Annotated in this window: 58 protein-coding genes (1 of these 58 running past the window's edge); 36 read left to right on the forward strand and 22 right to left on the reverse strand. The window is 28.1% G+C overall.

The features are described 5' to 3' along the window. Nucleotides 1–201: 201 nt before the first annotated feature. Nucleotides 202–591, forward strand: a complete 390-nt coding sequence (locus DAD81_RS11060) for a hypothetical protein (RefSeq protein WP_111708335.1) — start codon at nucleotides 202–204, stop codon at nucleotides 589–591. A gap of 149 nt (nucleotides 592–740) precedes the next feature. Here the strand turns inward: DAD81_RS11060 and DAD81_RS11065 are convergent, their stop codons facing one another. Beyond that, nucleotides 741–980 (reverse strand): FUSC family protein, encoded by a 240-nt coding sequence (locus DAD81_RS11065; protein WP_111708336.1) that lies wholly within the window; start codon nucleotides 978–980, stop codon nucleotides 741–743. 329 nt (nucleotides 981–1,309) lie between these two features. Then, nucleotides 1,310–1,822: a ubiquitin-like protein gene (locus DAD81_RS11070; RefSeq protein WP_245949238.1), complete on the reverse strand. Its 513-nt coding sequence runs from the start codon at nucleotides 1,820–1,822 to the stop codon at nucleotides 1,310–1,312. A gap of 404 nt (nucleotides 1,823–2,226) precedes the next feature. On the opposite strand from DAD81_RS11070, the gene DAD81_RS11075 reads away from it, so the two are divergent. Then, entirely contained in the window at nucleotides 2,227–3,198 is a 972-nt protein-coding gene (locus tag DAD81_RS11075) for an IS110 family RNA-guided transposase (RefSeq protein WP_111708337.1), read from the forward strand. 98 nt (nucleotides 3,199–3,296) lie between these two features. Here DAD81_RS11075 and DAD81_RS11080 read toward each other — a convergent pair whose 3' ends face one another. From DAD81_RS11080 to DAD81_RS11110, 7 genes are all read right to left on the reverse strand, one after another. Further along, a complete protein-coding gene (locus DAD81_RS11080; protein WP_111708338.1) occupies nucleotides 3,297–3,911 on the reverse strand; it encodes a hypothetical protein in 615 nt (204 codons plus the stop codon). 259 nt (nucleotides 3,912–4,170) lie between these two features. After that, nucleotides 4,171–4,662 carry a DUF2911 domain-containing protein gene (locus DAD81_RS11085; protein ID WP_111708727.1) on the reverse strand — a complete coding sequence of 164 codons (492 nt, stop codon included), beginning with the start codon at nucleotides 4,660–4,662 and terminating at the stop codon, nucleotides 4,171–4,173. Between the two features lie 8 nt (nucleotides 4,663–4,670). Beyond that, complete coding sequence (locus DAD81_RS11090) at nucleotides 4,671–5,510, reverse strand: DUF2911 domain-containing protein (RefSeq protein ID WP_111708339.1); 840 nt, start codon at nucleotides 5,508–5,510, stop codon at nucleotides 4,671–4,673. Nucleotides 5,511–5,610: 100 nt separating this feature from the next. After that, nucleotides 5,611–7,251: a gliding motility-associated ABC transporter substrate-binding protein GldG gene (gene gldG, locus DAD81_RS11095; RefSeq protein WP_111708340.1), complete on the reverse strand. Its 1,641-nt coding sequence runs from the start codon at nucleotides 7,249–7,251 to the stop codon at nucleotides 5,611–5,613. Then, complete coding sequence (gldF, locus tag DAD81_RS11100; protein WP_111708341.1) at nucleotides 7,241–7,969, reverse strand: gliding motility-associated ABC transporter permease subunit GldF; 729 nt, start codon at nucleotides 7,967–7,969, stop codon at nucleotides 7,241–7,243. Before gldF ends, gldG begins: the two co-directional genes overlap by 11 nt. Nucleotides 7,970–7,976: 7 nt before the next feature. Continuing rightward, entirely contained in the window at nucleotides 7,977–8,273 is a 297-nt protein-coding gene (locus DAD81_RS11105) for a putative quinol monooxygenase (RefSeq protein ID WP_111708342.1), read from the reverse strand. Between the two features lie 10 nt (nucleotides 8,274–8,283). After that, nucleotides 8,284–9,114, reverse strand: coding sequence for an SAM hydrolase/SAM-dependent halogenase family protein (locus DAD81_RS11110; protein ID WP_111708343.1), 831 nt, complete (start codon nucleotides 9,112–9,114; stop codon nucleotides 8,284–8,286). A gap of 183 nt (nucleotides 9,115–9,297) precedes the next feature. Here DAD81_RS11110 and DAD81_RS11115 point away from each other — a divergent pair, with 183 nt between their 5' ends. Next, complete coding sequence (locus tag DAD81_RS11115; protein ID WP_111708344.1) at nucleotides 9,298–10,251, forward strand: PhoH family protein; 954 nt, start codon at nucleotides 9,298–9,300, stop codon at nucleotides 10,249–10,251. Nucleotides 10,252–10,287: 36 nt separating this feature from the next. Continuing rightward, nucleotides 10,288–11,238, forward strand: coding sequence for a phosphoribosylaminoimidazolesuccinocarboxamide synthase (locus tag DAD81_RS11120; RefSeq protein ID WP_111708345.1), 951 nt, complete (start codon nucleotides 10,288–10,290; stop codon nucleotides 11,236–11,238). A gap of 1 nt (nucleotide 11,239) precedes the next feature. Here the strand turns inward: DAD81_RS11120 and DAD81_RS11125 are convergent, their stop codons facing one another. The 4 genes from DAD81_RS11125 to DAD81_RS11140 all read right to left on the reverse strand — a co-directional run bounded on the left by DAD81_RS11125 (nucleotide 11,240) and on the right by DAD81_RS11140 (nucleotide 16,105). After that, nucleotides 11,240–11,680, reverse strand: coding sequence for a hypothetical protein (locus tag DAD81_RS11125; protein WP_111708346.1), 441 nt, complete (start codon nucleotides 11,678–11,680; stop codon nucleotides 11,240–11,242). A gap of 296 nt (nucleotides 11,681–11,976) precedes the next feature. Continuing rightward, a complete protein-coding gene (locus DAD81_RS11130; RefSeq protein ID WP_111708347.1) occupies nucleotides 11,977–12,405 on the reverse strand; it encodes a hypothetical protein in 429 nt (142 codons plus the stop codon). An 85-nt stretch (nucleotides 12,406–12,490) separates the two neighbouring features. Then, nucleotides 12,491–14,386: a membrane protein insertase YidC gene (gene yidC, locus DAD81_RS11135; protein ID WP_111708348.1), complete on the reverse strand. Its 1,896-nt coding sequence runs from the start codon at nucleotides 14,384–14,386 to the stop codon at nucleotides 12,491–12,493. A gap of 105 nt (nucleotides 14,387–14,491) precedes the next feature. Next, the gene (locus DAD81_RS11140) at nucleotides 14,492–16,105 is read right to left on the reverse strand and encodes a CTP synthase (RefSeq protein ID WP_111708349.1); all 1,614 of its coding nucleotides are present in this window, start codon (nucleotides 16,103–16,105) and stop codon (nucleotides 14,492–14,494) included. A gap of 483 nt (nucleotides 16,106–16,588) precedes the next feature. Here DAD81_RS11140 and rpmH point away from each other — a divergent pair, with 483 nt between their 5' ends. The 10 genes from rpmH (at nucleotide 16,589) to DAD81_RS11190 (ending at nucleotide 28,172) form a co-directional block, all read left to right on the forward strand. Beyond that, nucleotides 16,589–16,750, forward strand: a complete 162-nt coding sequence (gene rpmH / locus DAD81_RS11145; RefSeq protein ID WP_111708350.1) for a 50S ribosomal protein L34 — start codon at nucleotides 16,589–16,591, stop codon at nucleotides 16,748–16,750. 140 nt (nucleotides 16,751–16,890) lie between these two features. Continuing rightward, nucleotides 16,891–19,743, forward strand: coding sequence for a carbamoyl-phosphate synthase large subunit (carB, locus tag DAD81_RS11150; protein WP_111708351.1), 2,853 nt, complete (start codon nucleotides 16,891–16,893; stop codon nucleotides 19,741–19,743). 101 nt (nucleotides 19,744–19,844) lie between these two features. Next, nucleotides 19,845–20,747 (forward strand): MerR family transcriptional regulator, encoded by a 903-nt coding sequence (locus DAD81_RS11155; RefSeq protein WP_111708352.1) that lies wholly within the window; start codon nucleotides 19,845–19,847, stop codon nucleotides 20,745–20,747. Between the two features lie 207 nt (nucleotides 20,748–20,954). After that, complete coding sequence (locus DAD81_RS11160) at nucleotides 20,955–22,784, forward strand: fasciclin domain-containing protein (protein ID WP_111708353.1); 1,830 nt, start codon at nucleotides 20,955–20,957, stop codon at nucleotides 22,782–22,784. 134 nt (nucleotides 22,785–22,918) lie between these two features. Continuing rightward, a complete protein-coding gene (locus tag DAD81_RS11165) occupies nucleotides 22,919–24,388 on the forward strand; it encodes a phytoene desaturase family protein (protein WP_111708354.1) in 1,470 nt (489 codons plus the stop codon). A gap of 28 nt (nucleotides 24,389–24,416) precedes the next feature. Further along, on the forward strand, nucleotides 24,417–25,256 hold the full coding sequence (locus DAD81_RS11170; protein WP_111708355.1) for a phytoene/squalene synthase family protein: 840 nt from the start codon (nucleotides 24,417–24,419) through the stop codon (nucleotides 25,254–25,256). Next, entirely contained in the window at nucleotides 25,256–25,756 is a 501-nt protein-coding gene (locus tag DAD81_RS11175) for a hypothetical protein (RefSeq protein WP_111708356.1), read from the forward strand. The genes DAD81_RS11170 and DAD81_RS11175 overlap by 1 nt, the downstream gene beginning before the upstream one ends. Further along, entirely contained in the window at nucleotides 25,753–26,193 is a 441-nt protein-coding gene (locus tag DAD81_RS11180; protein WP_111708357.1) for a sterol desaturase family protein, read from the forward strand. The genes DAD81_RS11175 and DAD81_RS11180 overlap by 4 nt, the downstream gene beginning before the upstream one ends. Continuing rightward, a complete protein-coding gene (locus DAD81_RS11185) occupies nucleotides 26,193–26,885 on the forward strand; it encodes a lycopene cyclase domain-containing protein (protein WP_111708358.1) in 693 nt (230 codons plus the stop codon). The genes DAD81_RS11180 and DAD81_RS11185 overlap by 1 nt, the downstream gene beginning before the upstream one ends. After that, nucleotides 26,886–28,172: a cryptochrome/photolyase family protein gene (locus tag DAD81_RS11190; RefSeq protein ID WP_111708359.1), complete on the forward strand. Its 1,287-nt coding sequence runs from the start codon at nucleotides 26,886–26,888 to the stop codon at nucleotides 28,170–28,172. A 1-nt stretch (nucleotide 28,173) separates the two neighbouring features. On the opposite strand, the gene DAD81_RS11195 is transcribed toward DAD81_RS11190, so the two are convergent. From DAD81_RS11195 to DAD81_RS11205, 3 genes are read right to left on the reverse strand one after another with little or no spacing between them, the layout of a single operon-like run. Beyond that, the gene (locus tag DAD81_RS11195; RefSeq protein ID WP_111708360.1) at nucleotides 28,174–29,589 is read right to left on the reverse strand and encodes an SDR family oxidoreductase; all 1,416 of its coding nucleotides are present in this window, start codon (nucleotides 29,587–29,589) and stop codon (nucleotides 28,174–28,176) included. A gap of 26 nt (nucleotides 29,590–29,615) precedes the next feature. Continuing rightward, a complete protein-coding gene (locus DAD81_RS11200; protein WP_111708361.1) occupies nucleotides 29,616–30,929 on the reverse strand; it encodes an ABC1 kinase family protein in 1,314 nt (437 codons plus the stop codon). 7 nt (nucleotides 30,930–30,936) lie between these two features. Then, nucleotides 30,937–31,593, reverse strand: a complete 657-nt coding sequence (locus DAD81_RS11205) for a TetR family transcriptional regulator C-terminal domain-containing protein (RefSeq protein WP_111708362.1) — start codon at nucleotides 31,591–31,593, stop codon at nucleotides 30,937–30,939. Nucleotides 31,594–32,130: 537 nt separating this feature from the next. Between DAD81_RS11205 and folE the strand changes: the two genes are divergently transcribed. From folE to DAD81_RS11270, 13 genes are all read left to right on the forward strand, one after another. Beyond that, nucleotides 32,131–32,832, forward strand: coding sequence for a GTP cyclohydrolase I FolE (folE, locus tag DAD81_RS11210; RefSeq protein ID WP_111708363.1), 702 nt, complete (start codon nucleotides 32,131–32,133; stop codon nucleotides 32,830–32,832). A 2-nt stretch (nucleotides 32,833–32,834) separates the two neighbouring features. Next, nucleotides 32,835–33,044, forward strand: coding sequence for a hypothetical protein (locus DAD81_RS11215; protein ID WP_111708364.1), 210 nt, complete (start codon nucleotides 32,835–32,837; stop codon nucleotides 33,042–33,044). 9 nt (nucleotides 33,045–33,053) lie between these two features. After that, complete coding sequence (locus tag DAD81_RS11220; RefSeq protein WP_111708365.1) at nucleotides 33,054–33,737, forward strand: SDR family NAD(P)-dependent oxidoreductase; 684 nt, start codon at nucleotides 33,054–33,056, stop codon at nucleotides 33,735–33,737. A gap of 93 nt (nucleotides 33,738–33,830) precedes the next feature. Further along, a complete protein-coding gene (locus DAD81_RS11225) occupies nucleotides 33,831–34,313 on the forward strand; it encodes a glutathione peroxidase (RefSeq protein WP_111708728.1) in 483 nt (160 codons plus the stop codon). Nucleotide 34,314: 1 nt separating this feature from the next. Beyond that, nucleotides 34,315–34,779, forward strand: coding sequence for a TspO/MBR family protein (locus DAD81_RS11230; protein ID WP_111708366.1), 465 nt, complete (start codon nucleotides 34,315–34,317; stop codon nucleotides 34,777–34,779). Between the two features lie 3 nt (nucleotides 34,780–34,782). Further along, nucleotides 34,783–35,268 carry an SRPBCC family protein gene (locus tag DAD81_RS11235; protein ID WP_111708367.1) on the forward strand — a complete coding sequence of 162 codons (486 nt, stop codon included), beginning with the start codon at nucleotides 34,783–34,785 and terminating at the stop codon, nucleotides 35,266–35,268. 29 nt (nucleotides 35,269–35,297) lie between these two features. Further along, the gene (locus DAD81_RS11240; RefSeq protein ID WP_111708368.1) at nucleotides 35,298–35,804 is read left to right on the forward strand and encodes a CIA30 family protein; all 507 of its coding nucleotides are present in this window, start codon (nucleotides 35,298–35,300) and stop codon (nucleotides 35,802–35,804) included. Nucleotides 35,805–35,820: 16 nt separating this feature from the next. Beyond that, complete coding sequence (locus DAD81_RS11245) at nucleotides 35,821–36,177, forward strand: glyoxalase (RefSeq protein WP_111708369.1); 357 nt, start codon at nucleotides 35,821–35,823, stop codon at nucleotides 36,175–36,177. Between the two features lie 15 nt (nucleotides 36,178–36,192). After that, on the forward strand, nucleotides 36,193–37,314 hold the full coding sequence (locus DAD81_RS11250; protein ID WP_111708370.1) for a vWA domain-containing protein: 1,122 nt from the start codon (nucleotides 36,193–36,195) through the stop codon (nucleotides 37,312–37,314). Continuing rightward, the gene (locus DAD81_RS11255) at nucleotides 37,283–38,776 is read left to right on the forward strand and encodes an AAA family ATPase (RefSeq protein ID WP_245949240.1); all 1,494 of its coding nucleotides are present in this window, start codon (nucleotides 37,283–37,285) and stop codon (nucleotides 38,774–38,776) included. The genes DAD81_RS11250 and DAD81_RS11255 overlap by 32 nt, the downstream gene beginning before the upstream one ends. A gap of 439 nt (nucleotides 38,777–39,215) precedes the next feature. Beyond that, nucleotides 39,216–42,746, forward strand: coding sequence for a pyruvate:ferredoxin (flavodoxin) oxidoreductase (nifJ, locus tag DAD81_RS11260; RefSeq protein ID WP_111708371.1), 3,531 nt, complete (start codon nucleotides 39,216–39,218; stop codon nucleotides 42,744–42,746). 71 nt (nucleotides 42,747–42,817) lie between these two features. After that, the gene (locus DAD81_RS11265) at nucleotides 42,818–43,195 is read left to right on the forward strand and encodes a HEPN domain-containing protein (RefSeq protein WP_111708372.1); all 378 of its coding nucleotides are present in this window, start codon (nucleotides 42,818–42,820) and stop codon (nucleotides 43,193–43,195) included. 65 nt (nucleotides 43,196–43,260) lie between these two features. Further along, nucleotides 43,261–44,436, forward strand: a complete 1,176-nt coding sequence (locus tag DAD81_RS11270) for a GlmU family protein (RefSeq protein ID WP_111708373.1) — start codon at nucleotides 43,261–43,263, stop codon at nucleotides 44,434–44,436. Nucleotides 44,437–44,487: 51 nt separating this feature from the next. On the opposite strand, the gene DAD81_RS11275 is transcribed toward DAD81_RS11270, so the two are convergent. Together DAD81_RS11275 and DAD81_RS11280 are read right to left on the reverse strand one after the other, a co-directional pair. Beyond that, nucleotides 44,488–44,859: a PUR family DNA/RNA-binding protein gene (locus tag DAD81_RS11275; RefSeq protein ID WP_111708374.1), complete on the reverse strand. Its 372-nt coding sequence runs from the start codon at nucleotides 44,857–44,859 to the stop codon at nucleotides 44,488–44,490. An 82-nt stretch (nucleotides 44,860–44,941) separates the two neighbouring features. Further along, nucleotides 44,942–46,696, reverse strand: a complete 1,755-nt coding sequence (locus tag DAD81_RS11280; RefSeq protein ID WP_111708375.1) for an ABC transporter ATP-binding protein — start codon at nucleotides 46,694–46,696, stop codon at nucleotides 44,942–44,944. Nucleotides 46,697–46,867: 171 nt separating this feature from the next. Here DAD81_RS11280 and nusB point away from each other — a divergent pair, with 171 nt between their 5' ends. The 8 genes from nusB (at nucleotide 46,868) to DAD81_RS11320 (ending at nucleotide 53,301) form a co-directional block, all read left to right on the forward strand. Further along, nucleotides 46,868–47,806: a transcription antitermination factor NusB gene (nusB, locus tag DAD81_RS11285; protein ID WP_111708376.1), complete on the forward strand. Its 939-nt coding sequence runs from the start codon at nucleotides 46,868–46,870 to the stop codon at nucleotides 47,804–47,806. A gap of 11 nt (nucleotides 47,807–47,817) precedes the next feature. Further along, nucleotides 47,818–48,270 carry a DUF1573 domain-containing protein gene (locus DAD81_RS11290; RefSeq protein WP_111708377.1) on the forward strand — a complete coding sequence of 151 codons (453 nt, stop codon included), beginning with the start codon at nucleotides 47,818–47,820 and terminating at the stop codon, nucleotides 48,268–48,270. A 20-nt stretch (nucleotides 48,271–48,290) separates the two neighbouring features. After that, nucleotides 48,291–48,611 (forward strand): preprotein translocase subunit YajC, encoded by a 321-nt coding sequence (gene yajC / locus DAD81_RS11295; RefSeq protein ID WP_111708378.1) that lies wholly within the window; start codon nucleotides 48,291–48,293, stop codon nucleotides 48,609–48,611. A gap of 73 nt (nucleotides 48,612–48,684) precedes the next feature. Beyond that, on the forward strand, nucleotides 48,685–49,653 hold the full coding sequence (locus DAD81_RS11300; RefSeq protein WP_111708379.1) for a CdaR family protein: 969 nt from the start codon (nucleotides 48,685–48,687) through the stop codon (nucleotides 49,651–49,653). Next, complete coding sequence (gene coaE / locus DAD81_RS11305; RefSeq protein ID WP_111708380.1) at nucleotides 49,650–50,231, forward strand: dephospho-CoA kinase; 582 nt, start codon at nucleotides 49,650–49,652, stop codon at nucleotides 50,229–50,231. The genes DAD81_RS11300 and coaE overlap by 4 nt, the downstream gene beginning before the upstream one ends. 100 nt (nucleotides 50,232–50,331) lie before the next feature. Next, complete coding sequence (locus DAD81_RS11310; protein WP_111708381.1) at nucleotides 50,332–51,900, forward strand: sensor histidine kinase; 1,569 nt, start codon at nucleotides 50,332–50,334, stop codon at nucleotides 51,898–51,900. A gap of 12 nt (nucleotides 51,901–51,912) precedes the next feature. Next, nucleotides 51,913–52,611 (forward strand): response regulator transcription factor, encoded by a 699-nt coding sequence (locus DAD81_RS11315; RefSeq protein ID WP_111708382.1) that lies wholly within the window; start codon nucleotides 51,913–51,915, stop codon nucleotides 52,609–52,611. Nucleotides 52,612–52,680: 69 nt separating this feature from the next. Beyond that, the gene (locus DAD81_RS11320) at nucleotides 52,681–53,301 is read left to right on the forward strand and encodes an L-threonylcarbamoyladenylate synthase (protein WP_111708383.1); all 621 of its coding nucleotides are present in this window, start codon (nucleotides 52,681–52,683) and stop codon (nucleotides 53,299–53,301) included. Nucleotides 53,302–53,303: 2 nt separating this feature from the next. On the opposite strand, the gene DAD81_RS11325 is transcribed toward DAD81_RS11320, so the two are convergent. Together DAD81_RS11325 and DAD81_RS11330 are read right to left on the reverse strand one after the other, a co-directional pair. Beyond that, nucleotides 53,304–54,311 (reverse strand): glycosyltransferase family 2 protein, encoded by a 1,008-nt coding sequence (locus DAD81_RS11325; RefSeq protein WP_111708384.1) that lies wholly within the window; start codon nucleotides 54,309–54,311, stop codon nucleotides 53,304–53,306. Between the two features lie 46 nt (nucleotides 54,312–54,357). Then, entirely contained in the window at nucleotides 54,358–54,807 is a 450-nt protein-coding gene (locus tag DAD81_RS11330; RefSeq protein WP_111708385.1) for a type I restriction enzyme HsdR N-terminal domain-containing protein, read from the reverse strand. 29 nt (nucleotides 54,808–54,836) lie between these two features. Here DAD81_RS11330 and holA point away from each other — a divergent pair, with 29 nt between their 5' ends. Beyond that, a complete protein-coding gene (holA, locus tag DAD81_RS11335) occupies nucleotides 54,837–55,841 on the forward strand; it encodes a DNA polymerase III subunit delta (RefSeq protein WP_111708386.1) in 1,005 nt (334 codons plus the stop codon). Between the two features lie 168 nt (nucleotides 55,842–56,009). On the opposite strand, the gene DAD81_RS11340 is transcribed toward holA, so the two are convergent. Both DAD81_RS11340 and DAD81_RS11345 read right to left on the reverse strand, forming a co-directional pair. After that, a complete protein-coding gene (locus DAD81_RS11340; protein WP_111708387.1) occupies nucleotides 56,010–57,020 on the reverse strand; it encodes a M28 family metallopeptidase in 1,011 nt (336 codons plus the stop codon). A gap of 37 nt (nucleotides 57,021–57,057) precedes the next feature. Then, nucleotides 57,058–57,671, reverse strand: the 3' portion of a protein-coding gene (locus DAD81_RS11345) for an ABC transporter ATP-binding protein (protein ID WP_111708388.1). It continues 181 nt past the right edge of the window; the window shows 614 of its 795 coding nt (coding positions 182–795); its start codon lies off the right edge, out of view — the gene reads right to left on this strand; the stop codon is at nucleotides 57,058–57,060.

Genomic DNA, 57,671 nt, shown 5'->3' on the forward strand with positions numbered 1-57,671 from the left:
GATTTAAGACCAAACCTTAAGTTCAATCATTTTTTTGCCACTCAAAGGCTAAAAAAAATTGTTTAACTGGATAAATATGAAACGAATTAACCATTAAAAAAGGTCAACCTATTTCAGTATAATACAAGATTCGGATTTCTTAATTGAATTATTAGTATTACTTTTGAAACACTAAAATATTTCATAATAAATTCTTAGTTTATGCCATACCAAGATGTGTTTGTTCTTTTCTGGAAACAAGTAGAAGAAAGTGTTAAAGAAGGTAACTTTGCTAAATTAACTATGGCTAAGACCATTGGTAAGCCTAATTTGAAAAATATATTTGTTAGACCAATATATTCTGAAGAAGGCTTTAAGGCATTGGTAAAAATGCGTTACAGAGATAAAGAAACCGAGGATACTGAAGAGGAACTTTCATTAGAAGAGGCTTTTGTGTTCATAAAATCACATCTTAAAAAGTCTTTCTCATCTGTTCTGTTATTTAGTACAGCAAAGGATGTTACTTTTAAAATTAATAAAAAGGGAGCTGGTTCTATTACAGAGAATTCTCCAACATTTCATAACGTTACGCAAGCAGATAATAATTTATAATTGCTTTAAAAGTGTTTTTCTTACAACGATTCCGTTCTGCTTTGCCACTTCTGTATTTTCAATTGTGCTAACGCACAGATTTTAAAGTTCATTTGAGGTCAGTCTTTCAATTCTGATCCCTCAATTTTCGTCAAATTCATTTCTGTACTTTATAGGTTACGAGATTTTAATTCTTCGGCTAATACTTTAATTTTTTTTCCATTTTTTATAAAAGGATAGGTTAAAAGTAATGGGAGAAATGTAAAAAATCCAAAGCCGTTTTTAACTGTACTAAATATAAAAATACCCACACAAAAACCAATAATTATTGCATTAACCATTTTGTTATATTGTATTTTCTCTTTTTCTTTAAGTAACTCTTCGTTAGTTAAATTGGTGAATTCTTTCATCTTTATTTGTAATTAATTATTTAATTTTTAGTTAACCTATTTCAGTTTATTACAGAGCTTAAAACTGTATTAGTCAAAAGTATTAGTAATAGTATTTTTTTCATTGTTTTAAATTATTTACAACGAGTTTTTATAAGATTTGTTCGAATGGAAAATCAGTGATTTTTCGGTTGAAGCAAATTATTCCTTAAATGTTTGTGTTAGTTTAAATGCAAGCATAAATTTTATAAGTTGTTATTCACAGCATTTATCTCATTAGTTCTATTTGAAACTTTGTTGGTTTCAAATAATTCTTTTAAATATTCTGTTTGTTTAATAAAATTTTATTTTTATTCTTTGAGAACTTTAATAATTGTTTTTACTCCTACTTCATTTTTAATATCAACAAAATATAATCCTTCGTTTCCTATGATATCTAAACTCACTTTTTCAACATTATTAAAATTACTATTCAAGATATTCTGTCCAAGCAAGTTTCTTATTTTTATATTTATTTTCAAAAATGATTGATTTAAATCAATAGTTATTCTTCCATTTGACGGATTCGGATATAGAGATAAGTTTTTGCTGAATTTTATATCATCAGTACTTAAAGTGGTTTCTGTTTTTAAATGTAATATAGCTTCCTTTTGTATGTTGTAATCTGATAGAGTTTTTCCATCTAAAAGCTTTGTATCACTGAAGTACAGTGTTTGTTGGTCGGGTAGGATACTTTCTTTATCTTGAATTTTTGCTTTTACACTTTCTATAGTATCTTGTGCATCTACCTCTAATGTTATAAACTTCCCTGTAGGCGTTTTCACAAAAATCTGCATTCCAAGTCCATTGAAATGGGAAAGCATTATGAACATTATTAGAATCAAGTATTTCATAAGTTATAGTTTTTTTGATATGTTTGCTAACGGAATTGTGTATGGTTAGTTGCGTGGTTAAGCAACTAATTTAGTAAACAAATACGAACCCTAGAAAATTCCGAAGGAATTTTCCAAATAAGCACTTGCCAAAGCAATTAATTATACACGGCTTAATTTAGCATTTTAATAAAAACACTAAATTAAGACAAATAAATAAGAAAGCACAAAAGAGAGGAATAAGGTTATTATATACGCAGAGACTATAGATCTCGTCAACATTGAAAATCCCCTCTCTTTTCTACACAGATTTCGTACAGTTCTATGAGGCTTTAAGACCTCGATTTTAAGTCGTTGAAACTCGCGTAGATTGTCCTTTCAAAAAACATCTACTTATGAATAAAGATATAAAATATTTTGGAATAGACATTAGTCATTTAATATTTGATGTTACTGATTCCGAAGGGAATTACTATCAGTTTAAAAACACGGTTTCTGGTTTTAAAAAGTTTGTAAAACTCTTGAAAATTAATAGTCATTGTGTTATGGAAGCAACAGGCTATTATCATTATCAATTGGCCTATTATTTATTAGAGTCAGGGATTAAAGTTTCAGTAGAAAATCCATTAGCTGTTAAACGCTTTATACAGATGAAATTGTCAAAGATCAAGACAGATAAAAGTGATTCTAAACTTATCTGTGAATATGCAAAGCAGGTAGAATTAAAGCTTTGGAAAGGGAATTCTAAACATCAAACAGAATGTTTGCAAATGACCAGACTCCTTGCTGTATATACAAAACAAAGCACCATGTTGAAAAACAAATTACATGGCGAAGCTGTTTTAGGAAACCCAAGTAAGGCGGTTGTGAGTTCTTTGAACCGCAGTTTAAAGCAGGTTCAAAAAGAAATGAACACCTTGGAGGATAAACTAATGATATTAGTTAAAGAAGTACATAGAGATGTATTAACTCGCTTAAAAAGTATTCCAGGCATTGGAGCGAAAACATCCTTAATGTTAGTGGTTTTAACAGATGGATTTGAGCGTTTCACAAGCGGAAGTGAATTGTGCAGTTATGCAGGTTTAACTCCTGTGATTAGGAAAAGTGGAAGCAGTGTAAATGGACGCAGTAGGATTAGTAAAATAGGAAATCAAAAGCTTCGAAGTTTATTATTTATGTGTAGTTTTAATGCCTGTAAATATAACAAAGCATGCCGAGATATATATGAGCGAATAGTTGCTAAAGGAAAGAGTAAAAAATTAGCATTAATTGCAGTTTGTAATAAGTTGTTAAAACAAGCTTTTGCAATCGCTAAATCAGGATTAATATACGATGACACCTATAGAAGTACTTTAGTGAAAAATTAATCAATTTTTACTTGTTTTTTACCACAGTACTTTGTTGGCATTTCGTTGTTTTTTCAACTGTCGTTCTATTGTTAACCCGTTTATGTAGTTATATGAAACTAAATTTCATTTACCGCAGATTCTCCTGTTAAATTATTGAAAAACAAACCTGTCCAAGTGCCTTTTAATTCTAAAAACTCGCCTGTGGTATTTTCCCTGAATGTTGCTAAAAAACTAGCTTTATTTTTTCTGAGAAAAAGAGTGTAATTTGTAGTTAATGTACTTCTTGGATTAAGCATAAGGGAAGTTTTAGTATAATCAGAAAATGGGAAAAACGATTCTTCTTGTGTTAAAGGCACATAAACTCCTCCTTCTAGATAACTGTAACTTTCTGATAATAGACTCAATTCTTTTGTAACAGAAACGCGAACTTCTTTATAATTAAGCTTTGTGAATTCTAATGAATCATTAAATTTGAATATTGAACTACCTTGCCAATCTTTAAGTGGCTCAATAACTATAGGCATAGTTGTATCAGCGTCATTTTTGAAATAAAATTCGGGAATCTTTTCTTCTATTATACTTTGTCCGTCAGTTGTGTCTAATTTCCATTCTATTGAAATTAATTCGTAAGATTTTAATGTTTGTTCATCATCAATTGAACTTTCATTGCTATGGCACGAGATTAATCCAATTGATAAAAATAATCCGATAAATGTTTTGTGAATTTTCATTTTGTTTACTTTTTATAATTTGAGTTTTTTTTTCAATGAATGCCAACTCGTTATAACTATAACCAACTTGTTTTATCTCATCATTAAATAGGAATAAAAACACTTATAGAATAAATAAATTTTATTGTTGCAATTTTTTCAAAACAAATTTACTAAAAGAGGTTAATAAATTATCTGATGTTTATCATATAATAAAATTGAAATAAAAAAAAACACCTCAAAAGAGGTGTTTTAATATCATATTAAATAAGTAGTAATTTTATTGCACAGGAATAAAGAAACGTGCTTTTTCCCAAGAAAATTGAATTCCTTTTTTTAATATTTTAAAAGTCATTTCTTCTTGGTTATCATCTACCATTTTTGGTTTCACTTTAAAACGTACTAAATCGTTCGCTTTATCGTAACCGTTAGAACCCCAAGCATCATTCTTTTTACTTAAAATAAATGTCCATTGTTCTCCAGATGTTGGAATAATAAAAACTCCATATTTACCAGCAGGAACTGTTTTACCTTTCATTTTTACATCTTTATCAAATGAAATAGTTGTGTTTTCATTAGCACCAGCTCTCCATACTTTATTAAAAGGAACTAATTCTCCCCAGATAGCACGATCTTTAACACTTGGTGCTCCAAAATCTATTTCAACCATTGTTTCGCCAATTTTTTTAGCTGATTGTTTTCTAGGGCTTTTTTGAGCAAATGTAATAGTTGTTATTAATAGTAATAATAACGTAAGTTTTAATTTTTTCATTGTAGATTTTATTTTTGCCAAGCGGCAATTGATTCTTTATTCATTTTTACATAATCAGCATTGTTTGCTTTTGTAGCTGCTTCTAAAGATTTTTTAGCAGTTGCAATAGCTCCAGTTTTATCTCCTAAATCAGCTTGTATTAAACTCATTCTACGTAAATGCCAAAATTTAGCATCTTTAGCAGTTGCTTTTTCCATCCATTTTAAAGCTGTTTTCAAATCTTTACCTGATGTATGGTAGTACGTTGCTGCTTGAAAATAATCGTCTTGCGTTGGACCAGACATTGCATTTTCAATACTTTTTAAAGCTAATTTATCAGTTGGCACTTCAAAAGGAACGGTTGCTACAGTATTTTCCCAAATAAATTCAAGAGTTGCACCGTTATTAGAAATTCCATTAATATCAATAGTAAAAGATTCTACACTAAACGGAATGTTTAGAGTATTAGCAGTTGTTTTTACGGCAACTTTATTATCATCCCATTTTTGTGGTGTTCCCCAGTTATTTGTGTCTTCATAAAAAATAACTTCCCAAGAATCTTTGTTTGGAATGGTATAAATTGCATAAGTACCTTTTTTTAATTCTTTACCATCAATTTTCACATTATCACTAAATGTAATTTTTGTATTGGCATTAGCCCCAGTTCTCCATGTTTTACCAAAAGGAACTAAATCTCCAAATATAACTCTTCCTCTGGCTGCAGGTCTAGAATATTCTAAAGTAACATCTGTAAGACCAACAACTTGTTCAACTTTAGATAACGGACTTGGTTGAGGTGTTTTAATTTGAGCGTCTATTGTTGAGGAGACCCCAACAAATAATAAGGCAATAAATAATTTTTTTAGCATAGTTTTAGTTTTTGTTTAGTAACAAATATAACATATAAGAAACCCTAATATTTTGGGGGAACAGATTTTTAACAATTATTTAAGAAGCAATACTTACGGCTTAACTGTATTTTCTCTTTTTAATAAAGTTAAAAATGAGTCCAAATAACAGTAAAATTATTAAAGGAAGTATAATATTAATAAGTTGCCATTTAGAAGATTCGGTAAAGGCTTTTTCTTTGTTTAGGAAGTTTATTTTTACAGTTTTAGAACGAATATTTATTAAACCAGAATCATCTAACAAATAATTTACGGCATTCAATAAAAAATCTTTATTTCCAAAACGTTGGTTTGTCCATTTATCTAATCCTAATTCTAACGGTTGTCCCTTAGATACTTCATTTGCAATAACGTCTCCATCGGCAATTAAAATAAGTTTATTATTAACACCGTTTTCTTTTAAGTTAGAAGATTTAAATGGCTTAATACGTCCGTTATAGGCAGATTTAAACGCTCCTTCTAATAAAACAGCTAAAGGTTTATTTCCGTGCGAATATTCTTTAGGATCTGCTTTTTCACTAATAGATTTTAATGAAACTATTGATGGTACACCAACAGGTTTAGATAACGGAGAGCTTTGCAATAATACTGTTTTTGAAATGTTGTTTTTTAACGTATCTATACTACTTGTAAATTTAAAATTTACGGCTTCAATATTGTTGTTAATTGGGTGGTTGTTTGTTGAATTTACTAGCGGAAAATAATTCCATTGAAAGTTATTAAACTGTGTTTTATTACCAACATTTCCTGTGGCTAAGGTTATTTGTGAACTGTATAAATCTGTTATTAAATTAGAATTGATTCTGGCTCCATAATTAAAAAATAAATCGGTTAACCCTAAATCTCTAGGGTAGGTGAGTGATTCACCAGTTTGCATTAAACTATCTAATTCAGCTTCAATATTATCAACTAGCCAAAGAGATTTACCACCATTCATAATAAATTGGTCCATTGTAAATTTTTCTTCTTCGCTAAATTTTTCAGTTGGTTTTGCAATAATTGCTAAATCAAATTTGGTAAGTTCTTTTAATGTTTTTGTTGGGTATTTTTCAACTGAATCTAAGGTAAAAGGAGCTAATAAATAATATTCACTTAGTTTTTTTAAAAAATCGGCAATATGAAGATCATCTAATTCTCCATTACCTTTTATTATTGCAATTTTTTTCGATTTTTTTGAAGTTATTTTATGTATAACGTTCGCAAAAGCATATTCTAAATTTTGAATTGAACTTTGTAATTGTTCATCTTGCGAATTAATAAATATATCCTTTAATAAGGAAACGAATTCAGATTTGTTTTTATAGATAACTTCAGCATAAGGAAAAATTACAATTTCTGAAAGTTTGCCATTTTCTTCAATTTGTAATCTGCTTGGCTTTAAACCTTTTTGAATTAATTTTTCACCAATATCCATTGGATTTATAAATCGAAACTGAATTTTTTTATTAATGGCTTTAAGTTCTTCTAAATGTAATTTGGTTTCAGTTTGTAATCGTTTAAATTCAGCAGGAAAATCACCTTGTAAATAAACTTTTACAACAATAGTTTCTTTTATATTTTCGGTTATTTTTTTGGTAGCTTCAGAAAGGGTGTATCTGTTATCTTCGGTTAAATCAAACCTTTTATAATAGCTTGATCCTAAAAAGTTTATTAGAATTATAACTAATAAAAGAACTCCTATTTTAGAATAGTTAGTTTTCATCTTGTATTCTAATTTTAGTTAAAAATAAAAAGATGAAAGTTAAAGACATAAAGTAAATTAAATCTCTTGTATCAATAACTCCTTTGCTAATGCTGTTAAAATGTTCTTTCATACCAATATTTTGAACAAAATAATCTAAACTTCCAAAAAGATTGTATGAACTTAATGCTTCAAAACCAAAATACATAAAAAATGAAATGAAAACAGCGAGTAAAAATGATACTATTTGGTTTTTGGAAATTGTAGAGGCAAAAATTCCTATTGATGTATAGGCTCCTGCTAAAAAAAGCAATCCTAAAAAAGAGCCAATAGTAGTTCCCATTGTTATGTTTCCAACGGGATTTCCAAGTTTATAAATGCTATAGATATATATTAAAGTTGGTATTACAGCTAGCACAACTAAAATAAATGAGCCTAAAAATTTCCCTAGTATTAATTGCCAAATTGAGATTGGTTTTGTCACTAAAATTTCAATAGTACCCGTGTTAAATTCATCTGAAAAACTGCGCATTGTAATTGCAGGTATTAAGAAAATAAAAATCCAAGGAGCAATAAAAAAATAACTATTTAAATCTGCAAAACCAGCATGTAAAATATTAAATTCACCATTAAATACCCATAGGAACAAACCGTTCAATAATAGGTAAACAGCAATAACCACATATCCTATTGGTGAAGAAAAAAAGGAATTAAGTTCTTTTTGTAGTATTGGTATCATTCTTTTTTTAATGTAAACTTTCTAATTTATCAACGCTCCAAGCTTCGGGTTTGGCATTAAACAACACTTTGGTTTTTGCCCAAACATTTTTAAATAAATCAGAATTTCTATAAATATCTAAATGTTTTTCAGATTCCCAATAACTATATGTAAAAAATATTGTTGGATTGTCTTTTGATCTATATAATTCTAATAAACGGCAACCATTAAATTTTCGTATTTTTTCTTTGTTATTATTAAAGTTATTTAAGAAAATATCAATTTTAGATTCATCAAAACTCATTTTAACAATACGTACAATCATATAGTTTAATTTAAATAAATTTTACGGTTAGTACATCTCTATAATTTAAGCCTAAAAGTGATGAAGCACCACCAACAGTGTTTAAATTACTTCGGTAAATTGCTATTTCTAAATAATTAGCAGAGTTAAACAATGCTAATTTACTACCATCTTTTTGACGTTGGTTTTTTGGTAAAGAAAAATCTATAAATTCACTATATCTTGAGTGAATTTTGTTAAATGTATATTTATTGGCTGAAACTTCAAAATCACGACCTTTACCAACTTCTTGAAAAAGTTTTTGGCTAATGTTACTAATGGAGTTTCCGTAATTATCTATGTAAATTATATTCCCAAAAATAGTTTTATTGTCAGATGCTATTGTTGGTTGCAAATTTTTTAATTGTTTGCATTCTGTAATTATTTTACCAATAACTTCAAGTGTTCCTCCACGCGAAATGTGGCAGGCAACTTTAACAAATACATCTAAAACTGGAAAACTAGTTTCAAATCTGTTATGAATATTTATTTCTACTATTTTTTCGGGATTTATTTCAGCAGTTAATAAAGAAATTACACCATTATCTGCACAAATAAAATAGTGGTTATCTAATTTAACGGCTATATGTTTGTTTTCAGTATTTAATTCAGAATCTACACCAATAATATGTATACTTCCTTCAGGGAAATTTTTATAGGTGTTCTTTAGAATATAAGCTGTTTCAGTTATGTTAAAAGGAGATATGTGATGTGATATATCAACAATTTTAGCATCTGGCAACTCACTATAAATGGTGCCTTTTACAGCTCCAACAAAGTGGTCTTTAGTCCCAAAATCAGTAGTTAATGTAATTATAGACATATTAATAGCTCGCAATTATTTTTGATATTTAACAATTTTAAAATACTTAATAAAATGTTTAAAACTTATTTAGTAAGATCAATTTAATGTAAATTGATATAATTAAATTTGTTATGCAAATCTAATCAATTATTCGATTAGAGCATATACATTTTAATGAATTAAACTTAACACATTTATCATTTGAACGAACGTATTATTGAACTAACAGATATAAATCCAAGTGATTTATTCGGACCACAAAATTCGAACATTGAAATACTAAAAAAGTATTATCCAAAACTTAAAATTGTAGCTCGTGGAACTAAGTTAAAAGCTTATGGTGAGCCTAGTATTTTAGATGAGTTTGAAAAACGATTTAATATGATTGTAAAGTATTTTAATCGTTACAATAAATTAGATGATAATAGTATTGAACGTATTTTAACTTCAACTGGAAAGGAGCAAAATAATTCTAAACTAGCTGAAGGTGTTTTAGTACACGGAGTTGGCGGTAAATTAATAAAAGCACAAACCGTTAATCAACGTAAAATGGTTGAGAGAATGGATAAAAATGATATGCTTTTTGCAATTGGTCCTGCAGGTACCGGTAAAACTTATACAGCGGTAGCATTAGCCGTAAAAGCTTTAAAGGAGAAAGAAGTTAAACGAATTATTTTAACAAGACCAGCAGTTGAATCTGGTGAAAATTTAGGGTTTTTACCTGGAGATTTAAAAGAAAAACTAGATCCGTATATGCAACCATTATATGATGCATTACGAGATATGATACCTGCTGAAAGATTGGAATCTTATATTGAAAGAGGCGTAATTCAAATTGCACCATTAGCATTTATGCGTGGTAGAACATTAGATAATGCTTTTGTAATTTTAGATGAAGCACAAAATACAACGCATAGTCAAATGAAGATGTTTTTAACGCGTATGGGAAAAAGTGCTAAGTTTATTATTAACGGAGATCCGGGGCAAATTGATTTACCTCGCAGACAAGTTTCGGGTTTAAAAGAAGCAATGTTAACGCTTAAAGATGTAAAAGGAATTGCATTTGTGCTTTTAGATGATAAAGATGTAATTAGACATAGATTAGTAAAAGAAATACTTTCTGCTTATAAAAGTATTGAGGCAGGGAATGATTAAGTTTAAAAACAAAACCACCAACAACTAAAAAATAAAATGAGCAACACAATTAACAACACCGAATTTAATTTTCCAGGTCAAAAATCTGTATATAAAGGAAAAGTAAGAGAAGTTTACAATATAAATGATGAAACTTTAGTAATGATTGCATCAGATAGGCTTTCTGCTTTTGATGTGGTTATGCCAAAACAAATACCATATAAAGGTCAGATTTTAAATCAAATTGCAGCTAAAATGCTTGATGCAACTTGTGATATTGTTCCAAATTGGATTTTAGGAATTCCAGATCCAAATGTTGCAGTAGGGCATATGTGTGAGCCATACAAAGTTGAAATGGTAATTCGCGGCTATATGAGTGGTCATGCGGCAAGAGAATATAAAGCAGGTAAAAGAATGCTTTGTGGAGTTCCAATGCCTGAAGGAATGAAAGAAAATGATAAATTTCCTGAACCAATTATTACCCCAGCTACAAAAGCTGAAGATGGAGATCACGATGAAGATATTTCAAAAGAAGATATAATTGCGAAAGGAATTATTTCTGCTGAAGATTATGCGATTCTTGAAAAGTATACCAAAGCTTTGTTTCAAAGAGGTACTGAAATTGCTGCAGAACGTGGATTAATTTTAGTAGATACTAAATATGAATTTGGTAAAACAAAAGAAGGTAAAATATTATTAATTGACGAAATACATACTCCAGATTCTTCAAGATATTTTTATGCAGAAGGTTATAAAGAAAGACAGGATAGAGGAGAAGCTCAAAAACAATTATCTAAAGAGTTTGTACGCCAATGGTTAATTGCAAATAATTTTCAAGGATTAGAAGGGCAAACAGTACCTGAAATGTCTGATGAGAAAATAGTTGAAATTTCAGAAAGATATATTGAGTTATATGAAAATATTACGGGTGAAACTTTTGTAAAATCTGATGTAAGTAATATTTCTGAAAGAATTGAAAATAATGTTTTGGCTTTTTTAAAAGCTTAATTTAAAGACTATTTTCAAGATCAATTAAAATAGAAGACAGTTTATTAATAAGAAATGGCTCATAATAGTTGAGCCATTTAAAAGCTTTTTCATTTGTAGAAAAGATTTCAGTTTTCTGGTTAAGTTTTTTTTGCTTTTGTTTATATATTGTTGTTGGTACTACCTGATTTGGTGTATTGGTTATTAAAGCAATTTTTCTTTTACCTAAAAATTTAGATTTACTTTCAATAAATTCAATATATTTTTTTATATCTGAATTGGTTGTATGAAAAATAACGTTTTTTTGATCTATAAAATAATTCATATCAGGTTTGTAGAGTTCGTCTTTAATTAATTTACTCTTAAACTTAATATACATATCTAGGTCAGCTATTCCTTTGTGAAATTCTATTACAAGATTGTATTCAGGGATGATTTTGTAGTTACTTTTAAATTTTGACATTTTTGAAATAGGGGGATCTTATAACAAAAATATAGAAAAAGTCTCTTTGCAAAAACAAAAAAACTTAGAACTTAACAAACGGTAGGTTTTATCGTTTTTTTGGGTGTTTTGTAACGGTTTTTAGGTATATAAATCATTCAAAAACCTTATTTAAAATGATTGAAGGAATCAAGATTAAATAAAACACCACTATTTAGATTAAAAATTAAATTTGTTAATTTTTTTATGATTAGCTATATGTTTAAATTTTAAAGATTATCTAAATTATGCTGGCTAATAATTAATATAAAATCTGGTTATTTTTTTAATTCTTTAAATATTTCAACAAGTTGCTCTGCAGTTAAATCAGTTTGTAACCAATCTAGAGCGCTTTCATAGGTTGAAAAAATCTCAACAGATTGATTTAACTCGTTTTGCTTCATTTTGTATAAAGTAGCCGGAACAATTTGGTTTGGAGTTCTGGTTATAAAAGCAAGTTTTTTTTTGCCTAAAATTTTAGGTGTTAACTTTAAATAATTAATATACTCTACAATTTCATTTGGAGTCATTATAAAATCAACATTTTTAAAATTTATAATGTAATTTAAAGAGTTGGAGTATAATGGGTTTTCAATAATTTTTGTTTTAAAAGGCTTATAAGAGTTTATATCTAAAGTGTTTTCATGGTATTCAACAATAAGATTATGTTTCTTAAGGATTTGATAATTACTTTTCAAGTGGGGCATTGAATTAGTTTTTGTTATAAAAATAAAATATCAAAGCGTGAACTTTGATATTTTATTTAAATGTATAAAAAAAAACTTTATAACTTTATTTTTTTTTCGGTTGTTTTGCTTGTTGTTCTTGAGCCTGTTTCATAGCATCGTTTAAACGTTTTTTAAACTTGCTTTCTTTTTTAGGCTTCTTTTTATTCTCTTGAATTTTAGCATGAATTTTATCTTCATCAATAATGTAATTTTTAATAACTAACATTATTGTTATAGTAAGTAAGTTAGAAACAAAATAGTATAAACTTAAACTACTTGCATACATATTAAAGAAAATTAACATCATTACAGGAGAAAAATACATCATCATTTTCATCATCTTTTGCATATCTGGCATTCCTTCTTGCGTAGGTTGTTGCATATTCATCTGTTGACTTTGACTCATTCTCATATAAAAGAAAATTGCAATAGAAGCTAAAATTGGAAACAAACTAATGTGAGATCCATACATAGGAATATTGAATGGTAGTTCAAAAACAGAATCATAAGAAGATAAATCATCTGCCCATAAAAATGATTTCTGACGAACATCTATATTTGCTGGGAAAAATTTAAATAAAGCAAAGAAAACTGGCATTTGCAGTACTGCAGGGATACAACCAGCAAGCGGACTAACACCAGCCTTACTTTGTACCGCCATAGTTTCTTGCTGACGTTTCATTGCATTTTCTTTACCAGGAAGACGTTTGTTTATTTCTTCCATTTCAGGTTTTAAAACCTTCATTTTGGCACTAGATAAATAAGATTTATATACCAATGGAGACATAAATATTCTAACAACAATTGTCATTAAAATAATTATTAAACCGTAGTTACCAATAAAACCTTGTAAAAAGTTAAAAACAGGTATAAAAACATAACGGTTAATAACACCAAAAATACCCCATCCTAAATTGATAACATCTTTAATGCTTCTATCATATTTTTTTAGAATTTGGTAATCATTTGGTCCAATGTACCAACTCATATCAGAGTTAAATTCACCACCTTGTAAAGCTAGAGGTGCTTTTAAGTGAAATGCTTTTGTAAAAGTAGTGTCAATTTTTTCGTCTTTAGTTAACGTTTCAGACTTTAAACTTGCAGTTTTAAAACCTTCTTCATTTATTAAAATTGAAGAGAAAAAATGTTGTTTAAAAGCAACCCAGTTTACGTCTTGTTCCTCGGCATCATCTTCACCACCAATTGATAAGTAATCAATTTTTTGGTCTTCTTTTTCATAATACAATTCCGTTTGTTGGTTTTCATAACGAATACTTTTTTCGTGGCTGAATCCGTTTAAATTCCAATCAAGAATTACTTGTTGAGATGAATTTATAGAAGAACTTAAACCTTGTGAACGAATATTAAAATCAACCATATATTCATCTGGTTTAATTTCATATCTATATTCTAAAAATTTATCATTAGAAACTTTAAGCTTCATTGATAAAACAGAATTTTCTCCACTTTTAGATAAACTAGGTTCAAATAATAAATCTTTAGTATTTAAAGTTCTGTTATCATTTGTTCCAAAGTTAATGTTAAAAGATGCGTTGTTATCCTTTACTAAATATAAAGGAAGCGAATCATAAGTAACATAATTTTTAATTAAAGCTTCTTTTATTTGTCCACCTTTATTTGAAATAACTAATTTAAGTAAGTCGTTTTCTAAAATAGTTTCACTGTTTGAAACCGTTGCAGAATGTGCAAATGCTCCTAGTTGACTTTGAGCTTTAGCCATAGATATTGAATCTGTAGCTTGTATAACGTTGTCATTAGTATTAAAAGTATTTTCTACTGTTGAAGAGTTATTGGTTTCTTGAACCTGCTCGGTCTGTTTAGTTTTTTCAGCTTCTAATTCTTCAGGTGTTGGTTGATTTGTGTACATCCACCATAGCATAATTGCTCCAAGTAAAACAAAACCAATTAGTGAGTTAAAATCAAATTTCTTTTCTTCCATGTTTATTTAATGTCAATTTGTCATTTTCTTTTTGAATATTTTCAAAAAGTCCGACAAAAGTACTAAAAGTAGCGTTAATAATTAGTTTTTAATAATGATTGTGTATTAGCTCAAAGAATGTTCCAAAGTTGCTTTAACAAAATCAACAAATAAAGGATGTGGATTTAACACAGTACTTTTATATTCGGGATGGTACTGAACACCAACAAACCAAGGGTGTGAAGTTATTTCAACAACTTCAACCAAATCTGTTTTAGGGTTTCTTCCAGTAGCAATCATTCCTGCAGCTTCAATTTTATTTAAAAAGTCGCTATTGAATTCATATCTATGTCTGTGACGTTCACTAATAAGTTTTTCTTTGTAAATTTCTTTAATCTTACTTCCTTCTTTTAATTTACAATCCCAGGCACCTAAACGCATTGTACCACCATAATTGGTTATACTTTTTTGTTCTTCCATTAAATCAATAACAGGATGTTTTGTTTTTTGGTCCATTTCAGTTGAATTAGCATCTTCAAGGCCAAGAACATTTCTTGCAAATTCTATAACAGCCATTTGCATACCTAAGCAGATACCTAAAAATGGAATTTTATTTTCACGTGCGTATCTTACGGCGTCAATTTTACCTTCAATTCCTCGTTCTCCAAATCCTGGCGCAACCAAAATTCCATTTAATCCTTTTAATAAACTAGGAACACTTTCGGTAGTTAAATCTTCTGAATGAATCCATTCAATTTCAACTTTAACTTCATTTATTGCACCTGCATGAATAAAAGATTCGGTAATAGATTTGTAGGCATCATGTAATTCAACATACTTACCAATTAATCCAATTTTAACCGTATTTTTTGGGTTTTTATGACGTTTAATAAATTCGTTCCAAACTTTTAATTGAGGTTGGTTTTCTTCAGATAAATGTAATTTTTTCAAAACAACAGTATCTAAACCTTCATCAAGCATTAGGTTTGGTACGTCATATATTGTTTCCGCATCTATAGATTGTATAACGTCTTCTTTCTTAACATTACAAAATAAGGCTAACTTACGTTTAATATCTTCTGAAATATGGTGCTCAGTTCTACAAACCAATACGTCTGGGCTTACACCACTTTGCATTAGCATTTTAACTGAATGTTGTGTTGGTTTTGTTTTTAACTCACCTGCAGCAGCTAAAAATGGTATTAATGTTAAATGAATAACAATAGCGTTTTCTTCACCTAACTCCCAGGTTAATTGACGAACAGACTCTACATATGGTAAAGATTCAATATCACCAACGGTACCACCAATTTCTGTAATTACAATATCGTATTTTCCAGTTTTACCTAAAATTTGAATTCGTCTTTTAATTTCATTAGTAATATGAGGAATTACCTGCACTGTTTTTCCTAAGAATTCTCCTTTTCTCTCTTTATCTATAACAGACTGGTATATTCTACCAGTTGTAACATTGTTAGCTTGTGAAGTTGGGATATTTAAAAAACGTTCGTAATGACCTAAATCTAAATCAGTTTCAGCTCCATCTTCAGTAACATAACATTCCCCGTGTTCATAAGGGTTTAAAGTTCCTGGATCTATATTAATATATGGGTCAAGTTTTTGAATAGTTACAGAGTAACCTCTTTCTTGTAGTAGTTTTGCTAAAGATGCAGCAATAATTCCTTTCCCTAGGGAAGAAGTAACACCTCCTGTTACAAAAACGTATTTCGTATTTTTCATTATTCTTAGGTTTGCGCAAAAGTACTAACTCTATTTTAGTTGACAAAAACAAAACCTCTTAAAAAAGATGTTTTTTAAGAAGATCAGAAGTACTTTATGATGTTTACTTTTTAGTTTTATGTTAATTATAAACTTTTTGAATAATTTATGCCTTATCTATTTACAATAAAAGCTTTTAATATATTCTATGTTTTTAGGGGGAGCAATAAATATATTAATGGTATTTGTGCTTTTTTACTATAATAATATATTACCTGTATAGGCTATATTTATTGAAGATTGAGTGTTATTATATTTTTGCATATATTTGATTTTTGATTACTAATTTTATTGTAATTTTTTTAGAAGAATTATTTTTTTTAATTTTTTTTTAAAATCATTTGTCAAAGAAAAAACTAATTGTATATTTGCCCACGCTTTTAGGGAGATGATTTCTGAATAAAAGCATCAACTTAAGAATCACGATATTTAAAGATATTTAAAATGAGTAAAAGAACTTATCAGCCGTCAAAAAGAAAGAGAAGAAATAAACACGGATTTAGAGAGCGTATGGCTAGTGCTAATGGACGAAAAATTTTAGCAAGAAGAAGAGCTAAAGGAAGAAAAAGATTAAGTGTATCTTCGGACGCTAGACCAAAGAAATAATGAAACAATAGTTTTATATATAAGGTGTTACTTTTTTTTAGTAACACCTTTTTTTTGACCTATTGATAAGTATTGAAAACTATTTAAATAATATATACAAATATTATTGATATTTGAAAAATCAAAATTTATATTGAAAAATGCCTAAAAACACTAAAATTAAATCGATTTTAATAATTGGATCAGGTCCAATTATTATTGGCCAAGCTTGTGAATTTGACTACTCAGGATCCCAAGCAATTAGATCTTTAAAAGAAGAAGGAATTGAAGTTACTTTAATAAATTCAAATCCAGCTACAATTATGACGGATCCGTCATTGGCTGATAATGTTTATCTTAAACCATTAACTACTAAGTCTATAATTGAAATATTGCAAATGCACCCTAATATTGATGCTGTACTTCCAACAATGGGAGGGCAAACGGCATTAAATTTATGTATTGAAGCAGATGACAAAGGAATTTGGAAAGACTTTAATGTAGATTTAATAGGTGTTGATATTGATGCAATTAATATTACAGAAGATAGAGAGCAGTTTAGAAAATTGATGATTGAAATAGGGATAGGTCAGGCACCTTCAACTACAGCAACATCATTTTTAAAAGGTAAAGAAATTGCACAAGAATATGGTTTTCCGTTAGTAATTCGTCCTTCATTTACTTTAGGAGGGTTTGGAGCATCTATTGTTTATGATAAGAAAGATTTTGATGATTTATTAAGTAGAGGTTTAGAGGCGTCACCTATACATGAGGTAATTATAGATAAAGCTTTACTTGGGTGGAAAGAGTATGAGTTAGAACTATTAAGAGATAGTAATGATAATGTAGTTATTATTTGTACTATTGAAAATATGGATCCAATGGGAATTCATACTGGAGATTCAATAACAGTAGCTCCAGCTATGACTTTAAGTGATACCACTTTTCAAAGAATGCGTGATATGGCAATACATATGATGCGTTCTATTGGTGATTTTGCAGGAGGATGTAATGTTCAGTTTGCTGTAAGCCCAGATGAAAATGAAGATATTATTGCAATTGAGATTAACCCAAGGGTATCTCGTTCATCTGCATTAGCTTCAAAAGCAACAGGATATCCTATTGCAAAAATTGCAGCTAAATTAGCTATTGGTTATCATTTAGATGAATTAAAAAATCAAATAACTAAAACTACTTCAGCTTTATTTGAACCAACATTAGATTATGTAATTGTGAAAATACCACGTTGGAACTTCGATAAATTTGAAGGTTCTGATAGAACAGTTGGTTTACAAATGAAATCAGTTGGTGAAGTTATGGGGATTGGGCGTTGTTTCCAAGAAGCATTGCATAAAGCAACACAATCATTAGAAATTAAACGTAATGGTTTAGGAGCTGATGGTAAAGGAGAAAAAGATTACGACACTATTATTCAGAAGTTAAAATATCCAAGTTGGGATAGAGTTTTTGTGATTTATGATGCTATTCAAATGGGAATCCCATTAAGCAGAATACACGAAATAACTAAAATAGATTACTGGTATTTAAAACAATACGAAGAATTATTAACGTTAGAAAACGAAATTTCAACAAATAAATTAGCAACACTTTCTTATGAATTATTGTTAGAAGCTAAACAAAAAGGTTTTGCTGATAGACAAATTGCTCATATGTTAGGATGTTGGGAAAGTGAAGTAAAGGCTAAAAGAACTGAGTTAGATATTAACAGAGTTTATAAATTAGTTGATACTTGTGCTGCAGAGTTTGGAGCGCAAACACCATATTATTATTCTACATTCGAAAATAAAATGATTACACCTGACGGTGTAAGAAAATCAGACAATGAGAGTGTTGTAACTGATAGAAAGAAAATTATTGTTCTTGGTTCTGGGCCAAATAGAATTGGACAAGGAATTGAGTTTGATTATTGTTGTGTACATGGTGTGTTAGCGGCAAGAGAGGCTGGTTATGAGACGATTATGATTAATTGTAATCCAGAAACAGTTTCTACGGATTTTGATACAGCAGATAAATTATATTTTGAACCAGTTTTTTGGGAGCATATTTATGATATAATTGAACACGAAAAACCAGAAGGTGTAATCGTTCAATTAGGTGGTCAGACAGCATTAAAATTAGCTGAAAAATTAGAGAAATGGGGAATTAAAATTATAGGAACGAGTTTTGAAGCTTTAGATTTAGCTGAAGACAGAAAACGTTTCTCTGAATTATTACTCGATTTAAAAATTCCATTTCCACAATATGGTACAGCTACAACAGCTGACGAAGCTTCTGTAATTGCTGATACTTTAGATTTTCCAATTTTGGTACGTCCGTCTTATGTATTGGGAGGTCAGGGAATGAAAATTGTGATTAATAAAGAAGAATTAGAAACGCATGTAGTGTCTTTATTAAGAAGTATTCCTAATAATGTGTTATTGTTAGATCATTATTTAGATGGGGCAATAGAATGTGAAGCAGATGCAATATGTGATGGAGAAGATGTTTACATTATTGGTATTATGGAACATATTGAACCTTGTGGAGTACATTCAGGAGATTCAAATGCTACATTACCACCTTTTAATTTAGGTGAGTTTGTGATGCAACAAATTAAAGATCATACTAAAAGAATAGCTTTAGCTTTAAAAACTGTTGGATTAATTAATGTTCAATATGCAGTTAAGGATGATATTGTTTATATTATTGAAGCAAATCCTAGAGCATCTCGTACAGTTCCGTTTATTGCAAAAGCTTATCAAGAACCTTATGTAAATTACGCTACTAAGGTAATGTTAGGAGATAAAAAAGTGAAAGACTTTAATTTTAACCCTCAATTAGAAGGTTTTGCAATTAAACAACCAGTCTTTTCTTTTAATAAATTCCCTAATGTAGATAAAAAATTAGGACCTGAAATGAAATCAACAGGAGAGAGCATTTTATTTATTGATAGTTTAAAAGATGATCAATTTTATGAATTGTATTCTCGTAGAAAAATGTATTTAAATAAGTAATTTATTTTAACATAATAAAAAAAAAGAGTTTCCAGAAGGAAACTCTTTTTTTTTTAATTAAAAATTAAACCTTATATTTGTTTAATATTAAAACAATAACATTGAACAATATTAAAACAGAGTTTACAATTAAAGATCTTGAAAATTTTTCAGGTGTTAAGGCACATACTATTCGGATTTGGGAGAAACGATATAATTTACTTAAACCAAAAAGAACAGATTCCAATATAAGATTTTATGATATTTTTAGTTTACAGAAATTACTTAATGTATCTCTGTTGAATAATAATGGACTTAAAATATCTAAGATTTCAGATTTAACGGATTCTCAACTAACTGTTAAGGTTCGAGAAATTGTTGCTAAAAAAGGAGTGAATAGTCAAGTGTCAAATTCTTTTAAATTAGCAATGTTAAACTTTGATGAAAACTTGTTTAATGTAACCTATAATAATTTAGTTGCAACTTCATCTTTTAGAGAGATTTTTAAAAATGTTTTTCTTCCTTTTTTAGATGATATTGGGCTATTGTGGCAAGTAAACTCAATAACTCCTGCTCACGAACATTTTATAACTAACCTTATTAAACAAAAAATTCATTTAAATGTTGAGCGATTACAGTTGTCTCAGCCAACTAACTTAGAGAAGGTTTTTGTTTTATATTTACCGTTAAATGAAATTCATGAATTAGGGTTGCTTTATTTACATTTTGAGTTGATTCTTCACGGGTATCAATCAATTTATCTAGGTCAAAGTGTTCCGATAAGTAATTTAGTGGATGTTCAAAAAGTCTATAATTCAGCTTTTTTTATAAGTTACTTAACTGTTGAACCTTCAAAAATTACAGTTAATGAATATTTAGATAAAGTAAAGAATGAGATAGAATTAAATTCTGATAATGAGTTTTGGGTAGTTGGAAGGAAGGTAGTTGAAGCTGCTAATTTAAATCTTAAAGAGAAGCATATAAAGACATTCAATACTATAAATGAAATATTATCACAATTATAATTTTTTATATTGTTTAACTAAAAAATAGTTTAATTAAACAAAAAGAAGTATATTTGCTTAACATCGAATAAAAAATGTTGTTTAAGCATTTTTTTTTGATCATTTTTAAAATGTTTAACAAAATTATAAAAAAGATAAACAAAAAATAAAATATGCTAATTTAAAGACTTCAAAAGAAGTAGGCATTTAACCTAAAAAACTTATATTATGTTTTCAAAAAAAATTATACCCTTATTAATTCTTGGTCTATTTATAATAACATTTACATCTTGTGACTCTGATGATAATGATGAAATAATCATTAAGCAATTAGATATTGTAGAAACAGCTATTGGATCTAATGATTTAAGCATTTTGGTTCAGGCATTGCAAAAAGCGGATTTAGTTTCAGCTTTACAAGCAGATGGTCCGTTTACAGTGTTTGCTCCAACCAATGCCGCGTTTCAAAATTTATTAGATTCAAATGATTCATGGAATGGTCTTGATGATATTCCAGTAGATCTTTTAAAAACAGTGTTATTGTATCATGTAACAAGTGGAGTGGCTTCATCATCAGGTTTATCAGATGGGCAAGTTATAACAATGTTGAATGATGGAAATATTTCAGTTGATTTATCAAATGGTGTACAATTATCAACAATTGCCGAGCAAATGGTAACTGTTACTAATGCGGACATTTTGGTTTCAAATGGTATTATTCATATTATTGATGAAGTTATGTTACCGCTTCCAAAAGAAAAAGACATTGTAGAAACAGCTATTGGATCTAATGATTTAAGTATTTTGGTTCAGGCATTGCAAAAAGCAGATTTGGTTTCAGCTTTGCAAGCAGATGGTCCGTTTACAGTGTTTGCTCCAACTAATGCCGCGTTTCAAAATTTATTAGATTCAAATGATTCTTGGAATGGTCTTGATGATATTCCAGTAGATCTTTTAAAAACAGTATTGTTGTATCATGTATCCAGCGGAGTGGCTTCATCATCAGATTTATCAGATGGGCAAGTTATAACAATGTTGAATGATGGAAATATTTCAGTTGATTTATCAAATGCTGTTCAATTATCAACAATTGCCGAGCAAATGGTAACTGTTACTAATGCAGATATTTTGGTTTCAAATGGTATTATTCATATTATTGATGAAGTTATGTTGCCGCTTCCAAAAGAAAAAGACATTGTAGAAACAGCTATTGGATCTGATGATTTAAGTATTTTAGTTTTAGCTGTTCAAAAAGCGGGATTAGTTGATGTTTTAAAAGGAGACGGACCGTTTACCGTGTTTGCTCCAACTAATGCCGCATTTCAAAATTTGTTAGATTCAAATGATTCTTGGAATGGTCTTGATGATATCCCAGTGGATCTTTTAAAATCAGTTTTATTATTTCATGTAATTTCTGGAAATATTATGTCTACAGATCTTTCTGATACTTATGTGAAAACAAATTTAATGGGACCAAATGATGAATTTATTTCTATGCAGGTTGAAACTGTTGGAGGTGTTCAATTTAATGGTGATTCAAATCCAGTAACTGTTGATATTGAAGCAACAAATGGAGTAGTTCATGTTATAGATAAAGTAATGTTACCACCAAACGTAGTAACATTAGCTTTAAATAATTCAGGGTTCACAACATTGGTTGCGGCCTTAACAGATAGTAGACATACTACTGATTTTGTTTCAATATTATCTGGAGATGGGCCATTTACAATTTTTGCACCTACTAATACAGCGTTTCAATCATTACTTGATTCAAATGATTCGTGGAATAATTTAGGAGATATTCCTATTACAGTTATGGATGCAGTGTTGAAATACCACGTAATACCTAGTGCTAATGTTCAGGCAGACCAATTAACCGAAGGAGATGTTACAACATTTGAAGGAAGCTCAATAATGATTGACTTGGCTGATGGTGCTCAAATAAAAACAACGAGTAATCAGGTGGTTAATATTTTAGTTGGAGACGCAACAAATGACGTTCAAGGAACAAATGGTGTTATTCACGCAATTGATATGGTTTTGTTACCAAGTAGTTAGTTTTAATAATGAGCAGAAATAAGGTTTTTCTTATTTCTGCTAAAAAATATCTATCTTAAAGGTGAATATGTATATAGAAAGTCTTGCAATTTTATAAAAAATAAAAATAGCTTCTAAAGTTAATAAGAGTTTAAATGAATAAAAAGAGTAAAAAAGTTATTATCATTGGTTCGGGTTTCTCGTCGTTATCGGCTTCTTGTTATTTGGCTAGAAAGGGTTACAGTGTTTGTGTTTTAGAAAAGAATACAACTCTAGGAGGTAGGGCAAGAAAATTTGAAAAAGATGGATTTAAATTTGACATGGGACCTACTTGGTATTGGATGCCAGATGTTTTTGAGAAATTTTTTAATGATTTTGATAAAAAACCATCTGATTTTTATCAATTAGAGCGTTTATCACCAGCTTATCAAGTTTATTTTGGTAAAAATGACTCAATTACTATACCGGACACTCTTAAGAAAATTTATAAAGTTTTTGAGCAAGAAGAAAAAGGTAGTTCAAAGTATTTAAAAGAATTTTTAGATTCGGCAAAGTTCAATTATGAAGTTGCTATTAATGATTTGGTGTACAAACCAGGAGAATCTATTACAGAGTTAATAAACTTAACAACAATTTCTAAATTAAATCAATTTTTTACGAGTATAAGTAAAACGGTTAGAAGAAAAATAAAAAGCCATAAACTTCAACAAATTTTGGAGTTTCCTGTATTGTTTTTAGGTGCAAAACCTTCAAATACTCCTAGTTTTTACAATTTTATGAATTATGCAGATTTTGGTTTAGGTACTTGGCATCCAAAAGGGGGAATGTTTGAAGTGGTAAATGGATTTGTTAATCTGGCTAAATCTTTAGGAGTTGAATTTTTAACAGAACAGAATGTTGAGGAAATTGTAGTTGATAATGGTTTGGTTAAAGGGGTAATTTCAAATAATTTATTTATAGAATCAGATATTGTAATAAGTGGAGCAGATTATCACCATACCGAAACATTATTAAATGAAAAGTATAGAGTTTATTCTGAAAAATATTGGGCGAAAAAAACTTTTGCTCCGTCAGCGTTACTTTTTTACGTTGGTTTTGATACAAAAATTAAGAATGTAGCGCATCACACTCTTTTTTTTGATACAAGTTTTGATGTGCACGCAAAAGATATTTATGATACGCCAAAATGGCCAAAAGAGCCGCTTTTTTATGCAAGTTTTTCAAGTATAACAGATAATAGTTTTGCCCCTATTTCAAAGGAGGCGGCTACTTTTTTAATACCCTTGGCGCCAGATTTAAATGATATTCCTGAGGTTAGAGAGGAGTATTTTTTAAAAATAATAAATCGATTAGAAAATTTAACTGGTCAAAAATTAAAGGATAAAATTTTATTTAAAGAGTCATATTGTGTAAATGATTTTAAAAGGGATTATAATTCTTATAAAGGAAACGCTTATGGAATGGCAAATACATTATTTCAAACAGCATTTTTAAGGCCTAAAATAAAAAGTGGGAAAGTGAAAAATTTATTTTTTACAGGGCAATTAACTGTTCCAGGTCCTGGAGTTCCTCCTGCTATTATATCTGGTAAAATTGTTTCTGATATGGTAATAAAGAATAATTAATAAGTAAAACGACTAAAAAAAATTAATAATGAAGAAATTATTTGATGAAACGTCTTTTAAGTGTAGTAAAATTGTAACTAAAACATACAGTACTTCATTTTCAATGGCTGTTTATATGCTTTCTCCAAAAATTAGAGAAGCAATTTATAGTATTTATGCGTTTGTTCGTTTTGCTGATGAAATAGTAGATTCTTTTCATAACTATGATAAAGAAGATTTATTAGATGAATTTGAAAAGGATTATTATAAGTCTTATAGTCAAGGGATTAGTTTAAATCCTATTTTAAATTGCTTTCAACATACTGTAAAAAAATACAATATTACAGATGATCTAATTCAGTCATTTTTAAAAAGCATGAAAGCAGATTTAAAAAAAGAAACCTATAATACAGTAGAAGAATATAACCAGTATATTTATGGTTCTGCAGATGTTGTTGGTTTAATGTGTTTAAAAGTTTTTGTTGATGGTAATGATGAAAAATATAAAGAATTAAAATATTCAGCAATGAAACTAGGTTCGGCTTTTCAAAAGGTAAATTTTTTAAGAGATTTAAAAGATGATTATGAGTTATTACATCGCTCATATTTTCCAGGAGTAAATTTAAAAGAATTAACGGCTAATGAAAAAGCAGAAATAATTGCCGATATTGAGGCTGATTTTAAGGAGGCATTTATAGGGATTAAAGGATTGCCTATTGAAGCTAAATTTGGTGTTTATACGGCGTATGTTTATTATAAAAGATTATTAAATAAATTAAAAAGAACTCCTTTTAATGAAATATTAAATACGCGTATTAGAGTGTCAAACCCTATGAAAATTAGCTTATTGGCAAAATCTTTTGTAGTTTATAAATTAAATTTACTGTAATGAAAGAATTTCTTATTATTTGTTCATTTATAATGCTTGTTTCTTTAAAAACACCTTTGGAAAGTGTAAGAGAACAGTTTTTAAATATAAATAATTTAGAGCAAGCTGAAGGATTTATAGAGCAATTAAAACAAGGTACTACTGCAGAGGCTAAAGGTTATTATGCTGCCATGGTATTTATGAAATCTAGATTTGTGAAAAACCCTTTTTCAAAACTAAAACATTTTAAACAAGGTAAGAAAATTTTAGATCAAGATATTGTTGAAAATCCTTTAAATGTAGAAATAAGATATATTAGATATATTATGCAAAAACAGATTCCAAATTTTTTGGGATACAACGATTTTATTTCAGAAGATTTTAATGTTATTACACAAGAAATGGTAAATGCAAAATTAGATTTAGCTTTAAAAAAATATATTTTAAACAATATGTTATTGTTAGAAAGTTTAAAAATTGAAGAAAAAGAAAAGATTGAACAAACTTTAGATAAATTATGATATTTGTAATTACAACAATTGCTGCTTTTTTAATAATGGAGTGTATTACTTGGTTAACTCATAAATTTGTAATGCATGGTTTTATGTGGTATTTTCATGAAGATCACCATCAACCGAGATATCAAAATACTTTTGAGCGAAATGATATATTCTTCATAATATTTGCTATTCCAAGTATAGCATTATTTTATTTTGGTTTGCAAGGAGGTTTAAATTATAAGTTTTTTATAGGTTTAGGAATTTTGTTATATGGCATAGCCTATTTTTTAATTCATGATGTTTTAATTCATCAGCGATTTAAGTGGTTTAAAAACACCAAAAATAAATATTTAATTGGTTTACGTAAAGCTCATAAAGTGCATCATAAACATTTAGGAAAAGAAGATGGTGAATGTTTTGGAATGTTAAATGTGCCTAAAAAATATTTTAAAATTTAATGTATTTATATATTTTAATAAATGTTGCTTCTTTTTCGGTGCCATTTTTGTATAGTTTTCAAAAGAAAATGAATTTTATACAGTATTGGAAAGCTGTGTTTTTAGCAATAACTTTAGTTGCAATTCCTTTTTTAATTTGGGACGTTTGGTTTACTAATTTGGGAATTTGGGGTTTTAATAAGAACTATTTATTGGGTTTTAATATTTATAATTTACCTATTGAAGAAGTTTTATTCTTTTTTTGTATTCCATATGCAAGTATTTTTACCCATTATGCGTTATTACACTTTTTTCCGAATTTAGCATTACCTAAAAAAATTACAAATGGACTTTTAAAATTCTTTATTTTATTCTCCTTAATAATTGTTGTTTTAAATTATAATAGGTTGTACACTTTTTTTAGTTTTCTGGTTTTTGCTTTGCTTTTAATTTATTCGTTAATTGATACAAACAAGATTTTAAATTCATTTTTCATTACATTTTTAGTAGTTCTTATTCCATTTTTTATAGTAAATGGAATTTTAACAGGAAGCTTTATTGAAGAGCAGGTTGTTTGGTATAATAATGCTGAAAATTTAGGAATTAGAATAGGAACCATTCCCGTTGAAGATGTTTTTTATGCATTTAGTATGTTGTATGGAGCAATAATTTTAATTGAAAAAATGAAACCCAAAATTATAAATAAAAAGTAAATGAATAACAAAAGTGAAGTTGCTGTTTTTTGGTTTAGAAGAGATTTAAGATTACACGATAATACAGCATTGTACTATGCATTAAATTCTGGATTTAAAGTGCTTCCAATTTTTATTTTTGATGAAGCTATTTTAAATGAATTACCAAAAGATGATGCAAGAGTTACTTTTATTTATAATTCATTAAATAAAATAAATGATGATTTAGTTGAAAATAATTCTTCATTAAATGTAGAAAAAGGAAATGTAATTACTGTTTGGGAAGAGCTTCTAAATAAATTTAACATTAAAAAAGTATTTTTCAATAAAGATTATGAACCTTATGCAAATAAAAGAGACGCTGAAATAATTAAAATATTTTTTAAAAATAATATTGAAGTAAAGACTTACAAAGATCAAGTTATTTTTGAAGCTGGTGAAGTTTTAAAAGCAGATGGAAAACCTTATACTGTTTATACACCGTATAAAAACAAATGGTGGAACTTGTATAATTCCCAAAAAAATGATTTCTATCCTTCTGAAAACATAAAAGAAAATTTTATAAAATCAACATTAAGTTTCCCTTCATTAAAAGACATTGGTTTTACAAAAAGTACTATAAAAGTTAGAGAAATTAATAAAAATACAATTTTAGACTATGAAAAGTTTAGAGATTTACCAACAATTGATACATCAAACACATCTGTGTATTTAAGATTTGGATTAATAAGTATTCGCAAACTTTTTAAATACGCAGAAACTGTAAATGCTACTTATTGTAATGAACTTATTTGGAGGGAGTTTTTTATGCAAATACTGTATCAATTTCCTAAAGTTGTGAATGAAAATTTCAAATCGAAATACAATTTTATTCCTTGGAGAAATAATGAAAAAGAGTTTAAGTTGTGGTGTGAAGGAAATACGGGATACCCAATTGTAGATGCTGGGATGCGAGAGTTAAACCAAACAGGTTATATGCATAACCGGGTGAGAATGGTGGTTGCTAGTTTTTTAAATAAACATTTATTAATTGATTGGAGTTGGGGAGAGGCTTATTTTGCTGAAAAATTATTGGATTATGATTTAGCGGCTAACAATGGAAACTGGCAATGGGCTGCAGGAACTGGTTGTGATTCGGCTCCTTATTTTAGAGTATTTAATCCAACTACACAACAACAAAAATTTGATCCAGATTTTAAATATATCAAAAAATGGAATCCTAATTATAAAGATATTTCTGAAATTGTAGATCACAAATTTGCACGTTTACGTTATTTAGAAGTGGTTAAAGCTTCTTTAGTTCGATAATTTATACTAATTTAGAAATCATTCCATTAAAAACAAACCAATGAAATGGTGTTACTGCATACCAATATAATCTACCAGCAATACCTTGAGGTCTAAATGTAGCTGTTTGATATAGTATATCGTTTTCTATTCTAAACTCAAGCCAAGCTTCGCCAGGAAGTTTCATTTCAGCATATAATAAAAGTTTTTTGGCTTCTTTATTAGCATAAATAACACGCCAAAAATCTAAAGAATCTCCATTGTTTAGTTTTGTAGGATGTGTACGTCCTCTCCTTAAACCAGTTCCGCCAAATAATTTATCTAAATAACCGCGTAATTTCCATAAAAAAGTTCCGTAATACCATCCGTTTTCACCTCCAATAGACCATATTTTGTTCAAAGTATAATTTACATCTTTTAAATTTCGTTGTTTTTTATCTGTAAAGCAGCCGTAAGTTGGTACATTAATATGTTTATGTATATCGCTTTTTAAAGCGCTACTTATAAAAGAGTCCTTCCAGCTAGAAACTATACTATTTTGTTCAATTTTTAAAAATGCATTTTTTACAGCATCTTTATATGAAATGGGTTTTATGTTTAGTATTTTGTTAATGTTACTAGTGTTTCCAATAATTTCTATACCCATACTATTTACGAGTGAAGCTGCTAATTTATAAGATGTAGAGGTTACAAAATAAAGCCAGTATGATGAGAGCTTAGGAGTCATTATTGGTATTGTAATAATTCTTCGTTTAAGCCCTCTTATTTTTGCGAATTCTAAAAGCATTTGTTTGTAAGTAAGTATTTCTGGTCCAAAAATATCAAACGATTTATTGTAAAGCTTTTCGTTTCCTTTTGCTTTTTCTAAAAAAGACAATACATCTCTAACAGCAATAGGTTGAGTTTTGGTATTTAGCCATTTTGGAGCAACCATAATGGGTAGTTTTTCAACCAGATCTCTTATAATTTCAAAGGAAGAGCTTCCTGATCCAACTATAATACCTGCTTTAAATGTGGTTAAAGCATATTTTTCTGAATTTAAAGTTGTTTCAACATTTTTTCGTGATAATAAATGTTTTGAGAGCTTTGTATCATTAGTTATACCACTTAAATATATAACTTGTTTGGTTGTAGTGTTTTCAATGTGGTTTTTGAAATTTTGTGCACACTGCTCTTCTAGTATGTGAAATTCTGTTGAAGAATTTGACATTGAATGGATTAAGTAGTATGCAATATCAATATCTTTAGGGATATTAATTAAAGTATTTGGTTTTAAAAAATCTACTTCAACAATACTTATATTTTTATCATTTTTAAAATTATTGGGAGATCTATTTTTATCTCGTACGGCACAAACAACAGTATAACCTTCATTTAATAATATAGGTATTAAGCGTTTTCCAATATAGCCTGTTGCACCTGTAACTAGAATTTTCATTTTTAAAATTTATTAAATTTAAATGGTTATAATTTTTTATAATTATTAATTTTTACTTCAGTTGCTTTTAAATCAAACATTAAGTTATAAAGACCAAAAAACGTTCTGTTTATATATATAAAATGTTTGGAACCTCTATTTCCATTCATTTTTTTAAGCTCTGTATTTTTTGAGTAACGTTCTCCTAATTCTGCAATTTGTTTAAAGAAGTTAGGATTAGAAAAATCGAATGTTTCTTTATGAAAAGGTTGAGTAAACAAACTTAGCATATCGTGAAACATAGCTGTGAAAAATGCTAATTCTTCAGGAGAGTCATCATCTCTTAAAATTTCTAATTCAAATAATTTTTGTTTAAAAATATCGGTATTATTAATATTCTCCTTTTTAGCTAATTCAAAATAAGGAATGTAAAATTCATCAGGAATTGCTTTCATACAGCCAAAATCTAAAGCTATTAAATCGGCATCTTTTGAAATTAAAAAATTTCCTGGGTGAGGATCTGCATGTACTTTTTTTAAAGTGTGAATTTGGTACATATAAAAATCCCACAAAGCTTGTCCTAGTTTGTTTGATTTTTCCGTATTTGTATTATGAGCTGTAAATTCAGATAAATGTTCCCCGTGCATCCAGTCCATTGTAATAATTCTTTCCGAAGAAAATTCTGAATAATATTTTGGGAAGCGTAAATTTGGGATATGATTACAAGCAGCTGAGATTTCTTTACTCTGTTTAATTTCAATTAAATAGTTGGTTTCTTCAATTAATTTATCTTCAACTTCTTTAAAATATTTATCAGAATCCTTTCCTTTAATATTAAACATACTTATTGCAATTGGTTTAACCAGCGTTAAATCGCTAGATATACTATTGGCAATTCCAGGATATTGAATTTTTACTGCTAAATTTTTACCGTCCTTTTCAGCTTTATGAACTTGTCCAATACTTGCGGCATTTACTGAATTTGCATTAAAAGTGTCGAAAATTTCATTTGGAGCCTTTCCAAAATATTTTTTGAACGTTTTAATAACTAAAGGGGCCGATAAGGGAGGAACCGAAAATTGAGATAAGGAAAACTTTTCTACATAAGCTTGTGGTAAAACACTTTTTTCCATGCTTAACATTTGAGCTACTTTTAAGGCGCTTCCTTTTAGGTTTTTTAAACCATCATAAATGTCTTCAGCGTTATTTTTATCTAGTTTTTGTTTAGCTTCATCTTCTGTACTTACTAATTTATCTCCATAATATTTTAAATAATTCATCCCAACTTTGGCGCCGGTTTGTACTAATTTAGAAGCTCTATGTATTTTTGAGATAGGAATTGTATCTATAGTTTTTAACATATTTATTTTAGTTTGTGTTTATTTTTTCTTTGTATAAAAATTTACCCAAATCAATAATACTTTTTAAAGGAGTTGAGTTAATTAAATCAAAACTTGTATTTACAGATTTTTCAATAAAAATATCTGTTTTTTCAAAAGCTGCAGAAGTATCATTTATCCAAAATTTTAAGGTAACTAATAATTGAATCCAGGCAGTTTCTTTAATACTCTTTTGTTGAATTTGAACTATATTTTTTTGTTTAAAATCAATAGTTTCTATTTCCAGAGAGTCTATATAATTAGTAAAACTGGTTTTAAGCATAGATAATGCACTATGTTTACTAATGTCTAACTTATTAGTGTCTAATATTGAAATAATAAAACTTCTGTTTGAAGTTAAAATTTCAAAAAAAGTATAATAAAAACTTAATAACTTATTACGAGCATCAAAATTTTGGTAGTCTTCACTTTTTTCTATTACACTAATTGTATTCTCAAAAAATGCATTAAAAATAGATTTTTCAAGAGCTTCAAAGGATCCGAAAAATTGATAAAATGTAGCTTCTTCAAATTTATTTTCTTTAGCAAATGAGAAAACAGTTGGTGGTTTTAAATTATGCTCTAAAATGTAACTCATATATTTAGAGATAATTTCCATAGCATTAATTTCTTTATTTTTGGACATAATATTTTATTTTTAAATAATGTTTAACGTAAAGGTACAAAAATTAAACAAAACAACAGCTTGTATTTAAATTTAAACTATGTTAAAACTTTATTAAAGTATAGATAAAACTAATAGTGGATTATGGAAACTTAAATTTAAATGTTTAACTTTGTTAAATTGTAAGTAAACAAAAATAATAAAATACCGATAATTGATGAAGAGTGCTTTACTCCAATACATATGTGGTCTGCTTTAAATTGGGCGATTGAAAAAAATAAATATGTTTGGAAAGTGCAGTAATTGAATGCAGTAATTGAAATTATCATAGTCATAATTACCAGTTAGAATTAAGTAATACGTATTATAATTAAAGTTAAAAGTAATGTAATTGTTAAACATTTTTTCGATTTTATAAAACATAATGTATTTGGTTAAATTTGATTCTAAGAATAGAAGTGTTTAAAATTTTAGTAAAACGTGATAAAATATAACATTGGTATTTTTAAATTTTTAAACCTCTTTTAGAGGAGGATTATGAACTAAAAATTAAGCTTTATGAGACAAGAAGAAACTTTGTTGAATTTTCGGGCTAAACAAAGTGGGTTAAACGATTTGAATTCTGAAGATGTTGTTGAAGATGATTTAAAAACGGGTGTTGAGACGCCATTAGTTAAAGATGCTTTTAAATTATCTGATGAAGAAAAAAAAGAGCAAATTACGGAGTTGTTTTCGGATATAATGAAAGTTATGGGAATGGATTTAACAGATGATTCATTAAAAGAAACTCCAAATAGAGTTGCAAAAATGTATATAGATGAAATATTTTCAGGATTAAACCCTGAGAATAAGCCAGAAATAACGTTGTTTGAGAATAAATATAAGTACAATCAAATGTTGGTTGAAAAGGATATTAAATTTTATTCTAATTGCGAACATCATTTTGTTCCATTTTTTGGTAAAGTTCATGTAGCTTATATTTCATCAGGAAAAGTAATTGGACTTTCAAAAATTAATAGGATAGTTCAGTATTTTGCAAAGAGACCGCAAGTTCAGGAAAGATTAACAAATCAAATTGGATTAGAGCTTGGTAATATTTTAGAAACCGAAAACATTGCAGTAATAATAGACGCAAAGCATTTATGTGTTGCATCAAGAGGTATTAAGGATGATTCATCAACTACAGTAACAAGTTATTATAGTGGTGTATTTAATAAGTCAAAAAAAATTGTAGAACTTCAAAATTATTTAAAAATATAAGTATGGAATTAGTAGAAAAAGCGTTGGAATTTGAGCATCGTAAACTTTCGTTAAAGAGTACAAATGAAAGAATTATGGCCTCAAGAGAAGTTAAGGCGTTAATTTTAGGTGTTAATGAAATTTATAAGAAAAATAAGGATCCTGAATTAATGGACCTTATGAAACGTTTAACAGTTATTAAGCGAAAAGTTGAAAAACGATTAAAATATTAGTAGAATGATATGAAAACAATTGTTATAATTGGAGGTAGTAAAGGAATTGGAAATGCTATTGTTAATATTTTACTTAATGAATGTTTAGTTATAAACATAAGTAGAACTAATCCTAGTTTAATTCATAAAAACTTTACACATTATAATTGTAACATTTTGATTGATGAATTACCTGAAATACAAAATGTAGATTCATTAATTTATTGTCCGGGAAGTATTAATTTAAAACCTTTTGAACGATTAAAATTAGATGATTTTAAAAAGGATTATGAAATTAATTTTTTAGGAGCTGTAAGAGCAATTCAAAAGTATTTACCAAATTTAAAGGAAAGTAAAAACTCAAGTATTTTATTGTTTAGTACGGTAGCTTCCAAATTGGGAATGCCATTTCATACAAGTGTTGCTAGCGTAAAATCAGCTATTGAAGGTTTGGTAAAATCGTTAGCAGCTGAGTATGCTCCAAACATAAGAGTTAATGCTATAGCACCAACAGTTACGGATACTACATTAGCATCTAAACTATTGCGAAATGATAGACAAAAAGAGCAAATGATTGAAAGACATCCGTTAAAAAAATATTTAAATGTTGAAGAGGTGGCAACTATGGCTGCGTTTTTAATTTCAGAAAAAGCTTTATCTATGTCTGGACAAATATTTCAAATGGATTGTGGAATAACTAGTTTGAAAATTTAAAATTTTAAAAAAACTATGAAACTAATAGGTATAGTAGTAAGTTTAATGGCTTCATTTATATTGTTAATGGGATCAATATCAAACAAAAAGAATATGGAAACTAAATCGTCAATTTATAATATTTCAATAAACAGTATTACCGGAGAACCTATTAATTTAAAAGATTTTAAAGGGAAAAAAATATTGTTTGTTAACACGGCTTCAAAATGTGGCTTTACAGGGCAATATAAAGATTTAGAGAAATTAAATAAAGAATACAAAGATAAACTTGTTATTATAGGTTTACCTTGTAATCAATTTGGTGGGCAGGAGCCAGGGACATTGCCTGAAATACAATCTTTTTGTGAGGTTAATTATGGTGTTACTTTTTTAATGACTGAGAAAATTGATGTTAAAGGTGAAAACATACACCCTTTATATGCTTGGTTAACTAAAAAGGAATTAAATGGAGTGAAAAGTTCATCTGTTAAATGGAATTTTCAAAAGTATATGGTAGATGAAAATGGTAATTATATAGATTTTTATTACTCAATTACAAAACCAATGAGCTCAAAAATTTTAAATCATTTAAAATAATATGAGTACGCATATACAATACATATTAATTTTTTTAGTATTAAATTTTGGAGCCTTAGCAATTGGTAGTTATTTTATGAATAACGGGCCACAATCTAATTGGTACATAACCTTAAATAGAGCTCCTTGGACACCTCCAGGTTGGTTTTTTGGTGTTGCTTGGACTACAATAATGGTATGTTTTTCCTTTTATTTAGCCTATTTATTGGCTTTAAAACCGGGAAATTCTTTTTGGATTGTATTTGCTATTCAATTTATATTAAATATAGCTTGGAATTACATCTTTTTTAATCAGCAACAAACAGGTTTTGGGTTGATTGAAATTATTTTGTTAACTGCAGTAGTTGGCTATTATCTATTTCAATTTGGAAGTGGTTTAGGAATTAAATCTTGGTTAATTGCTCCTTATTTTATTTGGTTGCTTATTGCTACAAGTTTAAATGCGTATATCTATTTAAAAAATTAAAGGATGAAGTTTAATACAAAAGGAACAGTATATACTTTGTCTTCAAAACAAAAATTACCTATTTCAATTGATGAAGCTTGGGAGTTTTTATCAAGTCCTGCAAATTTAAAAACAATTACTCCAGATTATATGAGCTTTGATATTATCTCAGGAGCAGATAAACCAATGTTTGCGGGCCAAATAATACAGTATATTGTAACACCAATTTTAGGAATTAAAACAAATTGGGTTACAGAAATTACACATATAGTTGATAAACAATATTTTGTTGATGAGCAGAGGTTTGGGCCTTATGCACTTTGGCACCACAAACATTTTATTAAAGAAATTGATGGAGGAGTTGAAATGGAAGATATTATAGACTATAAAGTTCCTCTTGGTTTTCTTGGAAGGTTGGTACATCCAATTTTAGTAAAACCAAAACTTACCGAAATTTTTAACTATAGAACTAAAAAACTTATTGAACTTTTTGGGGATTATAGTACTTAAAGATTGTTAATTTTAAATACTTTATGCTTATGACTTTAATTGAAAAAACAGATCATACCATTGTAAAATTTACTATAAACAGTAAATTAGATAGTTGGAGACTTGTAAATGATGTAATTATGGGAGGTGAGTCTAAGAGTAACATAAGTATTAATAAAAATGGAAACGCCGTTTTTGAAGGGGAAGTATCTTTAGAAAACAATGGTGGATTTTCTTTATTAAGACATCGTTTTGGAAAACTGAATATTTCTAAATTTAAAACAATTAAAATTCGTTTAAAAGGAGATGGAAAACGATATCAGTTTAGAGCTAAAGCATCAATTTTTAAACAACATTCTTATATAGGTTTCTTTCAATCTAATGGTAATTGGCAGGTTATTGAAATTGAATTGGCAAAATTGAAGCCTACTTTTAGAGGAAGGGAATTATCTATACCAAATTTTCCAGGATCTGAATTAGAAGAGATTGGTTTTTTAATAGGAAACAAAAAGAACGAAAAGTTTAAACTTATTATTGATACAATTATTTTAGAATAAATGAAGTTTATTTATAATGAAAAAAAGACCATTAATAACAAACGCTGCTATTTTAGATAACACAAAAAAGCTTGAAAATTTTCAAAATACAACCTTACGCCCAATAATTAAATGGTTGAATGATTTGTTATTTGTGTATTTTCATAACTATATGGTTTTGAAAAAATTTGATATTGTTAATTCAACAGATATTCAAAAAGATAAATTTGTTACAACCATATTTTTAAAGGATAATCAATTTAAAAATGAGATAAAAGGGATTGTAATTGGTCATTTTACTGTTGAAGAGTATGATTTTTATAAAAACTCGACTAAACAAATAAATAAAAGAATTTTTAGTATTGTTAAGCAACGCATTTTAAGTTTTAATTAAAGGTTATTAATTAATATGAGTAATAAAAATAATAGAACCGGTTTTAAGTTTACACCATATGAGGCTGAAATAAAAAGTCCGTTTGATACGCTGTTTGATATTTTTAAAGAATTAATTACACATACTTCAGGAGATTTTGATGAAGCCATTGACTGGTTAAAAATGCTTGATAAAGAATATAAACTTACAACCAAAGAATATACAATTGAAGACTTTATTGAAGATTTAAAGAATAAAGGTTATTTAAAAGAAACCATTACACCTAATGGAGATTCTAAAAGCAGTATAACAGCTAAAACGGAAAGAGCGATTCGGAAAAATGCTTTAAATCAGATTTTTGGGAAAATTAAAAAGAGTGGAATTGGGAATCATAAAACAAAAACCACAGGAATAGGCGATGAGCATACAGGTGATTATAGAAATTTTGAATTTGGAGATTCTTTAGACCGCTTATCAATTACTGAAAGTTTAAAAAATGCCCAAATAAACCATGGTTTAGATAGTTTTAAATTAACAGAGCAAGATTTAGTTGTAGAAGATACAAATCATAAATCTCAAATGAGTACTGTGTTAATGATTGATATTAGCCATAGTATGATTTTATATGGTGAAGATAGAATTACTCCAGCAAAAAAAGTTGCAATGGCATTAGCGGAATTAATTACCACCAGATATCCTAAAGATACTTTAGATATTTTGGTTTTTGGAAATGATGCTTGGCCAATAAAAGTAAAAGATTTGCCATATCTTCAAGTAGGGCCTTATCATACAAATACTGTTGCGGGTTTAAAACTTGCAATGGATATTTTAAGACGAAAAAGAAATACCAATAAACATATTTTTATGATTACAGATGGGAAGCCAAGTTGTTTACAGTTACCAGATGGCACTTATTATAAAAACAGTAACGGTTTAGATAAGTATATAGTTGAAAAGTGTTATAATATGGCTTCCCAAGCTAGAAAACTGCACATTCCAATCACTACCTTTATGATTGCTCAAGACCCATATTTACAGACTTTTGTTGAAGAATTTACAGCTTCAAATAGAGGTAAGGCTTTTTATACAGGATTGGAAGGTTTGGGTGAAATGATTTTTCATGATTATGAAAATAACAGAAAAAAAAGAATTAGATAATATGCATACTACTATAAAAACAATCAAAGAATTAAAAGAAGCAGGTTATGTTTCTAAAAGTATAAAAGATGAACTTCGTTTAAATTTAATAGAGAATATTAAAAATAAAAAAGTATCTTTTAAAGGTATTCATGGGTATGAAAATACCGTAATTCCACAATTGGAAAGAGCTATTCTTTCAAAACATAATATTAATTTACTAGGACTTCGCGGACAAGCAAAAACTAGGTTAGCTCGTTTAATGGTTCAATTATTAGATGAATATATACCAGTAATTGAAGGTTCAGAGATTAATGACGATCCATTAAATCCTATTAGCGCATTTGGAAAAGAACAGGTTTTAAAATATGGTGATGAAACAAAAATAAGTTGGCTGCATAGAGATAATCGTTTTTATGAAAAATTAGCGACACCAGATGTAACTATTTCCGATTTGATAGGAGATATAGACCCAATTAAAGCTGCAAATTTAAAATTGAACTATGCAGATGAAAGAGTAATTCATTATGGAATGATTCCAAGAGCAAACAGATGTATTTTTGTAATTAATGAGTTACCAGATTTACAAGCTCGTATTCAGGTTGCATTGTTTAATATTTTAGAAGAAGGAGATATTCAAATTAGAGGTTTTCAATTAAGAATGCCATTAGATTTACAATTTATTTTCACCGCTAATCCAGAAGATTATACAAATAGAGGAAGTATAGTAACTCCTTTAAAAGATAGAATTGGGTCACAAATATTAACACATTATCCTGAAAATATTGAAATTTCTAAGACAATAACAAAACAAGAAGCCAAATTGCAAGAGGAAAGAGTATGTGAAATATACATTCCAGAAATAGCGAAAGATTTGGTAGAACAAATAGGTTTTGAAGCACGTAATAGTGAATACGTAGATAATAAAAGTGGTATTAGCACAAGAATGAGTATTACTGCATATGAAAATTTATTGAGTACAGCAGAGTATAGATGTATAAGTTCTGGCTCACAAAAAACTACTATAAGGTTTTCAGATATATTAGGTGTAATTCCAGCCATAACAGGTAAAATAGAGCTGGTGTATGAAGGGGAACAAGAAGGAGCTGCTTTTGTAGCTGAAAAGTTAATTGGTAGCGCAGCTAAAACATTATTTTTTAACTATTTTCCAGAGATAAAAAAATTAAAGCATGAAGAGGAAAGTGATCCTTATGATGCTGTTTTAGATTGGTTTTTTGAAAGTGGTTCATTTGAATTAATGGATGATGCTTCTGAAGATGAATACGCTGAAACTTTAAATAAGGTAGTTCCTTTAGATGCTTTAATAAATAATTATATGTCTCAATTGGATGTTAGGGATACTTTATTTGTAAAAGAATTTATATTATGGTCTTTGGTGGAGAAACAAAAATTAAATAAACAACGTATTCTAAAAGGATTCTCATTTAAAGATACTTTTGGAGCTTATTTATCAGGTTTATAAAAAAAATGAATTCTTAATTTTTTTTATAATAATAATTATTAATAAAGTTGTAATTATTTCATAAGCAGCATTAAAAATTCAATCATATTTTAGTTAATAATGTTCTGAAATAATTATAAAATAAAACAATTTTCACATTACATAAATCTAATAAAAACTTAATATTTCTATAATTTCAAAGGTTAAAGAATTGTTATTTTTGTTACAAAAGATCTTTTTGTATTACAATGAGTCTTTATAATAAGTTGAAATACAGTTACTTAAAATCATTGTTTTAAATGATTCTAAATAATTTTATAACTTGTATTTGCTGATATATATCATTATAACTCTTGGCTAAATCTTCTAATTTTACAATACTTAAATTAATAATTATTATAGTTTGTAGCATCTTCAATAAAATAATCTACAAACTATTTCATGTAAATATAAAGAAGAAATGAAACCAGAAACAAAAAAATTAATTTGTGATGCTAATGAGGCGGTGGCCAGAATAGCACACAAAACTAATGAAGTTTGTGCAATTTATCCAATTACACCGGCTTCGCCAATGGGTGAGCATGTAGATGTCTATAGTGCTAAGGGTCAGAAAAATATATGGGGAGATGTCCCGAGAATTATTGAAATGCAAAGTGAAGCAGGAGCTTCAGGTACAGTTCATGGATCTTTACAAGGAGGAGCATTAACCACCACATTTACAGCATCTCAAGGATTATTATTAATGATTCCTAATATGTATAAAATGGCAGGTGAATTATTGCCTACTGTAGTACATGTAGCAGCTAGAACTATAGCAACTCATGCATTATCAATTTTTGGTGATCATTCAGATGTTATGGCAGCTCGTCAAACAGGTTTTTCAATGATATTTGGTGGGTCTGTGCAAGAAGCTCAAGATTTTGCTTTAATTGCTCAAGTTGCAGCTTTAAAAAGTAAAGTTCCAATTATGAATATTTTTGATGGTTTTAGAACTTCTCATGAAATATCTAAAATTGATTCTATTCCTGATGATGTTATTAAAACAATGATGCCAGAGAATGATATAATGAAACATAAAAAGAATTCATTAGATCCAGACAATCCTGTTTTAAGAGGTACAGCACAAAATCCAGATGTATTTTTCCAAGCGCGTGAAGCAGCAAATACATATTATGAAAAAGTTCCTGGAATTGTTCAGGAAACTATGGATGAGTTTTATGAACTAACAGGAAGAAAATATAGCTTATTTTATTATATAGGACATCCAGAAGCTGAAAAAGTAACTGTAATTATGGGATCTGGAGAAGGCCCTGTAAGAGAAACTATTGATACTTTAGTAGAGCAAGGAGAAAAAGTAGGAGCGTTATTTGTACGTTTATACCGTCCGTTCTCTGTAAGTGACTTTATTAAAGAAATGCCTAAAACAGTTAAAAAAATAGCTGTATTAGATAGAACAAAAGAACCAGGTAGTACAGGAGAACCATTATATTTAGATGTAGTAACTGCATTTGTTGAAATGGGAGCAAGTATGCCTACAATAGTTGGTGGTCGTTATGGTCTTTCTTCTAAAGAATTTACACCAACAATGGTGAAAGGAATTTATGATGAATTAGATAAAGAAACTCCAAAAAATCACTTTACAATTGGTATTAATGATGATGTTACTCATACTAGTTTAGAATACGAACCAGGTTTCGAAACTAAAAAATCTACATTTAACTGTATGTTCTATGGTTTAGGATCAGACGGTACGGTAGGAGCAAATAAAAACTCAATTAAAATTATTGGTGAAACTACAGATAATTTTGTTCAGGGATATTTTGTATATGATTCTAAAAAAGCTGGAGCACAAACAGTATCTCATTTACGTTTTGGACCAGAACCAATTTATTCTTCATACTTAATAAGTACGGCTAATTTTATTGCTTGTCATCAGCCAAACTTTATTAATGAGTATGATATCTTAAAAAAGATTAAAAAAGGAGGTACCTTCTTACTTAATACACCTCACTCAAAATATAAAATTTGGGCAGAGCTACCAAGTTCAGTTCAAAAAAGAATAATAGAGAATAATGTAGAGTTTTATGTAATTGATGCAACAAAGGTTGCTGCAGAGGCTAATTTAGGAAAACGAACAAATACTGTATTACAAACGTGTTTCTTTGCTATTTCTGGTGTTCTTCCAAAAGATGAAGCTATTAAGAAAATTAAAGAAGCAATTGTAAAATCTTATTCTAAAAAAGGGGATAAAGTTGTTCAAATGAACTTTAATGCAGTTGATAAATCTTTAGAAAACTTACAAAAAGTTGAATATCCTTGTCATACAACAAACGAGAATGGTTTAGTACCAATGATGACTGAAGATGCTGATGATTTTGTAAAAGAAGTTTTAGGATCAATTTTAGCAGGTAATGGAGATTTACTTCCTGTAAGTTCATTTACAGCTGATGGTACGTTCCCTACAGGAACAACACAATATGAAAAACGTGGTATTGCTGATGCGGTTCCAATTTGGGATGATGCAGATCTTTGTACACAATGTAATAAATGTGTTGCCATTTGTCCACATGCAGCTATTAGAGCAAAAGTGGTTCCAAATGAATTATTAGAAAATGCACCAGCTAATTTAAAACATGTACCAGCAAAAGGAAGACCATTTGATAGTAAAACTGAAAGTTATGTTTTACAGGTTTCTCCTGAAGATTGTACAGGATGTGATCTTTGTGTTCAAGTTTGTCCAGCAGAAAGTAAATTGGTTGAAGGTATATTTGCAATTAACTTACATAAAAAAGCAGAAGTTGAAAAAGTTGAATCTGTAAATTGGGATTACTTTATTAATCTTCCTGATTATGATAGAACTAAATTAGTAACAACAAATGTAAAAGGATCTCAATTCTTACAACCATTATTTGAGTTCTCAGGAGCTTGTTCAGGTTGTGGCGAAACACCTTATATTAAGTTAATTACGCAATTATATGGAGATAGTATGGTAATTGCAAACGCTACAGGATGTTCTTCAATTTATGGAGGTAACTTACCAACAACACCATACACAAAAAATAAAGATGGTAGAGGACCAGCTTGGGCAAATTCATTATTTGAAGATAATGCAGAGTTTGGTTTAGGTATTAAATTAGCATTAACTAAAAAAGAAGAAATAGCTGTTAGTTTATTAAAATCTTTAGAAAGTGTAATTGGAAGTACATTAACAAATAAAATTATTGATAGTCCTGAAAATACAGAAACATTAAAAAAAGAAAAACTAGACGATATTGCTGAGTTAAATACAATTTTAGATACAATTGATACTTATGAATCTAAAAAACTAAGAAACCTTTCTGAATACTTACGTAAAAAAGCAGTTTGGATCTTTGGTGGTGATGGTTGGGCTTATGACATTGGATATGGTGGTGTTGATCACGTACTAGCTTCTGGTGAAAATGTTAATATTTTAGTAATGGATACTGAAGTGTATTCTAATACTGGTGGTCAAGCTTCAAAAGCAACGCCATTAGGTGCAAGTGCTAAATTTGCAATGAAAGGTAAACAAAGCAATAAAAAAAGTTTAGCATTGCAAGCAGTTTCATACGGTAATGTGTATGTTGCACAAATTGCAATTGGAGCAAAAGATAATCAAACACTAAAAGCTATTCAAGAAGCTGAAGCATATCCAGGACCATCAATAATTATAGCATATTCACATTGTGGTGAGCACGGTTATGATTTAAAAGATGGAGCAGCACATCAAGAAAAAGCGGTAGAAACAGGTTATTGGCCATTGTTTAGATTCAATCCTTTAGAAGTTAAAGGAAAGAGATTTAGATTAGATTCAAAAGCACCTTCAGCTCCGTTAGAAGACTTTATGTATACTGAAACTCGTTTTACAAGAGTTGTAAAAGAAGATTCAGTTGGAGCAAAAGTGTTGTTAGATAGAGCTCAAGAACAAGTAGATGTTCAATGGGAAAGACTAGAACTTTATAAAAATTTATAAATCAATTATTTTAAGAGTGCTAGGTATTTTATATATCTAGCACTTTTTTTAACTCTTTTAAAAATTAAGAAATGACAGACTTAAGAACTCAAGCTTTTTTAAAAGAAGCAACCAAAAATTTAGACCTTGCAAAAAATGAATTATTAAAGCCAGCTGAAGATATAGTTACCTATTCTGTATGCAAAAATTCTCAATTTGCAGTAGAAAACTTTCTTAAAGGGTATTTAAATAAAAACAATATTGAAATTGAATTGAAGGACACTATTGAAACTTTATATAATAAATGTTTGTCATTTGATGAAAATTTTAAAAACATTGATATGGGCGCAATAGGTTGTAGAAAACAACCAATTGATTCTCGTTATTGCTCTGAAATTAATTCTGTAAGCGCTTGTTTTGATACAGCTGACAGTATTGATACTTATTTAAGGAAAAAAGAAGTATTATAGAATATCTTGTTTTCATTTGAAGAAAACAAAACTTACTGTACATTTGTTTAAAATATTCAATTATTATGAATTATATTTTATTTGATGGCTCAGTACGCAATGCTTTATTGCCTTTTACTTACACAAAACCTGTGGCCGATTTAAGAATAGGAATATTAACTATTCGTGAAAAATGGGAAAAATACCTAGGTTATACAACTACTACAATTACTGAAGAATACTTGGAAGAGAAATATCCAATGGTAGAAATGGAAAGTAATGTAATGATAAATGCATCTTTTTTACCTTCAGATTTATTGGTTGAACAAGTTAAAAGCTTAAAAGAAAATCAAGCTATTTTTCAACAAGAGGAGGTTATAGCTTTCTTTACAACTGATAACCAAGATGAGGTGAGTTTTGAGGATTATGAGCGGTTCGAATTTAAGGAGCCAATTCTAAAAATTAATAATACTTGGGATTTATATTCATTGAATGAACAAGCTATACAACAGGATTTTGATTTAATTACCGAAGGAAGAACATCACAACAGATACCCGAAGGTGTAAATTTTTTAAATAAAGAAGATATTTTTATTGAAGAAGGAGCAGAAATTTTATTTTCAACTTTAAATGCGAGCACAGGACCTATTTACATAGGAAAAGACACCTTAATAATGGAAGGAAGTGCAATAAGAGGTCCTTTTAGTTTAGGTGACGATTCTGTAATTAAAATGGGTGCAAAAATTTATGGAGGCACAACAATTGGTCCTAATTGTAAAGTTGGAGGGGAAGTTAATAACAGCGTTATTATGGGATTCTCAAATAAAGGTCATGATGGGTTTTTAGGAAATTCAGTATTAGGTGAATGGTGTAATATTGGTGCAGATTCTAATAATTCAAACCTAAAAAATAATTATGTTGAAGTAAGGTTATGGAACTATGAAACGGAACGTTTTGCTAAAACAGGTTTACAATTTTGCGGGTTAATGATGGGAGATCATTCTAAATGTGCAATTAATACTATGTTTAATACAGGAACTGTTGTTGGAGTGAGTACAAATATTTACGGAAGTAATTTTCCTCGTAATTTTGTTCCTTCATTTAGTTGGGGTGGAGCAGCAGGATTTTCTATTTATCAATTAAAGAAAGCTGAAGAAACAGCTTCTTTGGTATTTCAGAGAAGAGGTTTAGAATTTGATGAGCGAGAAAAAAGAATATTAAAACATGTGTTCGAAATATCAGAAAAATATAGAAATTATTAAAAAAAAATCCCATTATTTTCATAATGGGATTTTTTTTCTAAAATATTCTTTTTAAATATCTTCAAAATTTACATCAGTAAAACTTTCAGTACTTGAAGTTTCTTCATGATTTAATTCAGAAGGCTTTTTAAAATCTTTTTGGTGACGTTCAGAAATAACTTCCTCTCCTTTTTCTTCTAAGATATAATCAGTTGCAGCTTTTAACATTTCGTTAAACTCAACAAAATCTTCTTTATATAAATAAATTTTGTGTTTTTTGTAATGGAAAGATCCATCGTCGTGTGTAAATTTTTTGCTTTCAGTTACGGTTAAGTAATAGTCATCTGCCTTTGTTGCTCTTACATCAAAAAAGTAAGTTCTTCTTCCTGCTCTCAGAACTTGAGAGAAAATCTCTTCTTGTTCTAAATGTTCTTTGTCATTCATAATTAACTTTCTATTTTATTAATCTTTTTTTAGATTGTCTACAACACAAATCTAAAAAATTATTTGACGTGATTTACAATTTTTACAATTCTTTTTCTAAAAGTTGTTGTTCGTAAAGTTCCTTATAATAACCTTCATTATTAACTAATTCATTGTGTGAACCTTGTTGAATAATAGACCCTTCACCAAGCACAATTATTTTGTCTGCATTTTTTATAGATGATATTCTATGGCTTACAATTATGGTGGTTTTATTTTTACTTATTTTATATAAGTTGTTAAGAATAATTTCTTCGGTTTCTGTATCAACAGCTGAAAGACAATCATCAAAAATTAATATTCTAGGATCTTTAATAATTGCTCTGGCAATTGAGATACGTTGTTTTTGACCACCAGATAAGGTAACACCTCTTTCACCTACAAAAGTATCATAACCTTCATTAAATTCAATTATATTATGATGTATGTATGCATCTTTAGCTGCCTGTTCTATTTTAGCATCTGACGCATTTGGTTCTCCAAATTTAATGTTGTTTTTAATGGTATCTGAAAAAAGAAATGCTTCTTGAGGAACAAAGCCAATATTTTTTCTAACATCATTTAAATTTAAATTTCTAATGTCTTTTCCGTCAATTAAAACTTCACCAGATCCAACATCATATAATCGAGCAATTAAGTTTAAAACAGTGGTTTTACCTGAACCTGTATTTCCTAAAATTGCAAGTGTTTTACCTTGTTCTATTTTAAAAGTAAGATTTTTTAAAGCTACAATATTGGTATCATCATAAGTAAAAGTAACATTATTAAATTCTATGGCACCATTAATGTTGGTTTGCTTTTCGTTTAAATTTTTAATTTCAGGTTCGTGTTTTAAAAATTCATTAATACGTTTTTGAGAAGCTTCTGCTTGCTGAACAATAGATGTTACCCACCCAACAACTGCAACTGGCCAAGTTAATAAGTTTACATACATAATAAATTCTGCAATAACACCTATGGTTATTTCACCTGAAATGTATCTTAAACCACCAATGTAAATAACCAAAATATTACTCAATCCTATAAGTAAGATCATTAAAGGGAAGAATAATGCTTGCGCTTTAAATAAGTTGATGTTTTTTTCTTTGGATTCTTCAGCTAAATCATCAAATTCGGTAATAGAATTTTGCTCAATTCCATAAGATTTTAAGATGCTAATTCCTGAAAATGTTTCTTGCGCATTAGCTGTAAGCTTTGATAAGTACTGCTGTACAAGTGTACTTCGTTTGTGAATAACTCTACTTAAAATATAAATAGATAATGAAAGAATAGGTAATGGAAGTAAAGTGTAATAGGTTAGTGTAGTATCTATATGGTACATTTTTACTATAGCAACTGCAAATAATACAACCATATTAATTGTATACATAATAGCAGGGCCAAAATACATTCTAACTTTGGTTACATCTTCACTAATTCTATTCATTAAATCTCCTGTTCTATTTTTCTTATAGAAGTTTAAAGATAGTTTTTGATATTGTTGATAAATTTCATTTTTAAGGTCAAATTCTATCAACCTAGACATCACAATAATGGTTTGTCTCATTAAAAAAGTGAAAAAACCAGATAACAATGCAGCTCCAATAATTAATAAAATATTATGAAGCAAGTCCGCTTTTACAACTTCAATATCTGTAATAACTCCATTTCTATAATCTTGAGCCGCATCTAAAGATTTACTTATAAGTTGCGGAATTTGAAGAGTTAAGTATTTAGAACAAAACGTAATAACCAATCCTATAAGTAGTCGGTATTTATATTTTATGAAGTATTTGTTTAAATATTTTAAGGCTTTCATAAGTAGAAAAAAGTATTTCAAATTTAATGTACGAAGATACATTTTTATATAATTACAGCACTTTTTTTATGATAGATTTAACTTTGAATAAAAAATGAAAAACAAAATTATATTTATAAAAAATAATAGTATTTTTGCATTTTCAAACAATAAATGTTTAAAGTTCTTTAAATGATAAATAGAAGACATATTAGAGTTAAAGTTATGCAATCAGTTTATGCTTTGCTCCAATCAAAAAGTGATATACTTGACAAGGAAGAGAAATTTTTATATTCGAGTATAGATAGAATGTTTGATTTCTACACTCTAGTATTACGTTTATTTGTTGAAGTGAAAAATTTGGAGAGAAACCATATTATTATTTCTCAAAAGAAGTATTTAGCAACTAAACAAGAATTAAATCCTAATAAAAAATTCATAAACAACGAGATTTTTAGAATATTTGAAGAAAGTTTTTCTTTAAATGATTATCTAGAAGCTAATAAAATGAATTATTGGGAGCTTGATGACGAGTACATTAAGGAGATTTTGAAAAAAACTAAAGAAAGCGAATTGTATTCAAAATATATGAATTCAGAAAAATCTTCATTTGAAGAAGATAAAGAATTTATAGCGGCTTTATTTAAAGAAGTAATTGCACCTAATGAAAAATTGGCTGATTATTTTGAAGATAAAAATATTAGTTGGGTTGATGATATTCCATTTGTAAATACATGGGTATTAAAAACAATTAATCAGCAAAAAAATGGAAAGCCATTTGTTCTTGGTAAATTATACAAAGATGAAGATGATAAAAAGTTTGTAGTTGATTTATTTAGAAAAGTTGTTTTAAATCATACCGAATTTGAAAAGGATATAATAGATAAAACTCCAAATTGGGATGCCGATAGAATTGCAGATATTGATATGATTCTTATAAAAATGGCAATTTGTGAATTTTTAAAATTCCCTTCAATTCCATCAAGAGTTACAATTAATGAATATATAGAGATTTCTAAAGATTATTCAACAAATAAGAGTAGCTATTTTATTAATGGAGTTTTGGATAAAATTTTAAAAGATTTTACAGCAACAAATAGATTGACTAAAATAGGACGTGGATTATTATAAATTTAAATAGTATGAAAAATAGATTAATTATTTCATTATTAATGTTGAGTTTGGTTGTTTCCTCTTGTAAAGATGATGCAGCATCAAAAATTAAAACTTCAAGTTTAGAAAGTGTAAAAGAAAGAGATGCACTTATGAAATTGGGTTCGCCAATTATTGAGTTTGATAAAACTGAATATAATTTTGGTGAAGTTACCGAAGGTGATCTTGTTGAAGGTTCTTTTACAATAACAAATAAAGGTAAGGTTCCTTTAATTATTACAAATGCAAAAGCAACTTGTGGTTGTACAGTTCCAACTTGGCCTAAAGAAGAAATTATGCCGGGTGAGTCAGCACCTTTAAATTTTACTTTTAATTCTAGAGGAAGAGAAGGAAAGCAAAGTAAATCTATCACATTACAAACAAATACAGAAAAAATATCTGAGATTATTAGAATTAAAGGTACAGTAATTAAGAAAAAATAAATTTTAAAAAACAAATTAGAATGTATACATCAATTTTATTAGCAGAAGCAGCAAGTTCATTAACAAGTATGTTACCATTTTTATTAATGTTCGTAGTGATCTATTTATTTATGATTAGACCACAAATGAAGAAAGCTAAAAACGAGAAAAATTTTCAAAATACAATTGCAAAAGGTAATAAGGTTGTAACTACTAGCGGAATTCATGGTAAAATCTTGGATATTGTTGAAGGAGATAATACCGTAATTATTGAAACTGGAGCTGGGAAAATTAAATTTGAACGTTCTGCAATTTCAATGGAATTAAGTAAAAAATATGCTGCACCTGCTGCAAAAAAATAACATATAATTACATACAAAGAAAAGTGAGCCTATGAGCTCACTTTTTTTGTATATTTAATGTTTAAGAAAATTAATGAAAACGACTATTAAAACTTCAGGTTTAACATTAATAAATAATAGAAAAATTAAAGTATTTGTGTTTTTTCTAATATTAACATCTATTATGTGGGTGTTAATTGAATTATCAAAAACATATACAAGTTCTGCTATTTTTAAGGCAGAATATGAAAATTTACCAGCTGATAAATTAATACAAGTAGCACCTGTTTCTAAAATTGATATAGCTATTAAAGGTCCAGGTTTTGACTTGTTAAAATATAAATTAAGATCACAAAAAATTAATTTTAGATTAAATAATTTAGCGAAAAAAGGAAACTCTTATTATTTTTTACCAAATTTACAACTATCAAGAATTAATGCTAAAATAATTGGAGAAACAGAATTATTACGAATTTCAAATGACACTATTTTTGTTGAAATAGGAAATAATATATCTAAAAAAGTACCCGTAATTTCAAAAGGTGAAATTAAATTTAAATTAGGATATAACTTTTTAGAAAAATTAAAAATACAACCAGATTCAATAACAATATCTGGGCCCCAGAAATATATTGATTCTATAAAAGAAGTTTCAACTTCCTTTTTTAAATTAAATGATGTGTATGAGAGTATTGAACGTGAAATAATTCTAAAAAATCCTCAAAAAAATAAAAACATAAAATTTTCAAACACTAAAGTGAAAATTTTTGGTATAGTTGATAAATTTACTGAAGGTAAAATTAAAATTCCAGTTCAAATAATTAATGAACCTAAAAACATAAAGGTAAATCCGTTTCCAAAAGAAATAGAAATTATTTATCAAGCTGGATTGTCTAATTTTAATGATATAAATGAAAATAGTTTTTCAATTGTTTTTGATTATAATCAATATTTAAAAGATACAACAACACAATTTTTAACCCCCATAATTAAGCAAAAAAGTAAATTTGTATCTACGCTTAAACTAAATCCTAATAAAATAGAATTTTTATTACAAAAATGAAGATAATTGGCTTAACAGGAGGAATTGGAAGTGGGAAAACTACTGTTTTAAAGTTGTTTAAACAGTTGGGGTATGATACATATATTGCTGATGACGAAGCAAAAAAACTAATGAATTCTGATAAAGAATTAATTAGTGATATAAAATTGTTATTTGGGGCTGAAGCTTATAAAGAGAATAAGTTAAATCGTCCACATATTGCAGCAATAGTATTTGAAGATAAAGAAAAATTAGGGAAGTTAAATAAAATTGTACACCCAAAAGTAAAGCAACACTTTATAAATTTTGTAAAAGCTTCATCAGCTAAATTTGTTATTTATGAATCTGCCATTTTATTTGAAAGTGGTACTTATAAACAATGCGATTATATTATTACTGTTATTGCCAATTTAAACGAGCGTTTAGAAAGAATTGCAAAAAGAGATGGTATTTCTAAAAAACAAATAATGGCTAGGATGAAAAATCAGTTAGATGATGAATTTAAAATCAAGAAGTCCCATTTTGTAATAGATAATTCTGATATTATTGATGCCAAAAGCCAAGTTTTAACCATATTTAATATCTTTTCAAATCTTTAGAATAGTAAACATTATCTTAATTTTCTGTTAATAAATTATATTTTTAGCTAACTTTGAGTAAATAAAGGTAATTTTAATGTTAAAAGTTTAATTTTACCAAATGAGCAAAAAAATATTTTTACTTATCATTGTTCTAATGAGTATTTCATTGATAGGTATTATTACTGTTCAAGTTTTTTGGATTAAAAATACGGTTCAAATTACAGAGAAACAGTTTACATCGAATGTGCGTTTTGCATTAGCAAAATTATCTGAAGATATTAGACAAAGAGAATTTGATGATTTTTATGAAAAATATGCAGCTAATTATAAGGAGGGAACATTAATTAAAGGTTCAGACGTTAGAAATTTTATTTTTGAAAGAATTGACACCATAAATAATGAGCGTTTTACTTTTTCACAAAGTATAATAGAACAGAATTATAAAGTACCTGCTGAGTTCTTTGATAGTGACTCTATAAATTTTAAAGAAATTTATAGTAAGGAGAAAGTTTCAATTATAGACAATAACGTATTAGATAATATTGTCAATAAAAATAACTTACCAGAAGAACACCTTACAAAAATGAGAAGGTTAAAAGAAGCAGAAAAAACACTATTGGTGCAGTCTTTTGATGCTTCAAGAAAAAAATTACCTATTAATCAGAGAGTTAGTAATAATGAAATTACAACAAGATTAGATAGAGAATTAAAAAGTAAAGGAATAGATACCGATTTTAAGTATGGTATTTATAGCAATGGATTAGCAACTCAGGTAAAATCGGGTTATTTTAGAAAAGAATCGGGTAAAAGTTATATGGTTCCTATGTTTGCAGATTCAGAGGGGAAAAGCGAGTTTCAATTATTTGTTACTTTTCCTGAAAAAAAGAATTTTATTCTTTCTTCAATCTTTAAGATTTTGGGGCTTTCAGCTTTTTTTATTCTTATAATTATTTTGGCATTTGTAACTGCTTTATATCAGTTAATTAGACAAAAACAAATTTCTGAGATAAAAACAGATTTTATTAATAATATGACCCACGAGTTTAAAACTCCTATTGCAACTATTAATTTAGCTTTGGATGCTATTAAGAATCCAAAAATAATTGGTGATCAAGATAAAGTGAAGCGTTATGTGCAAATGATTCGTGAAGAGAACAAAAGAATGCATGCACAAGTTGAGAATGTATTAAGAATTTCAAAACTTGAAAAAAACCAATTAGATGTAAGCAAGGAAGCTGTTGATATGCATGATATAATTGAAGATGCAGTGGATCATGTAGAATTATTGATTAGAGATAAAGGGGGTTATATAAAAAATAATATGAAAGCTGGTTTTACTGAAATTTTAGGGAATCAATTTCATTTAACTAGTGTAATAGTTAATATGTTAGATAATGCGATAAAATACTCAGAGGAGGCACCTAAAATTGATATTTTAACGGAAAATACAGCTAAAAGTCTTATAATAAAGATTAAAGATCAAGGAATAGGAATGAATAAAAATGTTCAAAAGAATATTTTTAAGAAATTTTATAGAGAAGAAAGAGGAAATATTCATAATGTGAAAGGACATGGTTTAGGACTTTCTTATGTGAAAAAAATAATAGAAATTCATCAAGGTGAAATATTTGTAGAAAGTGAAAAAGGAGTAGGAAGCACTTTTACAATTAAATTACCAATAATTTAAACTTAAAAAAACATGGAAAATAGTAGAATTTTATTAGTTGAAGATGATCCAAATTTTGGAACAGTCTTAAAAGATTACTTATCTTTAAATGATTACAATGTTACTCATGCAAAAGATGGATTAGAAGGGTTAATTATGTTTAAAAATGATGATTATGATTTATGCATTTTAGATGTTATGATGCCTAGAAAAGATGGTTTTTCTTTAGCAAAAGATATTAGAGCAACTAATTCTGAAGTGCCAATTATATTTTTAACAGCCAAAACAATGAAAGAGGATGTTTTAAAAGGGTATCAGGCAGGTGCAGATGACTACTTAAATAAACCATTTGATTCTGAAGTTTTATTATATAAAATAAAAGCAGTTTTACAACGTAAAGAAACTGAGCAAAGTATTGAAGAAGATACGTTTGAATTTACTATTGGTAAATTTGAATTTAACTCTAAACTACGTCATTTATCATTTGATGGCGGTGAAGCACAGAAACTTTCTCCAAAAGAAAGTAAATTGTTAAAAATGTTAGCTATGTATAAAAATGATTTAATGCAAAGAGAGTTGGCTTTAACAAAAATTTGGAGAGATGATAATTATTTCACTTCTAGAAGTATGGATGTTTATATTGCTAAGCTTAGAAAATATTTAAAAGCAGATGAAAATGTAGAAATTCTAAATATTCACGGAGAAGGATTTAGGTTGATAGATAAATCATAAGAATTAAACCTGCTAACGCAGGTTTTTTTATGCTTAAAATGATTTACCTTTGTATATATTCTTAAAATTATGGCACAGTTTATTAAAATATATGAGGAAAATCCTAATGAAAAGGATTTAGATAAAGTTGTTAAAGTTTTAAAAAAAGGAGGCTTAATAATTTATCCAACAGATACTGTTTATGGTTTAGGTTGTGATATTACAAATCATAAGGCAATGGAGAAAGTTGCCAAAATAAAAGGTGTAAAATTAGATAAAGCTAATTTTTCTTTTATCTGTTATGATTTAAGTAATCTTTCAGATTATGTGAAACAAATTGATACTGCAACATATAAAATTTTAAAAAAGCATTTACCTGGTCCATTTACTTTTGTTTTGCCAAGTAGTAATAATTTACCTAAGTCTTTTAAGAAAAAGAAAACAGTTGGAATTAGAATTCCGGATAATAACATAATAAGAGAGTTGGTAAAACGCTTAGGGAATCCTATTGTTTCAACTTCTATTTATGATGAAGATTATGTGGTAGAATATACTACAGACCCTGAATTAATTCTTGAAAAATGGGAAAATATAGTTGATTGTGTAATTGATGGAGGTTATGGAGATAATAGCCCTTCAACAGTTATAGATTTATCTGAGGGTGATCCAATAATAATAAGAGAAGGTAAAGGAAGTGTTGAAGATTTTTAAAGCTATTTTTTAATAAGGTCATTATATTTTTTCTTTCCTTTTATAAAATGTGCTAAAATGATGCTATCCACTTTAAAATAATTACTCTTTTTAAATTGGTTATTTCTTTTTTTATACATTTTACCAGACATTTTATAAAAACTAATATGAGCCTTAATTATAGCTAAAGTATGTTTTGGTTTTAGTTCTATAAAAAATTTAGCACCTGCAATTCCATCTAATATAAAGCGTGTAAATAAAACTCCAAACAACATCTTTTTTGGAACATTTTTTAATAGAGTAAATAAACTGTTTCTGAAATTTAGAAATGTTTTTTGCGGACTCTCTTCCTTTAAAGTTGCAGCACCAACATGGTAAATTGTTGATGTTCCTATATATTTAATTTTGTAATTTAAGTTTTGAACTTTCCAACATAAATCAATTTCTTCTTGATGGGAGAAATAATCTTCATCAAAACCATTCAAATCGTTGAAAACTTTTGATCTTACAAAAAAGCAGGCTCCTGAAGCCCAGAATATTTCTGAAATATCGTTAAATTGATTTGTGTCTTTTTCTAATTCAGAAAATATTCTACCTCTACAAAATGGATATCCATATTTATCTATAAAACCACCTGCAGCGCCAGCATGTTCAAAGTATTGCTTATTTTTATAATCTAATATTTTTGGTTGAGTTATTACTGTTTCAGGTTCGTTTTTAAATATTGAAATGATAGGAGTTAGCCAATTTTCAGTAACTTCTAGGTCAGAATTTACAAGTCCGTAAATATCTGCTTTAACCTTTTTTAAAGCATCATTATATCCTTTTGAATAACCTCCATTTTTTTCATTTTCAACTATAGTTACCGAAGGATAATTGTTTTTAATAAAATTGATTGAATCATCAGTAGAAGCGTTATCGGCAAGAACAATTTCAACATTATCTATATTGCTATATTTGATTATTGAAGGAAGAAATTTTTCCAATAATTCTTTTCCGTTCCAGTTTAATATTACAAGGGCTATTTTCACAAATGCAAACTTACTTTAAAAATGATAAATACAGTTTAATTTTTTCTTAAATATTGTTGTAATTAGGAATATCTTTTAAAAAAATATAGCATTCATTTTCAAAATCCATTTTACAGTAAAAATGTTCTAAACCGTTTGTAGTAATTAAGTAATTTGCCTTTAATTTTAGATTATATCTTGCAATTTGATCAAAAGTATCTTGTGTAATTTTAACAGATGGGGCTTTACATTCAACAATTATATTTGGCTCTCCCTTTTTATTGAAAATTAAAATATCTGTTCTTTTGGTAAGTTTATTAATGGTTAATTTTTTTTCAACAGAAATTAATGATATTGGATATTTTTTTTCATTAATTAAATAATGAATAAAATGTTGTCTCACCCATTCTTCTGGAGTTAATACAATATTTTTTTTTCGAATGATATCAAAAATAAAATACTTATTTTCACTACTTTTGATTCTGAATTTATAAGAAGGTAAATTCAATTGTTGCATAAAGCAAAAATGCTAATTTTTTTTCATAAATGAGTGACGTTACCAAAATAGTTTCTGATATAAAAAGTGGAAATATAAAACCTATTTATTTTTTAATGGGTGAGGAGCCTTATTATATAGATAGGATTTCAGAATATATTGAAAACAATATTTTAGCAGAAGAGGAAAAGGGATTCAATCAAATGGTTTTGTATGGTAGAGATGTTACCATTGAAGAGATTATTGATAATTCTAAGCGTTTTCCAATGATGGCCGATAGGCAAGTGGTAATTATAAAGGAAGCTCAAGATTTATCTAGAACTATTGAAAAATTGGTTTCATATGCTAAAAATCCTCAACCTTCAACTGTGTTGGTACTTTGTTATAAGTACAAAAAAATTGATAAACGTAAAGCGCTGTATAAAACAATTCAAAAAGTAGGATTGGTTTATGAAAGTAAAAAATTGTACGAAAATCAAGTTGCAGATTGGATTAGAAGAGTTTTAGCAGGAAAAAAATTTCAAATAGATACGAAAGCAACCTTAATGCTTGTTGAATTTTTAGGAACTGATTTAAGTAAAATTAGTAATGAACTAGATAAACTAATGGTTGTGCTTTCTAGTGGAGCAACTATTACTCCAAAGGAAATTGAAGAGAATATTGGAATTAGTAAGGATTTTAATAATTTTGAATTAAGAAAGGCTATTGGGGAACGAAATGTATTAAAATCGAATAGAATTATTAATCATTTTGCGCAAAATCAAAAGGCAAATCCAATGGTTATGACTATTTCTTTATTAAATAGTTTTTTTACGCAATTGCTTATTTATCATAGTTTAAATGATAAGTCTAAAAACAGTGTAGCCAAGGCTTTGGGTATTAACCCGTTTTTTGTAACTGATTATTCTGTTGCTGCAAAAAATTATCCAATGCGAAAAGTATCTCAAGTTATTGGTTTGTTAAGAGAAGCAGATATTAAAAGTAAAGGTGTTGGAGCAAATTCCTTATCTCCAAGAGACATATTAAAAGAGTTGCTTTTTAAAATTATTCATTAATAGTACTATCTAAATTAAGTAATATAGATACCTGTTTTCACAGATATTACAGCTTATTGTTGAATTTTAGGATTGATTATAATTCAATTGTACTAAATTCCGTTGAAACTTTTTATTTCTGCGAAGCCACTTCGAATCTAATTAAAGTTTATTGCATTCAAAATAAGGTTATTTATCAACGGCAATTCTGTTTTCTCTATTGGCAATTTCCCAAGCAGTGTAAAAAATTAATTGAGTACGTTTTTGTAAAACTTCATAATTTATTTTATCTGGAGTATCAGAAGGTTCATGATAATCTTGATGGGTTCCATTAAAGTAAAAAATGATTGGAATATTGTTTTTTGCAAAATTATAATGGTCAGATCTGTAGTAAAAACGATTAGGATCGTCGTCATCATTATATTGGTAATCTAAATGTAAGTTAGTAAATTGATCATTAATGGTTTCGGATAACAAATGTAATTCAGAACTTAATTTATCAGACCCAATTAAATAAACAAATTCAGGTTGTTTTTCATGCGCATCGTCTACACGACCAATCATATCAATATTTAAATTTACAATTGTATTTTTAAGAGGGAAAATAGGGTGACTTACATAATACTTAGAACCTAAAAGACCTTTTTCTTCACCTGTTACATGAAGGAATAATATTGAGCGTTTTGGTCCTTTCCCATTTTCAACAGCTTTTTTAAATGCTTCAGCTATTTCCAAAATTGCTACATTTCCAGACCCATTATCATCAGCCCCATTATATATTTCATCATCTGTAATTCCTAAATGATCTAAATGAGCAGAAATAACAATTATTTCTTCTGGTTTTTCAGACCCTTTAATAAATGCCAACACATTTTCTGAAGGTTTTAAGTTAGGTTTTAAGTTTTCTGTTGGTATGTTTTGGTAATAGTTACCATAACTAATTGGAGATGGAATATTGTGATTTACATAAAATTTTTTTAAATATTCAGCAGCTTTTTTTTGCCCAGGTTCACCTGTGTTTCTACCTTCAAATTCATCAGAAGCAAAAACATACAAACGCTCTTTTAAATCAGCTTCTGTTATTGTATTTGCATATTTGGTCGCAGTTTCACCTGTAGCTTCAGCAGTTGCATTTATATGATTGTTACTAGCACAATTTATAAGGAGTATTGATGAAAATATAAGAAGTAGTGTTTTCATTGTGTGAATTTTCAATAAAACCAAAAGTATAAAAATATTAGGAGTGTTTTATTGTGAATTGTTTTAAACTTTTATTAAATTTAATTAGGTCAGAGTCAAATAGTTGTTCTAAATTATTGTTTTCAATTAAATCATTTGTTTTTCCACAAATAAAATTTTGAGGAGTCATTAGCCATAATTCATCAGCTAATTGAAGCGTTAAATTGGTTTCATGGGTTGAAATAATAATTGTTTTATTGAATTCTTTAGCTAAATTTTTGAGTAATGAAAATGTATTTACTGTGTGATGCAAATCTAAATGTGCTGTAGGTTCATCTAATACAATTATTGGAGTGTTTTGAGCTAGTGCACGAGCAATTAATACTTTTTGTAATTGTCCATCACTTAATTCATAACATTTGGATTGCATTAAGTGTTTTGTGTTGGTTTTTTCAAAGGCTAACTGAATAATTTCTAAATCGTTAGTTGTTAAGTAACCAATCCAATTTGTAAAAGGTTGTCTACCTAATGCTACCAATTCAAAAACGGTTAAACTGCTATCGGGTAAACGTTCAGTTAAAACAAGACTCAATGTTTTAGCTAGTTGATTATTGCCAACTTTGTTTATGTTGTTTTCATCTATAAAAATATCACCAGATAATGCAGGTTGTA

This window comes from Lutibacter citreus (genome assembly GCF_003260195.1).
GTDB lineage: Bacteria > Bacteroidota > Bacteroidia > Flavobacteriales > Flavobacteriaceae > Lutibacter > Lutibacter citreus.

Bases quoted from the DNA above. Each gene is read 5' to 3' on its own strand.
- DAD81_RS11060 (WP_111708335.1), top strand. From the start codon at position 202: ATGCCATACCAAGATGTGTTTGTTCTTTTCTGGAAACAAGTAGAAGAA.
- DAD81_RS11065 (WP_111708336.1), bottom strand. From the start codon at position 980: ATGAAAGAATTCACCAATTTAACTAACGAAGAGTTACTTAAAGAAAAA.
- DAD81_RS11070 (WP_245949238.1), bottom strand. From the start codon at position 1,822: ATGCTTTCCCATTTCAATGGACTTGGAATGCAGATTTTTGTGAAAACG.
- DAD81_RS11075 (WP_111708337.1), top strand. From the start codon at position 2,227: ATGAATAAAGATATAAAATATTTTGGAATAGACATTAGTCATTTAATA.
- DAD81_RS11080 (WP_111708338.1), bottom strand. From the start codon at position 3,911: ATGAAAATTCACAAAACATTTATCGGATTATTTTTATCAATTGGATTA.
- DAD81_RS11085 (WP_111708727.1), bottom strand. From the start codon at position 4,662: ATGAAAAAATTAAAACTTACGTTATTATTACTATTAATAACAACTATT.
- DAD81_RS11090 (WP_111708339.1), bottom strand. From the start codon at position 5,510: ATGCTAAAAAAATTATTTATTGCCTTATTATTTGTTGGGGTCTCCTCA.
- gldG (WP_111708340.1), bottom strand. From the start codon at position 7,251: ATGAAAACTAACTATTCTAAAATAGGAGTTCTTTTATTAGTTATAATT.
- gldF (WP_111708341.1), bottom strand. From the start codon at position 7,969: ATGATACCAATACTACAAAAAGAACTTAATTCCTTTTTTTCTTCACCA.
- DAD81_RS11105 (WP_111708342.1), bottom strand. From the start codon at position 8,273: ATGATTGTACGTATTGTTAAAATGAGTTTTGATGAATCTAAAATTGAT.
- DAD81_RS11110 (WP_111708343.1), bottom strand. From the start codon at position 9,114: ATGTCTATAATTACATTAACTACTGATTTTGGGACTAAAGACCACTTT.
- DAD81_RS11120 (WP_111708345.1), top strand. From the start codon at position 10,288: ATGAGCAACACAATTAACAACACCGAATTTAATTTTCCAGGTCAAAAA.
- DAD81_RS11125 (WP_111708346.1), bottom strand. From the start codon at position 11,680: ATGTCAAAATTTAAAAGTAACTACAAAATCATCCCTGAATACAATCTT.
- DAD81_RS11130 (WP_111708347.1), bottom strand. From the start codon at position 12,405: ATGCCCCACTTGAAAAGTAATTATCAAATCCTTAAGAAACATAATCTT.
- yidC (WP_111708348.1), bottom strand. From the start codon at position 14,386: ATGGAAGAAAAGAAATTTGATTTTAACTCACTAATTGGTTTTGTTTTA.
- DAD81_RS11140 (WP_111708349.1), bottom strand. From the start codon at position 16,105: ATGAAAAATACGAAATACGTTTTTGTAACAGGAGGTGTTACTTCTTCC.
- rpmH (WP_111708350.1), top strand. From the start codon at position 16,589: ATGAGTAAAAGAACTTATCAGCCGTCAAAAAGAAAGAGAAGAAATAAA.
- carB (WP_111708351.1), top strand. From the start codon at position 16,891: ATGCCTAAAAACACTAAAATTAAATCGATTTTAATAATTGGATCAGGT.
- DAD81_RS11160 (WP_111708353.1), top strand. From the start codon at position 20,955: ATGTTTTCAAAAAAAATTATACCCTTATTAATTCTTGGTCTATTTATA.
- DAD81_RS11165 (WP_111708354.1), top strand. From the start codon at position 22,919: ATGAATAAAAAGAGTAAAAAAGTTATTATCATTGGTTCGGGTTTCTCG.
- DAD81_RS11170 (WP_111708355.1), top strand. From the start codon at position 24,417: ATGAAGAAATTATTTGATGAAACGTCTTTTAAGTGTAGTAAAATTGTA.
- DAD81_RS11175 (WP_111708356.1), top strand. From the start codon at position 25,256: ATGAAAGAATTTCTTATTATTTGTTCATTTATAATGCTTGTTTCTTTA.
- DAD81_RS11180 (WP_111708357.1), top strand. From the start codon at position 25,753: ATGATATTTGTAATTACAACAATTGCTGCTTTTTTAATAATGGAGTGT.
- DAD81_RS11185 (WP_111708358.1), top strand. From the start codon at position 26,193: ATGTATTTATATATTTTAATAAATGTTGCTTCTTTTTCGGTGCCATTT.
- DAD81_RS11190 (WP_111708359.1), top strand. From the start codon at position 26,886: ATGAATAACAAAAGTGAAGTTGCTGTTTTTTGGTTTAGAAGAGATTTA.
- DAD81_RS11195 (WP_111708360.1), bottom strand. From the start codon at position 29,589: ATGAAAATTCTAGTTACAGGTGCAACAGGCTATATTGGAAAACGCTTA.
- DAD81_RS11200 (WP_111708361.1), bottom strand. From the start codon at position 30,929: ATGTTAAAAACTATAGATACAATTCCTATCTCAAAAATACATAGAGCT.
- DAD81_RS11205 (WP_111708362.1), bottom strand. From the start codon at position 31,593: ATGTCCAAAAATAAAGAAATTAATGCTATGGAAATTATCTCTAAATAT.
- folE (WP_111708363.1), top strand. From the start codon at position 32,131: ATGAGACAAGAAGAAACTTTGTTGAATTTTCGGGCTAAACAAAGTGGG.
- DAD81_RS11215 (WP_111708364.1), top strand. From the start codon at position 32,835: ATGGAATTAGTAGAAAAAGCGTTGGAATTTGAGCATCGTAAACTTTCG.
- DAD81_RS11220 (WP_111708365.1), top strand. From the start codon at position 33,054: ATGAAAACAATTGTTATAATTGGAGGTAGTAAAGGAATTGGAAATGCT.
- DAD81_RS11225 (WP_111708728.1), top strand. From the start codon at position 33,831: ATGGAAACTAAATCGTCAATTTATAATATTTCAATAAACAGTATTACC.
- DAD81_RS11230 (WP_111708366.1), top strand. From the start codon at position 34,315: ATGAGTACGCATATACAATACATATTAATTTTTTTAGTATTAAATTTT.
- DAD81_RS11235 (WP_111708367.1), top strand. From the start codon at position 34,783: ATGAAGTTTAATACAAAAGGAACAGTATATACTTTGTCTTCAAAACAA.
- DAD81_RS11240 (WP_111708368.1), top strand. From the start codon at position 35,298: ATGACTTTAATTGAAAAAACAGATCATACCATTGTAAAATTTACTATA.
- DAD81_RS11245 (WP_111708369.1), top strand. From the start codon at position 35,821: ATGAAAAAAAGACCATTAATAACAAACGCTGCTATTTTAGATAACACA.
- DAD81_RS11250 (WP_111708370.1), top strand. From the start codon at position 36,193: ATGAGTAATAAAAATAATAGAACCGGTTTTAAGTTTACACCATATGAG.
- DAD81_RS11255 (WP_245949240.1), top strand. From the start codon at position 37,283: ATGAAAATAACAGAAAAAAAAGAATTAGATAATATGCATACTACTATA.
- nifJ (WP_111708371.1), top strand. From the start codon at position 39,216: ATGAAACCAGAAACAAAAAAATTAATTTGTGATGCTAATGAGGCGGTG.
- DAD81_RS11265 (WP_111708372.1), top strand. From the start codon at position 42,818: ATGACAGACTTAAGAACTCAAGCTTTTTTAAAAGAAGCAACCAAAAAT.
- DAD81_RS11270 (WP_111708373.1), top strand. From the start codon at position 43,261: ATGAATTATATTTTATTTGATGGCTCAGTACGCAATGCTTTATTGCCT.
- DAD81_RS11275 (WP_111708374.1), bottom strand. From the start codon at position 44,859: ATGAATGACAAAGAACATTTAGAACAAGAAGAGATTTTCTCTCAAGTT.
- DAD81_RS11280 (WP_111708375.1), bottom strand. From the start codon at position 46,696: ATGAAAGCCTTAAAATATTTAAACAAATACTTCATAAAATATAAATAC.
- nusB (WP_111708376.1), top strand. From the start codon at position 46,868: ATGATAAATAGAAGACATATTAGAGTTAAAGTTATGCAATCAGTTTAT.
- DAD81_RS11290 (WP_111708377.1), top strand. From the start codon at position 47,818: ATGAAAAATAGATTAATTATTTCATTATTAATGTTGAGTTTGGTTGTT.
- yajC (WP_111708378.1), top strand. From the start codon at position 48,291: ATGTATACATCAATTTTATTAGCAGAAGCAGCAAGTTCATTAACAAGT.
- DAD81_RS11300 (WP_111708379.1), top strand. From the start codon at position 48,685: ATGAAAACGACTATTAAAACTTCAGGTTTAACATTAATAAATAATAGA.
- coaE (WP_111708380.1), top strand. From the start codon at position 49,650: ATGAAGATAATTGGCTTAACAGGAGGAATTGGAAGTGGGAAAACTACT.
- DAD81_RS11310 (WP_111708381.1), top strand. From the start codon at position 50,332: ATGAGCAAAAAAATATTTTTACTTATCATTGTTCTAATGAGTATTTCA.
- DAD81_RS11315 (WP_111708382.1), top strand. From the start codon at position 51,913: ATGGAAAATAGTAGAATTTTATTAGTTGAAGATGATCCAAATTTTGGA.
- DAD81_RS11320 (WP_111708383.1), top strand. From the start codon at position 52,681: ATGGCACAGTTTATTAAAATATATGAGGAAAATCCTAATGAAAAGGAT.
- DAD81_RS11330 (WP_111708385.1), bottom strand. From the start codon at position 54,807: ATGCAACAATTGAATTTACCTTCTTATAAATTCAGAATCAAAAGTAGT.
- holA (WP_111708386.1), top strand. From the start codon at position 54,837: ATGAGTGACGTTACCAAAATAGTTTCTGATATAAAAAGTGGAAATATA.
- DAD81_RS11340 (WP_111708387.1), bottom strand. From the start codon at position 57,020: ATGAAAACACTACTTCTTATATTTTCATCAATACTCCTTATAAATTGT.